Source organism: Niallia oryzisoli (assembly GCF_036670025.1).
Classification (GTDB): domain Bacteria; phylum Bacillota; class Bacilli; order Bacillales; family Cytobacillaceae; genus Bacillus_BD; species Bacillus_BD oryzisoli.
Map to the genome: position 1 here is coordinate 4,953,015 of NZ_CP137640.1, position 57,671 is coordinate 5,010,685.

At 40.2% G+C, this 57,671-nt stretch carries 54 protein-coding genes and 2 pseudogenes (2 of these 56 cut by a window edge); 6 read left to right on the forward strand and 50 right to left on the reverse strand.

Annotated elements, in window-relative coordinates; translation table 11 throughout:
* From R4Z09_RS24855 to R4Z09_RS24965, 23 genes and pseudogenes are all read right to left on the reverse strand, one after another.
* A protein-coding gene (locus tag R4Z09_RS24855) for an 8-oxo-dGTP diphosphatase (RefSeq protein ID WP_338453350.1) crosses the window boundary here: on the reverse strand, nt 1–376 show its 5' portion. Its footprint begins 83 nt before the window's first position; the window shows 376 of its 459 coding nt (coding positions 1–376); it begins with the start codon at nt 374–376; its stop codon lies off the left edge, out of view.
* Between the two features lie 477 nt (nt 377–853).
* Nucleotides 854–1,807: a thioredoxin-disulfide reductase gene (trxB, locus tag R4Z09_RS24860; RefSeq protein ID WP_338449375.1), complete on the reverse strand. Its 954-nt coding sequence runs from the start codon at nt 1,805–1,807 to the stop codon at nt 854–856.
* Nucleotides 1,808–1,935: 128 nt separating this feature from the next.
* The gene (locus R4Z09_RS24865; RefSeq protein WP_338449376.1) at nt 1,936–3,435 is read right to left on the reverse strand and encodes a tetratricopeptide repeat protein; all 1,500 of its coding nucleotides are present in this window, start codon (nt 3,433–3,435) and stop codon (nt 1,936–1,938) included.
* A gap of 231 nt (nt 3,436–3,666) precedes the next feature.
* Nucleotides 3,667–4,317 (reverse strand): annotated as a pseudogene (hisIE, locus tag R4Z09_RS24870) (bifunctional phosphoribosyl-AMP cyclohydrolase/phosphoribosyl-ATP diphosphatase HisIE).
* Nucleotides 4,314–5,072 (reverse strand): imidazole glycerol phosphate synthase subunit HisF, encoded by a 759-nt coding sequence (hisF, locus tag R4Z09_RS24875; protein ID WP_338449377.1) that lies wholly within the window; start codon nt 5,070–5,072, stop codon nt 4,314–4,316. Before hisF ends, hisIE begins: the two are co-directional and overlap by 4 nt.
* Nucleotides 5,072–5,803, reverse strand: coding sequence for a 1-(5-phosphoribosyl)-5-[(5-phosphoribosylamino)methylideneamino]imidazole-4-carboxamide isomerase (hisA, locus tag R4Z09_RS24880; RefSeq protein ID WP_338449378.1), 732 nt, complete (start codon nt 5,801–5,803; stop codon nt 5,072–5,074). The genes hisF and hisA overlap by 1 nt, the downstream gene beginning before the upstream one ends.
* A 31-nt stretch (nt 5,804–5,834) precedes the next feature.
* A complete protein-coding gene (gene hisH, locus R4Z09_RS24885; protein ID WP_338449379.1) occupies nt 5,835–6,458 on the reverse strand; it encodes an imidazole glycerol phosphate synthase subunit HisH in 624 nt (207 codons plus the stop codon).
* Nucleotides 6,459–7,049, reverse strand: coding sequence for an imidazoleglycerol-phosphate dehydratase HisB (gene hisB, locus R4Z09_RS24890; protein ID WP_338449380.1), 591 nt, complete (start codon nt 7,047–7,049; stop codon nt 6,459–6,461). It lies immediately after the preceding gene.
* A gap of 109 nt (nt 7,050–7,158) precedes the next feature.
* On the reverse strand, nt 7,159–8,424 hold the full coding sequence (gene hisD / locus R4Z09_RS24895) for a histidinol dehydrogenase (RefSeq protein WP_338449381.1): 1,266 nt from the start codon (nt 8,422–8,424) through the stop codon (nt 7,159–7,161).
* A gap of 24 nt (nt 8,425–8,448) precedes the next feature.
* The gene (gene hisG / locus R4Z09_RS24900) at nt 8,449–9,090 is read right to left on the reverse strand and encodes an ATP phosphoribosyltransferase (protein WP_338449382.1); all 642 of its coding nucleotides are present in this window, start codon (nt 9,088–9,090) and stop codon (nt 8,449–8,451) included.
* Nucleotides 9,087–10,274, reverse strand: coding sequence for an ATP phosphoribosyltransferase regulatory subunit (locus tag R4Z09_RS24905; protein ID WP_338449383.1), 1,188 nt, complete (start codon nt 10,272–10,274; stop codon nt 9,087–9,089). Before R4Z09_RS24905 ends, hisG begins: the two co-directional genes overlap by 4 nt.
* A gap of 473 nt (nt 10,275–10,747) precedes the next feature.
* Entirely contained in the window at nt 10,748–11,251 is a 504-nt protein-coding gene (locus tag R4Z09_RS24910) for an acyltransferase (protein ID WP_338449384.1), read from the reverse strand.
* On the reverse strand, nt 11,248–11,898 hold the full coding sequence (gene ppaX / locus R4Z09_RS24915) for a pyrophosphatase PpaX (RefSeq protein ID WP_338449385.1): 651 nt from the start codon (nt 11,896–11,898) through the stop codon (nt 11,248–11,250). The genes R4Z09_RS24910 and ppaX overlap by 4 nt, the downstream gene beginning before the upstream one ends.
* Nucleotides 11,888–12,844 carry a nucleoside recognition domain-containing protein gene (locus tag R4Z09_RS24920; RefSeq protein WP_338449386.1) on the reverse strand — a complete coding sequence of 319 codons (957 nt, stop codon included), beginning with the start codon at nt 12,842–12,844 and terminating at the stop codon, nt 11,888–11,890. The genes ppaX and R4Z09_RS24920 overlap by 11 nt, the downstream gene beginning before the upstream one ends.
* A gap of 48 nt (nt 12,845–12,892) precedes the next feature.
* A complete protein-coding gene (gene lgt, locus R4Z09_RS24925; protein ID WP_338453351.1) occupies nt 12,893–13,711 on the reverse strand; it encodes a prolipoprotein diacylglyceryl transferase in 819 nt (272 codons plus the stop codon).
* Between the two features lie 166 nt (nt 13,712–13,877).
* A pseudogene (locus tag R4Z09_RS24930) lies at nt 13,878–15,031 on the reverse strand (RNA-guided endonuclease InsQ/TnpB family protein).
* A gap of 326 nt (nt 15,032–15,357) precedes the next feature.
* Nucleotides 15,358–16,290, reverse strand: coding sequence for an HPr(Ser) kinase/phosphatase (gene hprK / locus R4Z09_RS24935; RefSeq protein WP_338449387.1), 933 nt, complete (start codon nt 16,288–16,290; stop codon nt 15,358–15,360).
* Between the two features lie 184 nt (nt 16,291–16,474).
* Nucleotides 16,475–16,837: a phage holin family protein gene (locus R4Z09_RS24940; protein WP_338449388.1), complete on the reverse strand. Its 363-nt coding sequence runs from the start codon at nt 16,835–16,837 to the stop codon at nt 16,475–16,477.
* A gap of 88 nt (nt 16,838–16,925) precedes the next feature.
* Nucleotides 16,926–18,035 carry a DUF4097 domain-containing protein gene (locus tag R4Z09_RS24945; protein WP_338449389.1) on the reverse strand — a complete coding sequence of 370 codons (1,110 nt, stop codon included), beginning with the start codon at nt 18,033–18,035 and terminating at the stop codon, nt 16,926–16,928.
* 103 nt (nt 18,036–18,138) lie between these two features.
* Entirely contained in the window at nt 18,139–21,000 is a 2,862-nt protein-coding gene (uvrA, locus tag R4Z09_RS24950; protein ID WP_338449390.1) for an excinuclease ABC subunit UvrA, read from the reverse strand.
* 7 nt (nt 21,001–21,007) lie between these two features.
* Entirely contained in the window at nt 21,008–22,987 is a 1,980-nt protein-coding gene (gene uvrB, locus R4Z09_RS24955) for an excinuclease ABC subunit UvrB (protein ID WP_338449391.1), read from the reverse strand.
* 244 nt (nt 22,988–23,231) lie between these two features.
* Nucleotides 23,232–23,465, reverse strand: a complete 234-nt coding sequence (locus R4Z09_RS24960) for a CsbA family protein (protein WP_338449392.1) — start codon at nt 23,463–23,465, stop codon at nt 23,232–23,234.
* Nucleotides 23,466–23,553: 88 nt separating this feature from the next.
* Nucleotides 23,554–24,882 carry a hemolysin family protein gene (locus tag R4Z09_RS24965; protein ID WP_338453352.1) on the reverse strand — a complete coding sequence of 443 codons (1,329 nt, stop codon included), beginning with the start codon at nt 24,880–24,882 and terminating at the stop codon, nt 23,554–23,556.
* A gap of 291 nt (nt 24,883–25,173) precedes the next feature.
* On the opposite strand from R4Z09_RS24965, the gene R4Z09_RS24970 reads away from it, so the two are divergent.
* Nucleotides 25,174–25,491: a metalloregulator ArsR/SmtB family transcription factor gene (locus R4Z09_RS24970; protein ID WP_338449393.1), complete on the forward strand. Its 318-nt coding sequence runs from the start codon at nt 25,174–25,176 to the stop codon at nt 25,489–25,491.
* On the opposite strand, the gene R4Z09_RS24975 is transcribed toward R4Z09_RS24970, so the two are convergent.
* Nucleotides 25,488–26,432, reverse strand: coding sequence for a cation diffusion facilitator family transporter (locus tag R4Z09_RS24975; protein ID WP_338449394.1), 945 nt, complete (start codon nt 26,430–26,432; stop codon nt 25,488–25,490). The two genes, R4Z09_RS24970 and R4Z09_RS24975, sit on opposite strands and share 4 nt — an antisense overlap.
* A 309-nt stretch (nt 26,433–26,741) precedes the next feature.
* Between R4Z09_RS24975 and R4Z09_RS24980 the strand changes: the two genes are divergently transcribed.
* Both R4Z09_RS24980 and R4Z09_RS24985 read left to right on the forward strand, forming a co-directional pair.
* The gene (locus tag R4Z09_RS24980) at nt 26,742–27,608 is read left to right on the forward strand and encodes a cation diffusion facilitator family transporter (protein WP_338449395.1); all 867 of its coding nucleotides are present in this window, start codon (nt 26,742–26,744) and stop codon (nt 27,606–27,608) included.
* 192 nt (nt 27,609–27,800) lie between these two features.
* Nucleotides 27,801–28,388 carry a YitT family protein gene (locus R4Z09_RS24985; RefSeq protein ID WP_338449396.1) on the forward strand — a complete coding sequence of 196 codons (588 nt, stop codon included), beginning with the start codon at nt 27,801–27,803 and terminating at the stop codon, nt 28,386–28,388.
* Between the two features lie 40 nt (nt 28,389–28,428).
* Here R4Z09_RS24985 and R4Z09_RS24990 read toward each other — a convergent pair whose 3' ends face one another.
* The 4 genes from R4Z09_RS24990 to R4Z09_RS25005 form a co-directional block, all read right to left on the reverse strand.
* Entirely contained in the window at nt 28,429–29,655 is a 1,227-nt protein-coding gene (locus tag R4Z09_RS24990; protein ID WP_338449397.1) for a PDZ domain-containing protein, read from the reverse strand.
* Between the two features lie 135 nt (nt 29,656–29,790).
* Entirely contained in the window at nt 29,791–30,372 is a 582-nt protein-coding gene (locus R4Z09_RS24995) for a hypothetical protein (protein WP_338449398.1), read from the reverse strand.
* Nucleotides 30,373–30,555: 183 nt separating this feature from the next.
* Complete coding sequence (locus R4Z09_RS25000; RefSeq protein WP_338449399.1) at nt 30,556–32,040, reverse strand: S41 family peptidase; 1,485 nt, start codon at nt 32,038–32,040, stop codon at nt 30,556–30,558.
* 440 nt (nt 32,041–32,480) lie between these two features.
* Nucleotides 32,481–33,449 (reverse strand): DMT family transporter, encoded by a 969-nt coding sequence (locus tag R4Z09_RS25005; protein ID WP_338449400.1) that lies wholly within the window; start codon nt 33,447–33,449, stop codon nt 32,481–32,483.
* Between the two features lie 143 nt (nt 33,450–33,592).
* Here R4Z09_RS25005 and R4Z09_RS25010 point away from each other — a divergent pair, with 143 nt between their 5' ends.
* Nucleotides 33,593–34,444: a LysR family transcriptional regulator gene (locus R4Z09_RS25010; RefSeq protein ID WP_338449401.1), complete on the forward strand. Its 852-nt coding sequence runs from the start codon at nt 33,593–33,595 to the stop codon at nt 34,442–34,444.
* Nucleotides 34,445–34,513: 69 nt separating this feature from the next.
* Here R4Z09_RS25010 and R4Z09_RS25015 read toward each other — a convergent pair whose 3' ends face one another.
* The 7 genes from R4Z09_RS25015 to R4Z09_RS25045 all read right to left on the reverse strand — a co-directional run bounded on the left by R4Z09_RS25015 (nt 34,514) and on the right by R4Z09_RS25045 (nt 41,070).
* Nucleotides 34,514–34,750, reverse strand: a complete 237-nt coding sequence (locus R4Z09_RS25015) for a hypothetical protein (RefSeq protein ID WP_338449402.1) — start codon at nt 34,748–34,750, stop codon at nt 34,514–34,516.
* 35 nt (nt 34,751–34,785) lie between these two features.
* Nucleotides 34,786–35,190 carry a hypothetical protein gene (locus R4Z09_RS25020; RefSeq protein ID WP_338449403.1) on the reverse strand — a complete coding sequence of 135 codons (405 nt, stop codon included), beginning with the start codon at nt 35,188–35,190 and terminating at the stop codon, nt 34,786–34,788.
* Nucleotides 35,191–35,220: 30 nt separating this feature from the next.
* On the reverse strand, nt 35,221–36,234 hold the full coding sequence (locus R4Z09_RS25025; RefSeq protein WP_338449404.1) for a DUF1835 domain-containing protein: 1,014 nt from the start codon (nt 36,232–36,234) through the stop codon (nt 35,221–35,223).
* A gap of 97 nt (nt 36,235–36,331) precedes the next feature.
* Complete coding sequence (locus R4Z09_RS25030) at nt 36,332–36,439, reverse strand: DUF3221 domain-containing protein (protein ID WP_338449405.1); 108 nt, start codon at nt 36,437–36,439, stop codon at nt 36,332–36,334.
* A gap of 1,276 nt (nt 36,440–37,715) precedes the next feature.
* The gene (locus R4Z09_RS25035; protein ID WP_338449406.1) at nt 37,716–38,372 is read right to left on the reverse strand and encodes a nitroreductase family protein; all 657 of its coding nucleotides are present in this window, start codon (nt 38,370–38,372) and stop codon (nt 37,716–37,718) included.
* A gap of 422 nt (nt 38,373–38,794) precedes the next feature.
* Nucleotides 38,795–39,604, reverse strand: a complete 810-nt coding sequence (locus R4Z09_RS25040) for an HAD-IIB family hydrolase (RefSeq protein ID WP_338449407.1) — start codon at nt 39,602–39,604, stop codon at nt 38,795–38,797.
* A 29-nt stretch (nt 39,605–39,633) separates the two neighbouring features.
* Nucleotides 39,634–41,070, reverse strand: coding sequence for a 6-phospho-beta-glucosidase (locus R4Z09_RS25045; protein WP_338449408.1), 1,437 nt, complete (start codon nt 41,068–41,070; stop codon nt 39,634–39,636).
* A gap of 304 nt (nt 41,071–41,374) precedes the next feature.
* On the opposite strand from R4Z09_RS25045, the gene R4Z09_RS25050 reads away from it, so the two are divergent.
* A complete protein-coding gene (locus tag R4Z09_RS25050; RefSeq protein WP_338449409.1) occupies nt 41,375–42,097 on the forward strand; it encodes a MurR/RpiR family transcriptional regulator in 723 nt (240 codons plus the stop codon).
* Between the two features lie 419 nt (nt 42,098–42,516).
* Here the strand turns inward: R4Z09_RS25050 and R4Z09_RS25055 are convergent, their stop codons facing one another.
* The 5 genes from R4Z09_RS25055 to R4Z09_RS25075 all read right to left on the reverse strand — a co-directional run bounded on the left by R4Z09_RS25055 (nt 42,517) and on the right by R4Z09_RS25075 (nt 46,303).
* Nucleotides 42,517–42,933, reverse strand: coding sequence for a VOC family protein (locus R4Z09_RS25055; RefSeq protein ID WP_338449410.1), 417 nt, complete (start codon nt 42,931–42,933; stop codon nt 42,517–42,519).
* A 336-nt stretch (nt 42,934–43,269) separates the two neighbouring features.
* Nucleotides 43,270–43,773, reverse strand: a complete 504-nt coding sequence (locus R4Z09_RS25060; RefSeq protein WP_338449411.1) for an N-acetyltransferase family protein — start codon at nt 43,771–43,773, stop codon at nt 43,270–43,272.
* 253 nt (nt 43,774–44,026) lie between these two features.
* The gene (locus tag R4Z09_RS25065; RefSeq protein WP_338449412.1) at nt 44,027–44,899 is read right to left on the reverse strand and encodes an SDR family oxidoreductase; all 873 of its coding nucleotides are present in this window, start codon (nt 44,897–44,899) and stop codon (nt 44,027–44,029) included.
* A 71-nt stretch (nt 44,900–44,970) separates the two neighbouring features.
* Complete coding sequence (locus R4Z09_RS25070) at nt 44,971–45,375, reverse strand: DUF1259 domain-containing protein (protein ID WP_338449413.1); 405 nt, start codon at nt 45,373–45,375, stop codon at nt 44,971–44,973.
* Nucleotides 45,376–45,487: 112 nt separating this feature from the next.
* Complete coding sequence (locus R4Z09_RS25075; protein ID WP_338453353.1) at nt 45,488–46,303, reverse strand: ZIP family metal transporter; 816 nt, start codon at nt 46,301–46,303, stop codon at nt 45,488–45,490.
* 263 nt (nt 46,304–46,566) lie between these two features.
* On the opposite strand from R4Z09_RS25075, the gene R4Z09_RS25080 reads away from it, so the two are divergent.
* Nucleotides 46,567–47,001: a hypothetical protein gene (locus R4Z09_RS25080; protein ID WP_338449414.1), complete on the forward strand. Its 435-nt coding sequence runs from the start codon at nt 46,567–46,569 to the stop codon at nt 46,999–47,001.
* A gap of 164 nt (nt 47,002–47,165) precedes the next feature.
* Here R4Z09_RS25080 and R4Z09_RS25085 read toward each other — a convergent pair whose 3' ends face one another.
* The 10 genes from R4Z09_RS25085 to fliS form a co-directional block, all read right to left on the reverse strand.
* Nucleotides 47,166–47,669, reverse strand: a complete 504-nt coding sequence (locus R4Z09_RS25085) for a GNAT family N-acetyltransferase (RefSeq protein WP_338449415.1) — start codon at nt 47,667–47,669, stop codon at nt 47,166–47,168.
* 185 nt (nt 47,670–47,854) lie between these two features.
* A complete protein-coding gene (locus R4Z09_RS25090; RefSeq protein ID WP_338449416.1) occupies nt 47,855–49,180 on the reverse strand; it encodes a murein hydrolase activator EnvC family protein in 1,326 nt (441 codons plus the stop codon).
* A 132-nt stretch (nt 49,181–49,312) separates the two neighbouring features.
* A complete protein-coding gene (gene ftsX, locus R4Z09_RS25095) occupies nt 49,313–50,206 on the reverse strand; it encodes a permease-like cell division protein FtsX (RefSeq protein WP_338449417.1) in 894 nt (297 codons plus the stop codon).
* Nucleotides 50,196–50,882 carry a cell division ATP-binding protein FtsE gene (gene ftsE, locus R4Z09_RS25100; protein ID WP_338453354.1) on the reverse strand — a complete coding sequence of 229 codons (687 nt, stop codon included), beginning with the start codon at nt 50,880–50,882 and terminating at the stop codon, nt 50,196–50,198. Before ftsE ends, ftsX begins: the two co-directional genes overlap by 11 nt.
* Nucleotides 50,883–51,516: 634 nt before the next feature.
* Entirely contained in the window at nt 51,517–51,852 is a 336-nt protein-coding gene (cccB, locus tag R4Z09_RS25105; RefSeq protein WP_338453355.1) for a cytochrome c551, read from the reverse strand.
* Nucleotides 51,853–52,165: 313 nt separating this feature from the next.
* Nucleotides 52,166–53,267, reverse strand: a protein-coding gene (gene prfB, locus R4Z09_RS25110; protein ID WP_338449418.1) for a peptide chain release factor 2 whose coding sequence is annotated in 2 segments (ribosomal slippage) — nt 52,166–53,194 and nt 53,196–53,267 — 1,101 coding nt in all. Because the reading frame shifts where the segments join, the coding sequence is not laid out codon by codon here.
* Nucleotides 53,268–53,370: 103 nt separating this feature from the next.
* The gene (gene secA, locus R4Z09_RS25115) at nt 53,371–55,881 is read right to left on the reverse strand and encodes a preprotein translocase subunit SecA (protein WP_338449419.1); all 2,511 of its coding nucleotides are present in this window, start codon (nt 55,879–55,881) and stop codon (nt 53,371–53,373) included.
* Between the two features lie 495 nt (nt 55,882–56,376).
* Nucleotides 56,377–56,928, reverse strand: coding sequence for a ribosome hibernation-promoting factor, HPF/YfiA family (hpf, locus tag R4Z09_RS25120; protein WP_338449420.1), 552 nt, complete (start codon nt 56,926–56,928; stop codon nt 56,377–56,379).
* 273 nt (nt 56,929–57,201) lie between these two features.
* A complete protein-coding gene (locus R4Z09_RS25125; RefSeq protein ID WP_338449421.1) occupies nt 57,202–57,552 on the reverse strand; it encodes a flagellar protein FliT in 351 nt (116 codons plus the stop codon).
* Nucleotides 57,552–57,671, reverse strand: partial view of a flagellar export chaperone FliS gene (gene fliS, locus R4Z09_RS25130; protein WP_338449422.1) — the 3' end only. It continues 282 nt past the right edge of the window; 120 of the gene's 402 nt are visible here — the last part of the coding sequence; its start codon lies beyond the right edge, outside the window; its stop codon occupies nt 57,552–57,554. The genes R4Z09_RS25125 and fliS overlap by 1 nt, the downstream gene beginning before the upstream one ends.

Below are 57,671 nucleotides of genomic sequence, written 5' to 3' on the forward strand. Positions count from 1 at the left end.
CCATGTATTCCAAAATATGGTAGTCACCTTCTGCCATTGGGAGGTTTCTTAATTCATTAATCGGCTGCCAGCGGATAATCCCTTCATCCGATTCATCTAGATTCAAACCATCTGCATCCTTGGAGAAAAATGTAAACATCATCCATTCGTTTACGATTTGATCTCCATCCTTCATGATAAAGGTAAAGATCCCTTTTATATTCGGGTTGCGCAAATAAATACCCGTCTCTTCCCTAAATTCGCGGATACATGAGTCTCTGACTGATTCGCCAGGTTCCATTTTCCCGCCAGGAGCTACCCACCAATTTCGTCGCGGCTTTTGTAGCAATAATACTTCATTCTCCTTCAGCAAGACACAATTCGTCACTCGCTGCATCATGGATCACCTCTCAATCAGAAAACAACGTTATAGGTTATCACAATTCTATTCTTTAAGCTATCTATCGATGAATGGTTTAAGTAAACATGCTGTTAATTATATATTTATGTATCATCATAACAGAAAGCATAGATACTATGTTTTAAACTAAACTATTTCCATTTATTATACTATTTTTATGAGGTCGTCACAATGGATATAGTCACCATCCAAACGGTATTCACAAGAAGAAGAGCTTAGAAAAAAATGTTTAGTGTACTGATATGTTCTTAGTAGTGAACACGTAAAAAAGCACAAAAAAATAACACAGGCTAGCGCCTGTGCCTTAAAGGAATAACTATCTTAAAGGGGGTCAATTTCTTTCTTTATTATACCGTAATTATATTTCGTTCTTGTTACAAAACGATTAAATCCAAGTGAAATTTGTTCAGAACATACCCCAACCAAGCGAGCTATTCCAATGTTCAAACTGCATTAATTTTCTTTTACCTTTAATTCTTCAATCAACTCTTCCACATAATGCTGTGCAGACTGGGCAGCGATACTTCCATCACCTGTTGCGGTAACGATTTGACGAAGTGTTTTTTCACGAACATCTCCGGCAGCAAAGATACCCGGTACCTTTGTTTCCATCTTTTCGTTTGTGACAATATAGCCGTTTTCATTAGTAATACCAAGATTTTCAAATGGCTTGGACAGCGGCACCATTCCAATATAAATGAAGACACCGTCTGCTGGGAGTGTTTTCTCAGCGCCGTCCTTTGTGGAAACCAATGTCACGCTTCCCACTTTACCGTCTTTGTCATTGATGGATTTTAATGTATGGCTCCATTCAAAGCCAATTTTTTCATTATCAAATGCACGCTGCTGCAGAATCGCTTGTGCGCGAAGCTCATCGCGGCGGTGAACAATCGTCACTTTGCTCGCAAATCTTGTTAAGTATACACCTTCTTCAACAGCCGAGTCGCCTCCGCCGATCACAAATAATTCTTTGTTTTTAAAGAAAGCTCCGTCACAGACTGCGCAATAGGATACACCGCGGCCGCCCAATTCTTTTTCACCTGGAACACCGATTTTCTTATATTCAGCACCTGTGGAAATAATGACAGCACGTGCTTTATATTCCTTCGCTCCTGCAATAACCGTTTTATATTCTTTTCCATCGATAATTTCTTTAATGTCGCCATAAGCATATTCTGCACCGAACTTTTTCGCATGTTCAAACATTTTGGTCGATAAATCAGGACCAAGAATCGTTTCAAAGCCCGGGTAGTTTTCTACCTCTTCTGTATTTGCCATCTGACCGCCTGGAATCCCGCGTTCAAGCATCAATGTGGATAAATTAGCCCTTGAGGTATAAACAGCAGCAGTCATTCCGCCAGGTCCAGCCCCAGCAATAATCACATCATAAATTTTTTCTTCCGTCACGTTTGAAATCCTCCTCTTTCGGTAACCCTTTTCAGCTAGTTTTGATCAGCCGAATCTTTCCTTATAATATGGTCAAATACCCCTATCCCTATCCTATAAGACAGCGGATAAGAAGTCCAACCATATGCTCACTGTAAGTAGCCATTTACTAATTTAATGTATTTTTGGAGAGTGGAAGGTGACAGTCCATATTGCTTCGCCACTAATTTCTGTGATGATTTTTCATTTCTTAGCTTCTTCCAAACATATTCCGTTGCGGCAGCCAAGGCATCTTTATTTTTCAAAGCAACATTTGCCTCGCTCATTTCAACAAAGACGGAAAACCACATCAAATACAGTCCTGCTTCAACCGTTCCAATCGGATGATGGTGTTCGTACAAAGCTTTTGCAGTTTCATGCGCCACAATAAGCTCACCACTATCTATTTTACCCACTTTCACCATGTTTACATATTGATTTTCCAGTGAGGAGAATTTCTTATTTTTCACGACTTCCTTTGAAGAAAGATACGTTTCTTTTTTATTAGAAAGAGAAATAAGGAAAAGGGCAAACAATCTTTCCTCGATATAATCACTTTCTAATTTCTTTAAAATAGATGGGTCATGCTCCTCGAAGCCTTCTGCAGCCGGCTGCTCTTCATTCCAAGGCTCAAGCCCTTCTTTACTTGGATTTAGCACAAGTACTTTATCCCATAGCGAACGGGCAAGCTGCTCTCTTCCTGTAAAATAAGCCGCATAGGAAAACCAATAATAATAGGATCCGTCACCCTTATATCCTTGTTTATGAAGCTTGCGGAACCAAAGGTAGGCTGGTTCGTATTCACCGATTAAAGCAAAAGTTGCTCCTAATTTAAATTGATGCTCAGATAAAATCGGCTTTACTTTTTTTAATACATCTGCAATCGCAGCCGTTTCTGCCTTGTTTTTTTGAAAGTAGGCAAATACCAGCTTATTGCACATAGCATGTAAATTTCCCGGATTGCGCTCCATGACTAAATCCAATGTTTTGGATGCTTTTTCAAGCTCTCCTAAATAAAAATATGCTAAGGCTAAATTATTGTAAGCAGACCAGTATTCAGGAAATTCTTCAATCACATCCTTTAATAGCTTAACAGCCTTCGGAAAGTGTCCTGATTCAAGCAATTCTCTTGCATGCTCCTGCTTCGTAATAAGATCGTCCTGCTCATATAGTTCCTCTTCAAGATCGTCGGCTTCAAGGGTTAGAATTTCAAGAAGATCCTCTGCATCCTCAACAAAATCCCCATTATCCTCTTCTTGTAAGTACAAATTAACATGAGCATAGGCATCCTTAAAATAACCTAAATGGGCATAATTGTTGGCTAAGAAATAGTGGCACTCCATCATATCTTCATCAAGCTCTTCGAGAATGAAATGAAGAAGTTCATTTGATTCCTTATATTCTCCTAGCTCTGTATGAATAATCGCCAATTGGCAGACAATCATCGGTTCGCCCGGTTCAAGCTGCATAGCCCGCTTTAAATATTTAATTGCTTTATGAAAATCACGACGGTGAAAAGCCTTCAAGCCCTTAGAAAAATAATATTCACCCGTAGGGATAAATGACAATAACTGTCCTTTTGATTTTTTAGCTTGAGAGTTTTTACTCATGTAATCCTCCAAATGTTACAAAATTAACTAACTTTAACCGCACAGCATCGTTCGCCGCGGATTCAGCTTCTGTTCAACTAAACAATTATAACACACCCTTCACAGAGCAGAAAGGGTATGTGAACGAAAATAAAAACAAGCAAAAAAAGCGGACCAAAAAAAAGTGTCAGGCACCACAAACCAATTGATTGATTGTGGAATCCTGACACCTTTTGGGACAGCCCCTGGAAATTATTTATTTTCTTTTTGCAAATGTCTTTCTTGGAGAACATTCAGCACTTCTTTAAATGGAAGTCCCTGTTCACGCAGCAATACAAACAAATGATATAAAAGATCCGATGCTTCCCATTTTAATTCTTCAGGATCACGGTTTTTTGCCGCGATAATGACTTCAGATGCCTCTTCACCGACCTTCTTCAGGATTTTGTCAACGCCTTTTTCAAAAAGATAGGTCGTATAAGCACCTTCAGGGCGTTCTTTTTCACGTTGGTCAATGATTTTCTCTAAATCGATAAGAATTTGAAAATCCTCAAGCTTTGCTTCCTTTGTCACAATTTATTCCTCCTCTAAAATCGGCTCTGAAAAACAGCTGACTGCACCTGTATGGCAGGCAGGACCTGCTGGATGAACAAGCACCACAATCGCATCGCGGTCACAATCAAGCTTCATTTCAACTATCTTTTGCGTGTTACCGCTCGTTGCACCTTTATGCCACAGCTCCTGGCGGGAGCGGCTGAAAAACCAGGTTTCTCTTGTTTCAATCGATTTCTTTAGTGATGTAAGGTTCATATAGGCAAGGGTTAAGACTTCCTTTGTATCGGCATCTTGTACAATCGCAGGGATTAAGCCTTGGGAATCAAATTTTATATTTTCTATGTTCATCTGACATTCACACCTTTTTCCCGTAAAAATGCTTTTACTTCGTGTACGGACGTTTCTTTATAGTGGAAAATAGAAGCAGCAAGTGCAGCATCTGCTTTTCCTTCTTTAAACGCCGCTTCAAAGTGCTCGGCATTGCCTGCACCGCCGGAAGCAATTACCGGAACTGTCACCGCTTCGCTGACTGCCTTTGTTAATGCCAAATCAAAGCCTTTTTTCTCCCCGTCAGAATCCATGCTGGTGAGTAGAATTTCACCGGCACCGCGTTCGACTACTTCTTTCGCCCATGCGATGACCTCTTTATCAACCGGTGTTCTGCCCCCGTGCGTGTAAACGCGCCACGAACCAAGTTCTTCGTCAAATTTCGCATCAATCGCCACAACAATACATTGAGTGCCGAAAAAGTCAGCCCCCTCTGTGATTAGCTCAGGCCGGTTAACGGCAGCTGTATTTAGGGAAACCTTGTCTGCCCCTGCCCTTAGGATGCGTTTCATGTCTTCAAGTGAATTAATGCCGCCGCCGACCGTAAATGGAATAGCCAGCTCTGATGCGACAGCTTTCACCACATCAACCATTGTTTTACGGCCTTCATGTGAGGCGGAAATATCAAGAAATACAAGTTCATCCGCTCCCTGCTCATCATAAAAACGGGCAAGCTCGACCGGATCACCAGCATCGCGCAGCTGGACAAATTGAATTCCTTTCACCACTCGTCCATCTTTTACATCAAGGCATGGGATAATTCTTTTCGTAATCATTATACACCAACCTCTTTCAATGCGTCAGAAACTGTGAACCGACCTTCATAGATGGCTTTTCCGACAATTGCACCGCTGACTCCTACCGCTTCAAATTCTTTTAACCGTGTTAAATCAGCTAAGGAGCTGACACCACCTGATGCAATCACCTGCTTGCCGGTTTCGGAAGCCATTAATTTTACCGCATCGACATTTGGACCTGACAGCATGCCGTCTGTTGCAATATCGGTAAATATAAATGTTTCCGCACCGGCATCAGCAAAGCGCTTGCCTACTTCGACTGCCTTTACCTCAGATGTATTTAACCAGCCGTGTGTAGCGACATAGCCATTTTTTGCATCAATCCCAATCGCAATCTGTTTGCCGTATTTTTTCACCATTTCAATCGCAAACTCCGGATTGGAAATCGCGATACTTCCGATGATCACTCTTGTGACACCGTTGTCTAGATAATGGGTGATGTCCTGCTCTGTACGGATTCCGCCGCCGATCTGCACGTTGACGTTTAATTCTTTTGCCGCCTGAATCACAAACGTATCATTCACACGTTTGCCGTCCTTGGCACCGTCAAGATCGACCATATGGATCCACTCTGCTCCCGCTTCTTTAAATGACTTTGCCATATCAAATGGAGAATCACCGTAAACTGTCTCTTGATTATAATCACCTTGAATCAACCGAACACATTTCCCGCCTCTCATATCGATGGCAGGATATATCGTAAAAGCCATGATCCGTTCTCCTTTCCTTGGAAGCAACCTTCTATTTTAATACTAGTTTTGTAAAATTCGTTAACAGCTCGACACCAAGCTTACTGCTTTTTTCCGGGTGGAACTGCATGCCGTATACATTGTTTCTTCCGACTACTGCTGGAACTTCTTCAAAGTAAGAAGCTGTTCCAATGAGAATCTCTTTGTTTACTGTTTTGACATAGTAGGAATGAACAAAGTAGGCGTAGTCCTCTTCCAAATTGGCTGTGACCTGTGAGCTGTTTTCCCATTTTAAACGATTCCAGCCCATATGCGGCACTTTGTAGGTTTCCCCATTCTCTGCTTGTCCTGGAAAGCGGACAACACGGCCTGGAAGAAGAGAAAGACCTTTTGTCAGGCCGCCTTCTTCACTCTCTTCAAAAAGAAGCTGCATACCAAGGCAGATGCCGAGCAGCGGCTTGCCGGTTTCAACGTACTGATGAAGGAAGTCTGTCAGTCCTGATTCATTTAGACGGGCCATGGCATCCTTGAAGGCCCCAACTCCCGGAAGGATTAAGCCGTCTGCTTTTGCCAGCTCAGCTGGATCCTCAGAGAGAAAAAATGGTACGTCCAGACGTTTCAGAGCCTGACTGACACTGAATAAATTCCCCATTCCATAATCAACAATTCCTATCATTTATAACATCCCCTTTGAAGATGGAACACCTTTTACCCTTGGGTCGATGGTTGTTGCTTCATCAAGCGCTCTTGCCATTGCTTTGAAAATGGCTTCAATCATGTGATGTGTATTTTGACCGTAATGAACAATGACATGAAGATTCATTCTGGCTTCTAAGCAAAATTTCCACAGGAATTCATGGACAAGCTCGGTATCAAACGTACCCACCTTTTGACTTGGAAATTCAGCGCCGCGGATTTCCAAATGCGGACGGTTGCTTAAATCAATTACTACTTGGGCAAGCGTTTCATCCATTGGCACGAAAGCATTTCCGTAACGCTTAATGCCTTTTTTGTCGCCAAGCGCTTCTTTTAATACTTGTCCAAGGCAAATTGCAATATCTTCCGTTGTATGGTGGTCGTCGATTTCTGTATCACCATTGGCATTAACGGTTAAGTCAAATTGACCATGTTTGGCAAATAGATCAAGCATATGGGTTAAGAAAGGTACCCCTGTATCTAATTGAGACTGGCCTGAGCCATCAATGTTTAACTCAAGCTCAATGTTCGTTTCATTTGTTTTTCGTTGTATTGATGCGCTTCTCGTCATGATTCCTATCTCCCTATCCTCGCTCGTTTTGGTGTAGTGAGCTGTTTTGTTTGGCTGGATTAAAAAAATATGAAACCGAAAGGAAGCAGAAGAACCGTCCCTCTGCTTCTTATTGATTTCGGGCTTCGATGGCTCTTGCGTGTGCTTCGAGGCCTTCGAGGCGGGCGAATGCAGCGATTTTTCCGCTGTTTTCGTTGAATGCTTTTTCACTGTACATGATGATGCTTGATTTCTTTTGGAAATCGTCAACGTTTAGCGGACTGGAGAAACGAGCTGTTCCGTTTGTCGGTAAAACATGGTTCGGTCCGGCAAAGTAGTCACCGACAGGCTCTGAACTGTATCTGCCGACAAAAATCGCTCCTGCATGGCGTATTTGGCCAACCTTTTCCATCGCGTTTTCCATCATGATTTCCAAATGCTCTGGTGCTAATTGATTAATCGTTTCTATTGCTTCTTCTTCTGTCTCTGTCACATAGATCACGCCATAATCGGCAATCGACTGGGCAGCAATGGTTTTGCGTGGCAATGTTTCAAGCTGCTTTTCCACTTCATATGCGACTGCTTCTGCCAGTGTTCGGGAGGGTGTCACTAAGACACTGCATGCCCGTGCATCATGCTCAGCCTGGGAAAGCAGGTCTGCAGCAATTTCATTTGCCCGTGCCGTTTCATCAGCAAGAACGGCAATTTCACTAGGACCTGCGATCATATCAATGTCCACATCCCCGAAGACTTCCCGCTTTGCTAACGCCACAAAGATATTGCCCGGTCCGGTAATTTTATCAACCGGTTGAATAGACTCCGTTCCATAGGCAAGGGCAGCGATGGCCTGAGCACCGCCTACTTTGTAGATTTCTTTTACACCGGCTTCCTTCGCTGCAACTAAGACGCCTGCCGGTAATGTACCAGATTCACCCGGAGGGGATACCATGACAATTCGTTCCACTCCAGCCACTTGCGCCGGTACGACATTCATTAATACGGATGAAGGATAGGCAGCCGTGCCGCCTGGTACGTATACACCGACAGAATCAAGCGGGGTTATTTTCTGCCCTAGAACCGTGCCATTTTTCTCCGTTGTAATCCAGGAATTGCGCAGCTGTTTTTCGTGAAAGGAACGAATATTTTGTGCTGCTTCTTTAATGATGGCAATGATTTCTTCGGAAACCTGGCCGTAGGCTGCTTCTATTTCAGTCTCTGTAACAGCCAGATCTGAAAGACGTACGCGGTCAAATTTTTCTGTGTATGCTTTTAACGCTTCATCACCATTATTTTTGACATTTTCAATGATGTCTTTGACAATTTTCCGCTGTTCTTCTGTACCGCTGTCAACCGATCTTTTGATTGAAATTCCTTCATTTACAGTTATGATTTTCACCGTTCTCATCCTAACTTAAAAAATTTAAACAGTAGCTTTTTGCTTCAATACTTCGGCAATTCGTTCCACGATTTCGCTGATGCGCTTATCCTTCATGCGATAGCTGACAGGATTGACGATAAGACGTGAGGTAATATCTACAATCTGTTTATATTCTACAAGTCCATTTTCCACTAATGTTCTGCCCGTTGAGACGATATCAACAATGCGGTCAGCCAAGCCAATCATTGGCGCTAACTCAATCGAACCGTTCAGCTTAATGATTTCAACCTGTTCGCCCTGCTCACGAAAATATTTTGAAGCAACATTCGGATACTTAGTGGCAATTTTCGGTGCGACATCATTCATTTTTGTATTTGGCAGTCCAGCAACAGCTAAGTAGCATTTGCTGATGTTTAAATCGAGTACTTCATATACATCCCGTTCTTCCTCAAGCATGACATCTTTACCAGCAATTCCAAGGTCTGCGACACCATGCTCCACATAGGTCGGTACGTCCATCGGCTTGGCAAGAATAAAACGGAAGTTCTCCTCTTCCACATCGATAATTAATTTCCGTGAATCATCAAATTCCGGCGGCAGCTTGAAGCCTGCTTCCCGAAGCAAAGCAGCCGCTTCTTCAAAAATGCGTCCTTTTGGCATGGCAATTGTTAACGGCTCATTCATTGTGCTGACTCCTTCCCTGCTTTTCCGACTAACATCGTAACTTCTTCATATAATTCCGTACTGGCATCGAGATTCTCCACACCATTTATATCCTGAAGGACAACCTTTAAACCGCTTTTACGCTTTTCATTCGCTAACGCATAGGCTTCCTTTCTCCGCTCTGCACTGAATAGGATACACTGCACTGGCTCGCGGGCTTGGATCGTTCCCAGGGCTTCAATTAAACGATCAAGTCGAATGGCAAATCCGGTTGCACCGGTATCTTTCCCAAATTTGCTTAATAAATGATCGTAGCGCCCGCCGCTGGCAATTGGAAATCCGACCTGATCGGCATAAGCCTCAAATAATATTCCAGTATAGTAGCTCATATGACTGACAAGCGTTAAATCAAATTTTACTCTTGCACCCACTTGACCGTAGTCTGAGAGTGTTTCCCATAGCTGCTTCAAGTTGTCTAAATCAGTTCGTCCCTTGCCGTTCTCAAGCAGGGCATTTGCCGCTTCAATTACCTCTTCACCGCCCCTTAGGTTTAAAAAATCTAACAGGCGTTGTTTATCAATCGATGATAATGGTAATTGTTTCACATGCTCTCTGTAGCCGACATAATTTTTTTCATATAAAAAGGTAGTCAGGGCGTTTACGCGGTCTTCCGTTCCTAGAATATCCGTGAAGAATTCCTTTACGAAGCCAATATGGCCGACTGACAATTGAAAATTCTTCAGACCTGATTCCTCTAAAGCAGATATTAACAAGGCAATGCCTTCGCCGTCCGCGCTAATCGTATGATCACCAATACATTCAACGCCGATTTGTTCAAACTCGGCCGGACGTCCGCCTTCGCGCTGCTGGGCACGATATACGTTCGCAGAGTAGGCAAGTCGTAATGGGGTGATTTCCTTTAACATCTTGGAAGCTGCAACCCTGGCAATCGGTGATGTCATATCGGGTCTTAGGACAAGTGTATGTCCCTGCTGATCTAATAGCTTAAACAGCTGCTGGTCAAGGATAGCTGAAGCTGCACCAACTGTTTCATAGTATTCTAAGGCAGGCGTTTCAATAAATTGATAGCCCCATTTTTTCATTTCATCTCCGATAGCATGACGGATTTTGTGTTTTGTCTCATATAATCCTGGTAATGTGTCTCTCATGCCTAGTGGTTTTTCAAACATAAATAAACGGCTCATTTGCTAAGAACACCTCTGTTCATCACACTTAGCGACAAACGCTTTAGTTCGCTAATGTGGTAGTAAGTTGAAGATATTGTATCTCTATAGGTCGATATTTGTCAAGGAAATTAATGTTATTCCCTATGTGATGGGTTTTTATTCTTTTGTTGTTGGTGGTTATTGGTTTTATGTACTACGGGCACCTGAAATTCTGACAGGTTTTTGCTTATTGTGCCTCTCCATTTCAGAATAAAGCTCTTTTTGTGACAGAGTTTTGAGATTTCCTCTGTTCCTTGTCAGAATGAAGCTTCTGATTCCTGGTACTGGCCGCCATCCACAAAAATATGAACGAATCTGTCTTTTTATGGTGCCTGACACCGCAAAAAGACAAAAAAGGTGACAGTCACCACTTGGGGCGTCTGTCACCTTTCATCCAATAGGATTGGCGTTTATACTCTTTCGAAACAAGATATAAGCGCCAAGGGGATGCTCTATTCTTGCAGTACCTCTTGAGCATCTTCTCTTATGATTCTCATTGGATTTCCTCCGACAAAGGCTCCAGCAGGTACATCTTTATGGACGAGGGTGCCTGCTGAAACGATGGCACCGTCCCCAATGGTTACACCGGGGAGAATCGTTGAATTGGCCCCAATCATCACTTCGCTGCCAATTTTCACATCTCCCAGACGATACTCCTTAATTAAATATTCATGAGCAAGGATCGTCGTGTTGTAGCCGATTACGGTATTCCTTCCTACACTGATTTTCTCAGGGAACATAATATCCAGCATCACCATCAAGGCAAACGAGGTTTGATCGCCTACCTTCATTCCTAAAAAATGCTTATACAGCCAATTTTTCAGACCGAGAAATGGACTGTAGCGGGCCGCTTGAATAACGACAAAATTTTTGATAACCTTCCAGAACGGAACGGTTTTGTAGACATGCCAGAGTGAATTGGGGCCCTCTACCGGATACCGATCCGTGTTTCTCATCTTTTTCCCTCAACAATATCCAATAAGTCGCTCATGGTTTCGAGGATATAATCAGGTTCATATGATTTCAAATAATCAACGCCTTTGATCGTCCAAGAAACACCTGCTGTTTTCATGCCGGCATATTTCCCAGCAAGGATATCATGAAAATTATCACCGACCATGATTGCTTCTTCTGGACGAGAATCAAGCATTTCAATTGCTTTAAAAAGAGCCTCAGGATCTGGCTTTGTTTTTTCCACATCTTCAAACGCAATGAAAACATCGAAATAGGGAGTCAGCTTTGTCAGTTCCAATCCCATTTTCGCTACTTCTGTTCTTTTCGTTGTGACAACTCCAAGCTTATAGCCGCTTTCTTTTAGCTGCTTAATTGTTTCCAACACGGTTGGAAATATCGTAACAAGCTCATCATGGTGTGCCTTATTGTGTGCTTGGTATACTTCGATCATCTCTTCGGCCTTTTCCCCATTAATACCGTAGAACGTACTTGTAAGAGATGGTCCGAAAAATGGTAAAATATCCTCCCGTGTGTATTGACCAGGATAATATAGGTCTAACGTATGCTGAAAGGAAGAAAAAATCAATTCATTTGTATCCACTAATGTTCCATCTAAATCAAATAATAATGTTGTAATTTTATTGCTCATAGGTTATTTCTTTACTCCTTGTCTTTGCGATAATAAATTTATTCCAAATAAGCGCTACAGAAGCCGTCAGCACGATTGCCACCACCAAACGAATCAACAAGAGCGGCAGCACTGGGATGCCCAAAGGAGCGAAAATAAGTGTATCCTCAATTACCGCGTGACAGGCAGAAAGAAAAATGAACGCAATCGTCAAATCCTTCTTGCTGACGCCATCCTCTTTGACAGCCTGAATCATAACCCCTGCCCCGTAGGCAAGACCAAGCAATAATCCAGCAGCCAGTGTTGTAGACGTATTTGGATTCATCCCTAGGGAACGTGTGACAGGTGCCATCCACTTGGAAAAAACATCAATCCATTTCAAATCCTTCAAAATTTGGATTCCGATCATCAGCGGGATGACAATGATCGCCAGCTGAACCACACCCAAGATGGCAGACTGCAGACCAGCCGCCCCGATTTCGATCCAGCCTGTTACTGCTTCATTGCTTTGCGAAGCGGAAACAAAGCCATATTGCGCCTGTTCCGAACCGCCCTGCCACAACAAATTAATAATAACTGCTGAAATAATGGCAAGGCTGACGCGGACAAGCAGAACGATCCACAGCTTTACTCCTGTCTTTAAGGCAACCCCCGACTCCAGGATCATGCTGTGAGAAAAAGACAGCATGACCGCGATTATAAACACTTCTTTTACAGTAAAATCAAGTGATAAAATCGACCCGATTGCTGCATAAATATTAAGTGCATTCCCGAGCACAAGCGGTATGGCCGCATCCCCGGATAGACCGAATAAGCTCATAAACGGCGCAATTTTATCTATAATCCAAGGCAGGACTGGGGTGTGCTGAAGAATCGTGATCATTAGTGTAATAGGAAAGATGATTTTCCCAAACGTCCATGTCACCCGAAGTCCAACCATAAAACCTCTTTTAAAAGTTCCTAGCATTTTCTCATCTTCCTTCTCCCAGTTGTCCTCAGAGAAAACTCTCCTAATTTACTTCTGGTTATCTAAATAGCGAACATCTGCATATCCCTTTACTCTTCTATATATAAGCAGTCCAACAGCAAGCAGAATTAGTGCAACTGAAATGGTTTGAGCCATTCGAAGGGTCTCTGTCAGCATTAAACTGTCTGTTCTCATGCCCTCGACAAAGAATCGGCCAATTGAATACCAAATAACATATGTTAAAAATAGCTCACCTTGGCGCAGATTTACTCTTCTTAATAGCATTAAGAGAATAAAACCTAACAAATTCCAAACAGATTCGTATAAAAAGGTTGGATGGTAATAGGCACCGTTAATATACATTTGATTAATAATAAATTCCGGTAAATGCAGGTTTTCAAGAAAGGTACGGCTCACTTCTCCGCCGTGTGCTTCCTGGTTCATAAAATTTCCCCATCTGCCAATTGCCTGCCCTAAAATAATACTTGGTGCAGCAATATCGGCTATCTTCCAAAAAGAAACATTTCTCTTTCTAGTGAAAACAATGGCAGTAATGACCGAGCCGATTAATGCACCGTGGATGGCCAGTCCCCCGTTCCAAATGGCAATAATTTCTCCTGGATAACGCGAATAGTATTCCCATTCAAATAAGACATAATAGGTCCGGGCCGATAGAATTGCAATCGGGATGGCCCAAAGCATAAGGTCAGTGAATATGTCCTTATCAAGCCCGCGTCTTTCGGATTCCTTAATGGCGATATATAACCCAAGTGCAATGGCTGCTCCGATAATGACACCATACCAATGAACCTGGATTGGTCCAAGCGAAATAGCTATCGGATCAAGCGGTTGAATACTTTCCTCCATTCTTACAACTGCTACTAAAAACATAGACAATAGTATACATCTGTCTACGCTAGACATATTCCTGCTTCTTCGTGTCCCGTCTCTCCGATTGCTCGCTACTACGGTTGGTGTAACACTCCACAGGCGTTAATTCCGATCTAGCCGACCGTACATATACACAGATTAGTTAAGTTAAAACTGTGTATTCCTTCGCATACTTCAGATTTAAAGAGGCATTAAAATCGCGATCCATTTCAGCATCACAAGCATCACATGTAAAAATTCGTTCAGATAAGCTAAACATCACTTTCTTGTGATTACAACAAGAACAAAGCTTTGAAGATGGATAGAATCGATCTACTTGTCTGAGCTCGATACCGTACTGCTTACATTTAGCAGTGAGCCATTCTTTAAAATAGTTGAAATTTTGTCCCGCGACCGTTTTGGATAGATGTCGATTTTTCATCATGCCTTTCACATTTAAATCTTCAATAGTGATATAAGCCGGCTTGGTTTTCACCAGCTGATTCACCACATATCTAACATATTCTTTTCGAATGTTGGCTAGTCTAGCGTACAGTTTTTGAACTTTTACCAGTTGTTTCTGCCTGTTTTTAGCGCAGAATTCACCTCGCTTTTGATTTTTATTTTGTTCATAACTTCTACTTAGCTTTCGTTGTTTGCGCTTAAGACTCTTTTCTAGTTTTTTTACCTTCTGTGTTTTATTGATATTTTTAAACGTCTCATGATGACTACATGTGGCAAAGTCAGTAATCCCTAAATCAATCCCGATTCCATCATAAAGGAGGACCTGAACCTCCTGTTTTTGTTCCACCTCGCATAAAACAGATACGTAGTATCGATTTGCTTTTTGTGAAACAGTACAACTGATAACTTTTGCGTTTGATGGAATATAGCCATATTCCTTTAATTGAACCCATCCAAGCGTTGGGACCTTGATTCGGTGACGCTCGACTGACAAATCGGTCGGATTATTTTTTTGAAAATAGGCTTTAACCTCTTGATGTTTCTTTTTCTTAAACTTCGGAAAATTAGCTAATCCCTTGAAAAAGTTTTTAAAGGCTTGATCTCCGTTCATAATGGACTTTTTCACTGCTTTACTGGATACGTCCTTAATCCAGAAATCCGTTTGTTTGGGTGAACATTATTCACCCACTTGGAAAAATCATAGCCTGACAAGTGCTTGCCTGTGTCTTTATAGTGTTTTTGCGCAGTAGTAAGGTATAGATTGTAAACAAAACGACAGACACCAATCGTTTGATGTACTTTTTGTTGCTGTTTTTCATTTAGAAGAATTTCCGTCTTATATGCTTTTTTCATGATCATCGCCCTTTTTATTTGGCTATTTTATAGTTCAATTTTACTATAAAATACAATGGAGATGATCGAATAATTAAAATATAAGACCTTATATAGAAATGTAACTGATTTGAAGCCTAAAACAATAAAGCAGGTTTATGCATTGGAGGAGGAATCAAACAAATTACTTTAAGTACATGTGATAGCCTTTGTGTCTATTTGTATAAATTTTTAACTACTGTTCTAATCTCCTTTTAAATTTCGTACAGCCTTTTAACGTTCACAGCTTTCATCATCCACTATGAGGGAAAAAATATCATTTGACAACTTTTAGTTAATTAATATGATTATATTTCTTTATTTCCCTCATCAATAACTTGACTGAGGCGATTGGTAAACTGCTCGGCCGCATTCATACCCATCCGTTTCAAACGGAAATTCATCGCGGCTACCTCAATAATAACCGCTAAGTTTCGTCCAGGGCGGACTGGGATCGTAATCTTTGTTACATCTGTATCAATGATTTTCACTTTCTCTTCATCAATGCCCAAGCGGTCATATTGCTTTTGCTGATCCCAATTTTCCAAGCTGATGACGAGAGAGATTTTTTTATGACTAAGAACAGAGCCCGCACCAAACAAGGTCATCACATCGATGATTCCTAATCCGCGAATCTCTAGCAAATGCTCAATTAATTCCGGTGAAGTACCCACTAGTGTGTTTTCGTCTTCCTGGCGGATCTCTACGCAATCATCGGCAACCAGACGGTGACCGCGTTTAACAAGTTCAAGTGCGGTTTCACTCTTACCTACACCGCTTTGCCCTGTAATCATCACGCCAACCCCATATATATCAACAAGAACGCCATGTACTGCTGTCGTCGGTGCCAGCTTGCTTTCAAGGAAATTTGTTAACAGCCCTGAAAATCTGGTTGTTTTTTGCTTTGAGCGCATAACCGGCACCGATTCCCGTTCAGACGCTTCAAGAAGTGCTTCAGGTGCTTCTAAATCCCTCGTAATAATAATTGCCGGAGTCACATCTGTACAAAGCCTTTCTAAGCGGTAGTCTCGTTCGCTTTCGTTAAGCTTATTGGCAAAAGTCAACTCTGTCATACCTATTAATTGAATGCGATTTGCGGGATAATAATCAAAATATCCTGCCAGTTCAATGCCGGGTCTAGAAATATCACTGGTTGTGATTGGACGGTTAATCCCCTCTTCACCACTAAGCAACTCAAGATCAAACTTTTCGATTACGTCTTTCGTACGTACTTTAACCAACTTTGTGCCTCCTTTATAAATGAACAAAATAAGGGCTGTATCCTATAGTAAGTTTCACATTATTTTATCATTTTTTTGCTAAGAACCAAATGACTATATCTTTTCAAGAATAATTTTCATTTTTTCAAAACAAAAAAAGCTGACAAGCAGTATAGCAATTACTACTTCTCAGCCTTTTTTAAGGTTAATGTTTTTTTTCGTCTTTTCGGTTTAGGTAATTTTGAATAATGATATTTACGATTGACATGATTACCGCGATGACAAATGCCATCCCAAAGCTTTCAATCTCAAAGGATTCGCCCATGATTTGATCTGTCAAGATCAAGGTGAGGGCATTGATTACAAACAAAAATAAACCTAATGTAAAAACCGTTATAGGCAGTGTTAATATGACGAGAATTGGTCTGACAATCATATTTAGCACCGATAACACAAAACTCGCCCCAATGGCTGCAAGAATCCCTTCAATATAAAAAGACTCTTTGAAAAAACCGGAAAGAGCGATAAATAATATGGCATTAATCAAAATCCCTGCTAGCCATCCCATATACTAACACCTCATGTTCAAAGCTGAAAAAAGTTCCTCCAAACGATTTCAGCCACAACTCAAGCATCCTGTTACATAAATTAAATGATTATGCTTTTCGAACCGAAATCGTGCCCGTTTTCGTATCTGCATTAAGCTGGAGGAGATCGATTGATTCTTTAACCGTTTTAAAATTCAGCGTTTTTTGGATAAACTCACTTTTCTCGTCTATAATTTGGATTCCTTCAAGTTCAACGTTGAAATTCCCAAGGTTAGACTTCAGCATGCCGTTAACTGCCGCCTGCTCCGGTATCGACAATTCAACATTCCCTGTTGTTGTCTTTACTTCAATCATTTCACATTCTGGGTTAATCGTTTTACACTGAATATTCCCATTAAACGTCTGCAGTTCAACTTTACGAAAATCGCCATTCAACATAATCGGGCCATTTAATGTTTCTGCATCAATCGACTTTACTTCACAGCCAATGAATTGAATCAGACCATTTGCCGTCTCCACATCCACTTCCTGACTGTTAATGGCATCCATAATGATTTTACCGTTAGCCGTTTTGATTTTCATTTTCTTCATGCTGATATTTTTGCTTTCAACATTTCCGCTGAAAACCCTGATATCCCCATATTCATATTCCGATTCTGGAACATAAATAACCGTTTCCACCTTAATCCACTTTTGTCTTGTTGAAAAATAGAGACGTTCATCCTTCACCGCAAACGTGACTTCTTTTAAAAAGTTTGCTTTTGCTTCATCGTGATTATCGCCGCGGTATACCTGGGCTTTACATTCAATACGGACATCCTTTTGATCCCAAGGAATGACACGAACATCTCCATTTGCTACATCGACAACCATTTCTTTAAACTCAGCATCTGTCTGCTGAAAAATATGGGAAATGTCCATCCGTTTGCCAAAATTCAAATCTAAATCAAGATCTTTTATCTTTTTCACAGCATAATCCACAAATTCAAAGATCTTTTCCTTTGTGGATTGATAGCTATGCTGGGATTGTGACTGCTTTTCCTGCTTCGTTTGTTCTTCTGAATGAACAACCGTTGACAGCTCTGTCACGAGCTGTTCTTGTTTTTCTTCCATTTCCTTTGTTGAGTTTTCCAGTTTTTCTAATAAGTAAAGAGCATCATCAACGGTCAGCTTTCCTTCTTCAACCATCTGTAAAATTCGTTTACGTTGTTCCTTCATTATGATTCCTCCCTAGAGAAACATCTTCATATAATACATACGAAATGAACAACAATATGTTTCAGTTTAAATAAGAATACGTCTTGAGGCCGAGTACGTCCACTTATTGAGTGACTTCAATTTGTTTCTGCATCCTCTTTCGGTCACGTTCCAAAATCGGTTTTAGATATTTACCTGTATAGGATTCCGCAACCTCAGCCACTTCCTCAGGTGTTCCGGTCGCTATGATCGTTCCGCCTTTATCGCCACCCTCTGGACCAAGGTCGATCAAATAATCAGCCCTCTTAATTACATCTAAATTATGTTCAATGACAAGGACGGTATCACCGTTTTCTACCAGGCGCTCCAAAACCACTAAAAGGCGTGAAATATCATCAACATGGAGCCCTGTTGTCGGCTCATCTAAAATATAGAAGGAGCGGCCTGTTGATCTTCTATGCAATTCAGAAGCAAGCTTCACCCGCTGCGCTTCACCGCCGGACAGTGTCGTTGCCGGCTGACCTAGTGTCACATAACCGAGGCCGACATCCATGAGAGTCTGCAGCTTCCGCCTAATTTTTGGATGATTTTCGAAAAATTCTACTGCATTTTCAACAGTCATTTCTAATATCTCGGAAATGTTTTTTCCTTTGTATTTCACTTCAAGGGTTTCACGGTTATAACGTTTCCCATGACAAACCTCGCATGGAACATAAACATCCGGTAAAAAGTGCATTTCAATTTTAATAATCCCGTCACCGCGGCATGCTTCACATCTGCCGCCTTTTACATTAAAGCTGAAGCGTCCTTTTTTATACCCGCGCACCTTGGCTTCATTCGTCGCAGCGTATACATCACGGATATCATCAAATACACCTGTGTACGTAGCCGGGTTTGATCGCGGAGTTCTGCCAATCGGGGTTTGATCAATATCAATCACTTTATCCAAATGCTCAAGACCAGTAATGGAGCGGAACTCTCCCGGTTTGCTTCTAGCTCGATTCAGCTTCTGCGCCAGTGTTTTATGTAAAATTTCATTCACCAACGTACTTTTTCCTGAGCCTGAAACACCAGTGACTGCCACAAACATGCCAAGCGGGAATTTCACATTAATATTTTTTAAATTGTTTTCCTTTGCTCCTTTTATTTCAATGAAGCGTCCGTCCGGCTTCCGCCGTTCAATTGGCAGCGGAATAAACTTCTTGCCTGACAAATATTGACCTGTTAAGGAATCAGGGTCTTCCATTACCTCTTTTGGTGTACCAGCTGAGACAATCTCCCCTCCGCGAATCCCTGCCCCCGGTCCAACATCAATTAAATAATCAGCAGCCATCATCGTATCCTCGTCATGTTCAACGACAAGTAACGAATTGCCGATATCCCGCATATTTCGCAGTGTTTCAATCAGGCGGTCATTATCCCGCTGATGAAGGCCGATGGACGGCTCATCGAGAATATAAAGGACACCTGTTAAGCGCGAACCGATTTGCGTAGCCAAACGGATCCGCTGGGCCTCTCCCCCTGACAGGGTTCCGGCCATACGGCTTAACGTTAAATAATCAAGACCTACATTGGCAAGAAAACCGAGACGTTCTTTAATTTCACGGAAAATCAAATGGGCAATTTGCATTTCCTTTTCAGACAATGACAAGCTGCTAAAAAACTGTAAGCTTTCGATAACGGAAAGGTCTGTCACCTCACCAATATGCCTGCCGTCAATCAGAACGGCTAATGTTTCTTTTTTCAGCCTGTAGCCTTTACAGGTCGGACAATGATGCTCAGCCATGTATTTGTCCATCTGCTCACGAATATAGTCTGAGCTTGTATCTCTAAAACGACGTTCTACATTTTTGAGAACCCCTTCAAATTCAATCTCATTATCCCTAACCTGTCCCCAGTCATTTTCATAATGAAATCGAATCTTTTCTCCGTCCGAGCCATAAAGGATTTTATCCATCTGATGCTGCGGTATATCCTTAACCGGCACGTCCATATCAATTCCATAATGGTCACAAATACATTTCAAGAGCTGCGGATAGTATTGCGAACTTCCTGGCTCCCACGGGGCAATCGCATGCTGGTTTAACGTTAAATCTTTATTTGGAATCACAAGATTAACATCAACCTTTTTCTTGACCCCAAGACCGTCACACTCAGGGCATGCACCAAACGGATTGTTAAAAGAAAACATTCTTGGCTCAAGGGCAGCAATTGAAAAACCGCAGACTGGGCAGGCATGATGCTCACTGAATAAAAGCTCTTCCTCGCCAATGACATCGATTTTCACCCTGCCTCCGCCAAGCTTTAAGGCTGATTCCAATGAATCGGCAAGTCTCGCTTCTACCCCTTCTTTCACAACAATCCGGTCAATGACCACATCAATGGAATGCTTTTTATTTTTTTCAAGTTCGATATCTTCACTTAAATCATACATTTCCTCATCAATCCGAACCCTTACATAGCCCTGCTTCTTAATATCCTCCAGGACCTTGACATGAGCTCCCTTTTTACCAGAAATGATCGGAGCTAGTATTTGAATCCTCGTTCGTTCAGGATATTCCATAATGCGGTCAACCATCTGCTCAATCGTTTGCGATGTTATTTCGATGCCGTGTGTTGGACAGGTTGGATGCCCCACTCTGGCAAAAAGCAGACGCATATAATCATAGATTTCTGTTACGGTGCCAACCGTTGAACGCGGATTATTGCTTGTCGTCTTTTGATCAATCGATATCGCTGGTGATAAGCCTTCGATAGAGTCGACATCAGGCTTATCCATCTGTCCGAGAAACTGACGGGCATAGGCTGATAGAGATTCAACGTATCTCCGTTGTCCCTCAGCATAAATGGTATCAAAGGCAAGCGAGGACTTTCCTGAACCGGAAAGTCCTGTTATCACAACAAGCTTATCTCTCGGAATCGTGACATCTACATTTTTTAAATTATGGGCTCTGGCACCCTTTACAATCAGTTTCTCCATCGCCATCTATACGTCATCCTTCCGCTTTCAATTCTAAAATTAAATCACGCAGCTCTGCCGCACGCTCGAAGTTCAATGCTTTGGCTGCTTCTTTCATTTCCTTTTCCATATCGGCAATAACCTTTTCTTTTTCCTTCTTTGAAAGGTTCACAAGTCCTGAAACCGGATTGTATTCTTCCTGCTCTTCGGCCACATGTGTTGCGCGGATTACATCGCGGATTTCCTTTTGAATCGTCATCGGTGTAATACCGTGCTTCTGGTTGTATTCTTCCTGAATGGCACGGCGCCGTTTTGTTTCATTGATCGCGATTTCCATCGAGTTGGTCATTTTATCCGCATACATAATTACCTGTCCGTTCGCATTACGGGCAGCACGGCCAATCGTCTGAATCAGCGAACGCTCGGAACGCAGGAAGCCTTCCTTATCTGCATCAAGAATCGCTACAAGTGATACTTCAGGGATATCAAGTCCCTCTCTAAGTAGGTTGATCCCGACAAGTACATCATATTTTCCTAACCGCAGCTCACGGATAATTTCAATCCGCTCTAGCGTTTTTATTTCAGAATGTAAATAATTCACTTTTATACCGATTTCCTTTAAATAATCGGTTAAATCCTCGGACATTTTTTTCGTCAGGGTCGTAACAAGGACACGCTCATTTTTTTCAACCCGATCATTAATTTCCGCAATCAAATCATCAATCTGCCCTTCAATCGGTCGAACAGAAATAACCGGATCCAATAAACCAGTTGGACGGATAATTTGCTCAATCATTTCCGGCGTATGCTCCTGCTCATACGGACCAGGCGTTGCCGATACAAAGACAATGTTTTTGATATGCTTTTCGAATTCGGAAAAAATAAGCGGGCGGTTGTCAAGCGCAGACGGTAGACGGAAGCCGTGGTCTACGAGCACCTGCTTTCTTGCCTGATCACCGTTATACATGCCGCGGATTTGCGGGAGCGTAACATGTGATTCATCAATGACAATAAGAAAGTCCTCAGGGAAATAATCCAAAAGAGTGTATGGTGTTGAACCCGGCGGCCTTAACGTAAGGTGACGGGAATAGTTTTCAATTCCTGAACAGAACCCCATTTCTCTCATCATTTCCAAATCATAACGCGTCCGCTGTTCAAGACGCTGAGCCTCTAATAATTTATCATTTTCACGGAGCTCTGCTAGTCTTTCCTCAAGCTCCTTCTCAATATTTTGTATGGCGACCAGCAATTTTTCTTCGCGGGTAACGAAGTGGGATGCTGGGAATATGGCTACATGTTCTCTCTCCCCCATAATTTCTCCTGTTAAGGCGTCCACTTCACGAATCCGGTCAATCTCATCGCCGAAAAATTCGATTCTTAGGCAATGTTCATCCCTTGAGGCCGGGAAGATTTCCACGACATCACCGCGCACGCGGAATGTACCGCGAATGAAATTGAGATCATTGCGGTCATATTGGATATCAACAAGCTTGTGGAGAAGCTGGTTTCGTTCAATTTCCATGCCGACACGCAAGGAAACGACCAGGTCTCGATATTCCTCCGGCGAACCCAAACCATAGATACAGGAAACACTCGCAATGATGATAACATCCTTCCGTTCAAATAATGCGGATGTTGCCGAGTGGCGCAGCTTATCGATTTCATCATTAATACTGGCATCCTTCTCAATAAACGTATCTGTCGACGGAACATAGGCTTCCGGTTGGAAATAATCGTAGTAACTGACAAAATACTCGACCGCATTGTTTGGAAAAAACTCTTTGAATTCACTGTACAGTTGTCCTGCGAGGGTTTTATTATGGGCGATGATCAATGTTGGTTTATTTACGGCTTCTATGACATTTGAAACCGTAAATGTTTTTCCTGTTCCTGTTGCACCGAGCAATGTTTGATGACGTTTCCCAGCTTGAATGCCCTCAACGAGTTTTCTGATGGCCCCCGGTTGATCCCCTTGGGGCCTATACTTTGATACTAATTGAAATTGATCCTTCACGTGCTTTCCTCCCATTCTTCCATGACTATCTATCTTCATCCGTATCCAAATTTTTCAGCTATTCCCATTCTACCACAATGACATAAAAACAAACCACATTTAAAGCGAACAGACATTCCTTTTTCAAAATTCTGTTAAACTAGGATGTTGATTTCCGTTCCAGGAACTTCGCGCACCTTAGGCGACCGCCGAGCCTCCAAATGACAAAAAACCTGCCTCCTCTTTTATGGTGACAGGTCTTTTCTTATGATGAATGCTTCATTCTTTGTTTGATTCGAGCTCCGTACCAAAAGCCGACGGTTAAGGAAAAGGCATCTACGACAATCAGCCACATCGTATGGGTATATCCTTTATATACAGAGGCTGCGATTAATGCCACCGTCAAAACAAGGGCCAGTACGCGGTTGTATGTTACCCTTGTAAACCATACTACCAGTAAACCCGGTAAAAAAAGGGCTGATAAAAATTTTAAAAACAATCAACATCACCTGCTCCTAGTGGCGTTTATTAAGTCCCGGGGGCAAGAGCCGCGTTTTTCGCAAACTGAGGACTCCTGTCTACCGGGACTATTTCACCTCTTCCAGTGTTTCAACCGGTAAATCCGTTTCCGCCAATTTTTCAACTTCAATAAATAAAATATGCTGTTGATCGATCTCTTGGATTGTAAATTGATACCCCTCTGCTTCGATGACATCGCCTAATTTCACATCATATTTTTGATTTAAAAACCAGCCGCCGATCGTATCAACAATCTCTTCATCAAAATGAGTTCCCAGCAGGTCATTAACTTCTGAAATGAGAAGCTTTGCATCAAAGATGTAATGTCCTTCACCCTTTTTCCTGATTTCAGGCACTTCGTCAGCATCAAACTCATCACGAATTTCCCCAACGATTTCTTCGATCATATCTTCCATCGTGATCAGCCCGGCCGTTCCGCCATATTCATCATGCAGGATCGCCATATAGCCGCGTTCCTTTTGCAGTAAGAGTAATAGATCATGGATCGGAATCGTTTCAATGACGGAGACAACTGGTTTGACAAAATCGCTGATTTTCGCATCAGGGTTGTCCACCCAGGCCGTTAATGGATCCTTTATATGAATGATTCCGACAATCCGGTCTTTATCACCGCCTTCTGCAACAGGGTAGCGTGTGTACTTTTCCTGTTCCATAATTTCAATGACTTCTTGTTTCGTTGCATCCGTTGAAATGGCGACCATTTCAGTCCTTGGCACCATAATCTCCTTGGCAATCCGCTCATCGAAATCAAAGATATTCGTTACATATTTATATTCCGATTGATTAATTTCTCCGCTTTCATAGCTTTCGGAAAGTATGATCCGCAGTTCATCCTCTGAGCGCGATAGTTCATTTTCCGATACATTTTTTATCCCAAATAGTTTGGTAATAAAACGTGCGGAATGATTCATAAACCACACAAGCGGATAGGTTAAGTGGTTAAACCAAACTAACGGCTTGGCGACCGCCAGCGTAATCCCTTCGCTTTTTTGAATCGCAAATGATTTTGGTGCTAATTCTCCGACAACTACATTTAGAAAAGTGATCAAAGAGAAGGCAATGACGAAAGAGATGGTCCCTGATACCGAAGCCGGAATCGGCATGCTTTCAAAGATCGGGTCAATCACATGGGCGACTGTCGGTTCCCCAAGCCATCCTATTCCCAATGCCGTAACGGTAATTCCCAATTGACAGGTTGATAGATATTCATCTAAATTACTCGTTATCTTATGCGCAGCAATCGCTTTTTTATTTCCTTCTTCAACCAATTGATTAATTCTTGTCCTTCTCACTCGTATGATTGAAAACTCTGCTGCAACAAAAAAAGCCGTTAAGGCAATTAATATAACAAGAATGAGTAAGTTTATACCGTCCAATTCATCCTTCACGTCGTGAAGGTTCACCTCCTTGAATATTCAGCCGTCACATAAAATTTGCAGTGCCGTGCTGTAAAGAAACAACTCATCTTATTCTTATTTTACTACTAAGAAATAAAGATGAAAAGAAACAGCATGATTTCCTATGAAAATTAGGTTTGTCTTACCTGCGGAAAGCGATGTAACTGGTACAAAAATCTTCACAACAAAATAAAAAAATCATTAGGCGAATTAAGCTACCCATGATTTTTATTTTTAAAATCGTTATAATAGTTTCAGGAGGTGGTTCCAATGGAAAACGAAAACCCAATCGAAGAAATCAAAGAGCTTGATGAAGAAACGCTCTTTATTGTTTCGCAAACCTTTAAAGCTTTATCGGACCCAACCCGAATTCGAATTTTACATTTATTATTTTCCGGTGAACATTCCGTCAATGAGATTGCTGAGAAATTATCCCTGCTTCAATCGACTGTATCCCACCAGCTGCGTTTTTTGAAAAATTTACGTTTAGTTACATTCCGCCGCGAAGGGACGACATTATACTATACGTATGATGATGAGCACGTCATGGATATTTTAAAGCAAACGATCGAGCATGCCCACCATTAATTACAGCCTTGATGAGGGTTTGGGCATCCCAATTCATTTCTTTCCACTTGAATGGTGCTATGTTCAATACCGAAATCGTCATGGAGAATCCCCTGGGCCTGCTCCAAAATTTGGTCATGAACGCCATTTTCTGATATGGCAATATGACAGCTCAGCATCGGCATCCCTGAAGTGATGGACCAAATATGGAGATCATGAACCTCTGTCACTCCAGCAATCTTTCCTAGTGCGGCCTTTACATCCTCCAGTTTGATTTGAGTAGGTGCTCCTTCCATTAAGATATGGAAAGAATCCTTCGTCACTCTCCAGCCGCTGATAATAATTAAAACAGCTACAATCAAACTTGCGATTGGGTCGGCCATTCCCCAGCCAAAGAAAATCATCAAGAGTGCCGCTACAATTGCACCTACAGATCCAAGCATGTCTCCTAATACGTGAAGAAAAGCACTTCTTACATTTAAGTTTTCATCCTTATCTCCGCGCATTAAAATCCAAGCCGCAATGATGTTAACAAGTAAGCCAATTGCTGAAATCGAGAGCATCCCTACGCTTTGTACTTCAGGTGGATTCGCAAAGCGCTGAAACGCTTCGTAAAAAATATATAATGAAATGATGATTAACGTCAGTCCGTTTAAGGCAGCGGCAATGATTTCAAACCGTTTATATCCGTACGTATTGGATTGCGATGCCGCTTTTTCCCCTAATTTAAGGGCAAAGAAGCTAAGCCCGAGTGCCGCTGCATCGCTGAGCATATGACCAGCGTCAGCAAGCAAGGCGAGACTGTTTGTCAGTAATCCGCCAATTACCTCCACTATCATAAAGATAGAAATGAGAAGAAATGACAGTAATAACGCTTTTTTATTTGCAGAATGCCCATGATGATGGTGTCCATGGTGATGACCGTGAGAATGTCCATGCGAATGACCGTGATGGTGGCCCATTGCAATCCCTGCTTTCTTAATAGAATTCTTTCTATTTTCATATATGAATATATGCTCATATATATTATGATTGAGATTAGATAAAAGTTCAACTAAAAATAGTCGTGGTTTGCCCATTTTTTTGAATTTTGTTACTTTTCCTATATCTATGTGTTCCTCGTATGTCTTGTAAATAACGAACAGCTTCCCTTCTCTCTATTATGAAATGATCACAGATTAGATACAAGCCTGCTGAGTATATAATCAACTGTTGGAATCAATACTATATGTGGTGGAAAATCTGCATGTTATTTCTAGGAGGGGTTTTTTATGGGGAACTCCAATCTTAAAAAGGCTGAAAAAGGTGCCATGATTAGTATTTTGGCCTACGTGGTTCTATCCGCTTTTAAACTAATCATGGGTTATATTGGCCATTCCGAAGCATTAAAAGCGGATGGCTTGAATAATTTAACCGATATTATGGCCTCGCTCGCTGTCCTAGTCGGTTTAAGAATTGCACAAAAACCGCCGGATGAAAACCACCGCTACGGGCATTCACGAGCAGAAACGATTGCCTCATTAGTGGCTGCTTTTATTATGATCTCAGTTGGGATTCAGGTCATCACTGGATCGGTAAAAGCTTTTTTTAATCCAGACGAAACGACCCCTGATATCATGACTGCTTTTGTTGCCTTAGCATCCGCCTTGTTTATGTTCGGAATTTATCGTTACAATTTGAGATTATCAAAAAAACTCAATAATAAGTCCCTCTATTCGGCTGCGCAGGATAACCGTTCGGATGCATTAGTCAGTGTCGGTGCCACCATTGGAATTGCTGGTTCCTATTTTGGCATTGGCTGGCTTGACTCGCTGACAGCGGTTATTGTCGGATTCATAATCTGCTATACGGCTTGGGAAATTTTCAAAGATGCAGCTCTCGATTTAACTGATGCCTTTGAAGTATCAAAGCTGAAAGAAATCGAAGAAACGATTCGAAATACGCCCGGTGTTAAGCTCGTTAAGGACATCAAAGCAAGATTGCACGGAAACCGCGCCATTGTAGATGCCACGATTTTCGTTGAACCTACCCTAACAGTGATTGAAGGACATCAAATTGCCGAAGATGTAGAAGACCGGCTTTTGGAAAACCATCAGATAAACGATTCAACTATTCATATTGAGCCGCAATTAAGCTGAACCAAAAAGGACAAAACAAAAGGAACTGATCAAATAGATTAGCTCCTTTTTGCTGTTCGTATTTTTACTTTTTACCTCATACATTTTTTACCTTTCATGAGCTTTCTATACCATTTTCTTACAACATCCTACATGTAAAACTCTTCTAAGATAAAAAGCTTGGACATATATTAGTGATACGAATTTAGAAAAATGAAGGTGGCTTTTATTATCCAGAAAATACCTGTAGTTTTTATTGGCAGCCTCTTATTGGGAATTGGGATTAATGGTTTTTTGGTACCTTATCATTTGATTGATGGCGGCATTATTGGGATTGCCCTCATTTTACATTACTTTTTTGACCTACAAGTTGGACTAACCATGGTGCTCCTGAGTATTCCTTTATTTCTATATACATGGCTTCGCGAGAGATCGTATTTTTATCATAGTCTGTACGGTCTCTTTATTGCCGCTTTTTTCATTGATTGGCTGGCACCGATTCAACATCAACTTCACCTGCCGATTCTGGCAAGTGCCGTGCTAGGCGGTACCTTTATTGGACTTGGCACTGGTTTAATGCTCCGCTATCAGACAAGCACCGGCGGAACTGATTTGCTGGCAAAATTAGTGTCAAACTCCTCTTCCTTAAATATTGGCATCGTCATTTTCTTGATCGACGGCTTGATTGTGACAGCCGGCTTTAGCGTATTAGGGATTAGAACCTTCCTTTTTTCCTGCATTGCGATTATTACGGTTGGCATTATGAGTTCCTTAATTATTGGTCCTACGAAATATAAATAAAAAACCCTCTAAGGATGTGAATTCCTTAGAGGGTTTGATCTTATGAAAAAGATTTATGATTTGGTTGGACGAACACCATAGATTCATCATCCCACATTTTTTCATCCTGGACAAAGAGAATACCAAGCTGGTAATGGTCTCCTTCATAAAGTGCTCTTTGTACGAAGCGGACCTGATTATTGATATCAAGCACTTCAAGCTTACAATGAGCACGATTCTTTTGCATCGCTTCATAAAAGGACTCTTCGTCTGTTATTGTGATACCATTAGCCTTTGAAACAATCTCACCAACGCCAAGGCCCATTTTTTCAGCAGGGGAATCAGGAATGACACCAAGAATCATAAGGCCTTGATTTCGCTGTGAAAAATAAAACGGAAGATTGTCCTCGGCCAAACGCTGGCGCAATGATAACAGCTCACGGCCAATGATCGCAAGTGCGGTAATGACAATCGATGCAAGCGGATACCAGTACCCGACTGCTGACAAGCATGTGAACACTGATCCGAAAACGATCACCTTTTTTCCAACCTGCTGGACTGCTTTTACCGGCAGCATGCCTTGGATTTGCTGATAGTATCCAATGGCAAAAGGAACAAGCAGGATTGAATACGTTTGACTGCCGACAGAAAACACCGGCCACCATTCAAATGATGCCTTCAATGCTTCACCAGGTATAATCAAAAACAACGGCAGCATCCAAAGACGCTTGACTTCATGTACGCCGACACGTAATCCCCTTTTTCCTTTGATCAGTTTTGGAGATGTGCCCTTCCTTCCATTTCGGAAAATCAAAATCCCCTCAGCAATCATTAATAAACCCAACAGAGCGGCAATTGAAGGAAGAATGGATGAATTCCATTCAGCTGTATGACTTTCAATAAGGGGAAGAGACCATTTTTTGCTCAGAAAAAAAAGCGTGGCGAAAAAGGCAAAACCAACTGTGTAAACCGGAGATAAAAAGCGAAAATTTGTGGTCAAGCTCCATAAAAAAGTGAACAGAGCGGCAAAAATAATCGTTTCAATAGGAATGACCAAGCCGACTCCAATCGTAACGACAGACAGGATCAAACCAAGGACAAAACCCAGCGGAAGAAGCTGGCGTAATTCAAAGAAGGCATCTTTTGCCCGCACATGGAATTGCTTCCGTTCCCGTTTCACTCTTGAGATTCCCAAAATAATTGCAACGATAAACAAATAATAAAACAGCGGATTTAGAAATAAACTCTCTAATCCTTTTAATAACTCAAAACCCCAATCTAGTGCCAAAACTGCCACCAACCTCTATTGATCATTCATTTAGAAATCTAGTAAGAACATAATCTCTATTTAACTATTCTATCAAATTAAAGCGGGACAGTAAATTAGGCGTTATGACACATTTTCAGTTTGAAAAGGTTATGACTAACTCCGTCGTTTTCGCAAAAAGAAGATGACCGTCACGGCACCTCCAACGAGTCCATTGATCATATCGAACATGGTGTCATCATGGTCCCTGCCTTGGGAGGTAAAGTGAAACCATTTATCACCTGTAAATTCAAGCAGCTCCCACAGACCAGCGGCACCAAGGGAAAAGCAGAGCATATATAGTGCGACAAAGGCCTTTGGAAGACGTAAGGACAAATCCTTTCCAATCATTAGTTTGAGAATGATTAAGCTCCCATAGCCAATCCAAATCCCTGACAAAAGATGAAGAACATCGTCAAAATGCAGGACTCGATAAAAACCGCTTAACGTACCGAGTCCAACCGCTATAAAGATAAAAGTGTAACTGATGATCGTAAAAGAAGCAGGAAATGGGCGGGGCGAGCGGCTCTGATATATAAGAATACTTGCGTAAACCATGACCGTCATTATTCCCATAAAGCCCTTAGTTGAATTTCCATTGATAAACATCAAAACAGTCCCAATTGCAATGATTGCCGTAAATCCCCAGCCTGTGGTCTTTTCGTAAAGTCGATGTTCATGCTTTTTGGTTGAAGCCATCATTACATCCCCTTCAAAAGATGTTTTCAACATGTATTCACTATTATTGTACTCTCTATGGCTTCAACACGTTTTTAGTAATCTGAAAAATTATTGAACGTTTATGAAAAAAAAGCTGAACACTAAAAACAGTTCATAGAATGTTAGACTTCTAGTCCTGTTTGGGTGTTCAGCCTATCTGTTTTATCTCTTTGCTGCCTGCGCGATAAATTTTAGTGCGGCCTGCAATTGCAGATCATTTTTTTCCTTTTTCAATTCCTTGACCACATTTTGCTTAAGGGCTGCAGCAGTTTTTTCGTCTATAATCCCTGTTACCTTCAATTTATTTTCCTGCTGAAATGCCTTTACCGCCGTTTCTGTAGCTTCGTTAAAATAGCCGTCCTTTCTGCCTGTTTCATACCCAAGACTCATTAATATTTGCTGCGCATTTTTCACCTGCTCATTGTTCATGTCCTTTTTTAATGGATCTGTAAGCTGTATTGGATGTGACTGATAAACCGCCGGCTGCAACACCTCTAAATCCGGCTTAATTCCTTTTTTGTGAATCCAGTTTCCTTCCGGTGTCAGCCATTTGAACAAGGTCAGCTTGATATTGCTGCCATCACCCATTGGTACTGCCTGCTGAACGGTTCCTTTACCAAAGGTCTTCTCACCAATCAGTGTAAATCCTTCCGTCTCCTGAAGGGCCCCGGCAAGAATTTCCGAAGCGGATGCACTACCTTTATCAATCAAGACGGCAACAGGATAAGGTTTTTCCTTTGATAACGTCGTATAATATTTTTCTCTTTCACCGCTGCGCTTTTCGATCTGCATATATGGTTTGTCCTTTGTGACAAATTCCTTTAAGATCTCCTGAACACTTTCTAAGAACCCTCCCGGATTGCCGCGAACATCAATCACCAGACCAGCGATATCCTTTTTCTCAAGCTGGTTTAGCTGCTTTTTAAATTCCGCCGCCGTATCTTCTGAGAAGGAAGTAATTTCGATATAGCCAACTGATTTGTCGTCCTGCTCTTTTATTTTCGAATAGACTGTTATTTGCGGAATTTCATCACGCTTCACCGATACCGTAATCGGCTCCTGTAATCCCTGTCTCAAAATCTCAAGTTTTACCGTTGTTCCTTTCTTACCGCGGATTTTTAAGGTGGCTTCATATAAATCAAGCCCCTCCATGCTTTCGTCGTCTACTTTCAGGATTTGATCATATGGCTTTAAACCTGCCTTTTCTGCGGGAGAATCTTTAAATGGAGCGACAATCACAATTTTTCCGTCCACCATGCTAACCTCTGCCCCAATCCCCTCAAAGGTTGAATCCAATGACTGGCTGAACTGCTTGGCTGTCTCCTTGTCCATATAAACGGAATAAGGGTCGTCCAATGTTTTGAGCATCCCCTGGATCGCCCCTTCAACGAGCTGCTCCTCCTTCACTTCCTCAACATAATTTCCTTTGATCAGCTGATAGGCCGAAACAATTTTATCCATATTTCCTTCCTCAATCGTGTGGTCAGACATAGGCTTTTCCGGTGATTGAGATTTTTCGGATTCTGATTTTGTTTGTTCCTGCTGTGACGGTGTGACTTGTAATTTCAACATCATGGCTCCATATGTACCACCAGCTCCAGTCAGCAAGGAGCCTGCCATCAGGAGTGCTATCCATTTCCGGTTCATTCCCATCTCCCTCTCTACCTTTCATGAACCACTTTTTCTATAAAATGAATCTAGGCGGGTTTCGGTTTGAACTAGTTGTCCAAACAATCTTAATTCAATATATGTGGAAATGGACAAGTTATGAAAAAAACTCTAAAGCAGGAGGGAAATTACGTTTTTTTAGAGGTTTTTGGGAAGAAGTCTAGGTTTGGAGACTAAAGCTGCTTTTTTTAGTGTAAATAGGCAATTTAAGCAAGGAATATCTGCATATATTTGGTCAGGGAAATAGATATCCGCGGTTTTCGCTTATTTATCCGCGGTTTCCGACCACTTATCCGCGGTTTTCAGCCGCATATCCACGTGTATACATTTTTTACCACCTGAGTATAACAAAAAACGGAGGAGTATCATTCTAGAACTCTTCCGTTTATATATTAAATTCTTATGAACTTTATGAACCTTCATGATACGCGTTCACGCAAATGTGTCTGCGACGGCTGCTTTGATTTTTTCTTTTGTACCGTTCTAACAAAAATGTTATTAAATAAAAGTGAAGCAATGATCAAGACCGTACCAATAAGGTCGAATACGGTTATATAAGTCCCTTGAAAAACCGAGACTACCAGTGTTGTAACAGGAACAAAGTTAATGAATAACAAGGCATTTAATGGGGATAAGATACTCACACCAATGTTCCAGCCGAGTAAAGCAATGGCGCCAGGGAAAATAATCATAAACACTAAATGCGGGCTTACTGCTTTGATATTTTCTCCTGATGGGACAGGTAAAAATCCAAATACCGATGCACCTACTGTAATAACGAAGGCCGTGACCGTTCCAAGTAAACAGCTTAACGTGGAATATCGCAATGCAGACCAGCCATGAAACTTACTAGCCCCCATTGTGTAAATAACCCATCCAATAACAGCAATGAATATAAGCATCGAAGGGATCAATTGACCCGTTGCCCCAAGAAATGCTTGAATATCTCCTTTCGTAATGACTAACACTGCCCCGATAAACGACACGAGCACGCATCCTAACGTAAACAGATGTGGACGTCGTCTAAAAATCAGCCATGCAATGACAATCGAAATCATCGGCATAAGTGACTCCATAATCGATGCCACCATTACACCTGGTTCACCTAATAAATCTTCTCCCCAGAAGATGAAAAGATTATAGACGGTAAACGCCATTGTACCGAAAAACCATAAGGGAAGACCTTTTCCTTCAAAGCGGAACGCCTGCTTTCCTTCTTTCCATAATAGGATCAAGGCCAAAATGATGGTAACAGACCCATATCGAATGATTGTAAAATAAAAGGGATCAATATATTTAAAAGCTGCATGTGCTACAGGAAACATCGCCCCCCATGAAGCTGCGGCAATAAAACATAACAAAGCTCCCAACAAAACATTATTTTTCAAACTTTTTCTACCTCCTTCACAAAATTGACATATTTATCTTCTAACTTTTTTGACATCTTGTAAAATGAACAAAAATGATGATGGTTATCATTTTTATTGATATCATAGTGATAAATATGAAAATATGAAAAGGTGGATAAATCGTGGAATTTAAGGACTTAGAAATCTTTCAAATTGTGGCGGAAAAAGGAACGATTACAGAAGCGGCAAAAGAGTTAAGTTACGTGCAATCAAATATTACCTCAAGAATTCGGAAGCTCGAAGCTGAACTTAATACCCCTTTGTTTAACCGTCATCATCGTGGAATGAGCTTAACACCAGAGGGTAAAAAATTACTTACTTATAGTAAGAAAATTTTATTGTTAACAGATGAAATGAAAAAAGCGGTTCAGAGCAATGAAGAACCGTCTGGAAAATTAGATATCGGAACCGTTGAAACTGTCATCCATTTACCCAAAATATTATCTGCCTATATTAAGAAATATAGAAATGTCGATTTGTCTTTATTTACCGGGGTCACGGAAACATTAGAAGAAGAAGTATTAAATTATAAATTGGACGGAGCGTTCGTAACAGAATCAGACTTTCACCCCGATCTTGTCTCCCATAAGGTGTTTGAAGAGGAGCTTGTATTAATTTCAGATATGCGTGACGCTACATTGGAAGAACTGCAAGAGGAACCCTTCTTATGCTTTAGCAAAGGCTGTGGATACCGAGCTCGTCTTGAGACTTGGTATAAAAATCAAAATGTCACACCGCAAAAGGTTTTGGAATTTGGCACGTTAGAAACCATTCTGCAAAGCGTTGCCGTTGGCTTAGGCGTTTCATTCGTTCCAAGATCTGCTGTTGCTCATATGGTACAAAACGAACTCATCCAATGTCATACACTACCAGAGCAATACAGTAAAGTCACTACCGTTTTTATAAGAAGAACCGATACGTACTTAACTTCAACAATGGAAAAATTTATTGAAACGATTGAAAAGAATAGATGAGTATCGATTGAACAAATAGCAAATCCTATAAAATAATTAAGAATTTCATGCTCTTCATGCCGCTGCTTTTTAGTTCAATATAGCTAACAAGATTAATAGAAAAATGGTAATGCTAAAGAAAACGATAATGAAATACCCAAAGTATTTCAATGGTTTTGGCAGCTGTCCTAAACCAGCATTTGACGGTTTTCCAGCATTTCCTTCTATCTTGTTATAATGATCTATGACGTCGTTAAAGGGTTCATCGTTTGGTTCATTGTACGGATCATCCATTGATTCATGAAAGTGTTTCTTTTCCTCTTCCATTCGAACCGCCCCCTTTTCTAAATATCTTAAACGATTTAAGGAGCAAATCCATAAAAAATTAATGTAAATAGAAAGAATGAAACATAACTGATTCCAATTAATACAGCCAACCAAAACAGGTACATAGCCATTTTTACCAAAGTAGTATCAAACAAACGTTGCGCTAATCTATATAGCCTGTAGGCAACAATTAAAGATGTTGGAATGATAAATAAATAGGAGAATCCTCCAACCCATTCCATTAGACTTTGAAAACCCCCATCCAAAACAGGGCCATTGTATAAATGATACTCAAAAGAAATATGAATAATTCCCGACATAAATACGATGGAAAGCAAAGTAAAATAGCCCAGAATGGCTAATCTTACACCCCTTTTTTCTCCTTTTAGGACGGCATTCATAAGAATTAAAAAGAGAATCAAAACGATTATTTTAGACATAAATTCACCACCTATTCAAAAGCAAAGCTATTAATTTAATTTCACACTATAATGCCTCATATCCTTTGGAATTCCCTTTATTTTAAAAACACCGTTATATATCAATTCTCTAACTCTGTATTCTAAAAACGCGTGGAAAACATTTCCCTCCAACAGACCAAGAACTTCACCAATAATTTTGGCAACCAAGATAAAGCCCCTATATTCTTGTTCCGCATGTAGTTTTTGAGTGACAGCAATAATCAATGAGTCAAAGTGATTTTCATTAACGAATTTAATTTCTCGGTTTTGCCAAATCCGTAAAATCCCTTTTGATTCTGACAGTGCTAGCCACTCATTTTGAAAGTGGCTACTTTCTTCAGCGGTTAAGAGTTTGGCTGCATTTTTCTCATCCATCTCTTTTAGTTTTTCAGGATGAATCATACTTGTATGAAAAAGTTGCTCATCATCGTTTGATGTAAATAATTCCTGATGGGCAAGCGTTGTATTTATTAGGTGAACATCATTTGGTTTTTCTTTTAACAAATACATAAGATATCGCATTCCCGTTTGTTCATCCGCATTTTCAGCAGTCCAGATGACAATTGGTACATTCCCTGGAATAGCATCAATTTCTTCAAGAATTTCAGCAATTCTCTTTTCATACTCTTCTTCCATATAATCCATTTCCATGTTGATATGATCCTTTAACCATATATAACGATGTTTGCGGCCAACATCATTATGTAGCTTCCAAATTGGCCCGATAGAAAAGAAATCTGGAAATCCTATCACCTTATTCCCACGTTCTAAACCGTACCTTAAAGAACCTGCAGTCGATTCTCCGCATGCAATATGTACTGTATTATATTCTCTTTCAAAACGTCTTTTGTTTTGTGAGACTCCAAGAATTTCATCATATAAAGAATATAATTCTTCCAACATTTCCTCTTGTAAATCCTTCGAATCGTGCATGTTTTTTATTTTATACATCAAATTTAATAATAGGTTTCTTACCTCATTGCCAGATAGTTTTTCAATCGATTGATGCAGTTTTTCGATCATTTGCGATTCACCTCGCCGTTTTTTCGTTTCCTATAAATGAACATAAAAACAATTTCTAATGCAAGAAAACACCGCACCTCTATGCTGACTACAATTTCTAATCTATTACTTCAATCTTGCTTGCACCTGCTTGTGCGGGATAGGATTCTTGAATTCCACCTTTAATCCAAATCTCCACTTTATAGCTGCTCGTTAGCACAATCATCGACTGATCTTCATGAACAATCGCATCGGTTAGTTGAATACCTAAAACTAATCAATATATATTAAAATTAACCGATATAATGCTATACATAATCCTAAAATACTCGCTTTCATTTTTGACGGATGGTATCTATCACTACGAAACAAGTAAAAGAAAACTACTATAAATCCCAAGGGAATCCATATCTGAAAGACCCCTTCTTTTGTAATGTGAGAATAAATTGGAGCAATGTAGGTGCTAATCAGAAAATACAAGAAAACTGTAAAACGTCGTTTTTCTAATTGCTTACTCCACCTTACTAAAAAGAAGATAATTATTATGGCGATAATTGTAATATGTAAAGGGGGTAGAACAATTGCACCGTCCCCCATTTTGAATTCCATTTTGAATTGCCCTCCTTTCTTATAGTGTATCACTATTTGTGGTAAGATTTAGGATACCTTTTATTCAATATCAGTGAAAAAACATCTCCACTTATTGCAGAAACGCATCCATTAGTTATCTAACTAATTCATATCAGATTCGGAGGTAGAGCGATCAACCTTTTTTAAGTGAATAATCATACTAATATTGATCAAAAGTAAAAGGAAAAAGGTCATGATGAACATAAACATAAATTCTATTTGAAAAACATTGTCTATTGAATCATGATGCCAGTACGATTGCAAAAATAGCAGACAGCTTAATATCAAGTTCCAAATATAACCAACTTTTCATTACTTTTACCATTCACTTCCCATTTTTTGTTTTTCATAGATTGCTACTTTTTCAAAAATGATAATAAATGATTTCGTAGAGTCACCGTTTATAAAGCCAAAAATGCCTTGAATGAGGTCTAAAACCCCTAGAACTAAGAAGAAATGCGCAAAAGTAAAAAGTGAAAATATTGGTAACAATGATAAGAAGTATAATAGCCTTTAAAATAAGCTCATTTTTAACCTCAACTTGCATTAATCTCATACTACTTATTATATTTGGCAATAAAAAATCCTGTTTATGGCAGTATGTTTATTGAATAGAAAAAAGCTGGAAACTTGCAAGAAATGAATAAAAACTTGCATATTTCCAGCTTTTTATTATTTTGGATATTGAACAAAAGCACCTTTACTTGAATATCAAAGACTGTTAAAATCGGTTCGCACTTATTGATACAAATCAAGTATGGGTTTGAAATGATTGTTCCCTTAAGGTGACATCTATCGTTAGAATTCCTATGAAAGACCTTCAAAACGTCGGTATAATGCGGGTATATATGTCTTTTCTTTTGAATGATGCCTTATAGCATTTCGTTAAAGAACACTACATCCTCAATAGGAAGACGTGTAGTCGGATGTCCCGGTTTTGTTGCTTTTCCGATAGCAATGAGCATAACCGGCACATACTGTTCGGAAATTCCGAAAGCTTCAACGAACTTCGCTTGATCGTACCCTCCCATCGGAACGGTGTCGTAACCTTTAGATCGGGCGACCAGCATAAGTTGCATCGAGATAAGACCGCCATCCGTATATACGATTTGGCGAGCCACTTCAGGAGGCAAGCTTGAGTACATTTCGACCGTACGCTCGATGAAGGATTTAGCCGTATCCTCCGGCATAAATCCTGCTTCAACTGCCTGCCCATAAATTTTTTCGGCTTTCTTGTAGCTTTCCACGTCGCCAAGCACAGCAATAACGGCAGAAGCCTCGACTACCTGTTTTTGATTATACGCAATTGGCAGAAGCTTTTGTTTCAACTCAGGCTTATCGATGACTAGAAAACGCCATGGTTGCAAGTTTGAAGACGAAGGAGCCAAAGTTGCTAGCTCCAGTATTTCGGTCATTTCTTCGCGTGAGATCTGCACAGTTGGATCATATGTACGAACAGAACGACGTTCCTGAATAACATCCAAGAACATTTCCGATTTAAGCATATGAGTAGTTTGTGAGTTTGCCATAATAATTCCTCCTAGTAATGATTGTTTCCTTCATCCCTACTACGAATATTTCAAGGAAAATTCTTATATTGCAAGGTTTCGTAAGCTTAACATGAAAAATGTGATAAAAGATCGTTCTACCACTCTTGTTTGAATCTTACCAAGTTACCTTACTCAAATTGAAACGAATTGTCAAAAACAATACATGGGTGATTAACAATTAATCCAGCTAATATCCTTGTATTTTTATTATATCTTATATGAATGAACCTACTTACATTACTTTAAGTAGAAACCTTCATAATCCCTTCTGAACTTTAACTTATAGATTTTCCTTTAAAGGTGTTTTTCAAGAAAATGGCCCTTTCATGCAAAAAAGCGCAGATCCATACTCTGGAAATGCGCCCTATTAAAGAAGAAGAAAAGCAAATTTTTATGCCTTTTTAGCGATTGTTTCCCTGTAAGGATAACATTCTAATGATTGTTTTCATTACAGCATCTTCATCATTTGAACGGGTAATGAAATTTGCTGTATTTTTTAATTCTTGAACTGCATTTCGGACAGCAAAGCTATATACTGCACGGGTCATGAGTTCTACATCATTGTAACCATCGCCAAATGCCATCGTTTCTTCCGGAGTCACATTCAATAAACGTTGTAAGTGTTCAACGGTAGTACCTTTATGAACATTCTCATTGGCTATATCGATCCATGCTGCTTCCGAAGCAACAATATAAGCTGACTCAAAAAACAGAGATAGTTTTTCCCTCGTTTCCATACATCTAAACAATGGATCGTGAAGCGTAATCTTAACAAGATCATCTGTTATTTCATTAAAATTCGAGACTTGTCTTACTTGCGCATAGGAGCCTCTGACAATAGCCGCTTCTTCTTGAGGAATATTATCCTTTATAACCGCACCAGTTCTAGTACAGGCAATAATGGTATGTTCCAGACTAATTTCCTCAAGTAAACGAATAATTTCCAACCCTAATGGATTGCTGAGCAATGATTCATAAACAAATTCCCCATTATGCTTAATTCGGGTTGCCCTATCCCCTAGAATCCATAAATCATCGGCATCCTCACCGAATAACACTTCAATACGTTCACATTGCTTGCCGGTAACAGGAGCGAAAACAACGTCTTTTTCTTTCATCAGCGTTTTTACATCCTTGTACAGTTCCCTGTTGAAGTCACCTTTACTGTTCAAAAACGTTCCGTCCATATCTGTTAACACTAATTTTATCATAGGATTTCTCCCTGCACTTCAAACACAATTTATAGCTTTCCCCCATTTGTTGCAATGACGTCTTTGTACCAGAAGAAGGACTTTTTCTTTTTGCGTTCTAATGTCCCGCTGCCGTCATCCTGTTTATCAACAAAGATGAAACCATATCTTTTAGACATTTCCCCTGTTGACATACTAACTAAGTCAATACATCCCCAAGGAGTGTAACCCATTAATTCAACACCATCTTCAATGGCTTCCCCCATCGCTTTGATGTGATTGCGTAAATAATCAATACGATAATCATCATTGATCGTGCCGTCTGGTGCGACTTCATCCTTTGCCCCTAATCCATTTTCCACAATGAATAGCGGAATTCGGTATCTGTCGTATAGCTCATTTAAAGTGATACGTAATCCCAGTGGATCGATGGCCCAGCCCCAATCACTTGCTTTCAAGAAAGGATTGATCACTCCACCTAAAATATTTCCTTGACCCATATCCATAGGCTTTTTATCGATCTTTTCTGTACGAGACATGTAGTAACTAAAGCCAATGTAGTCTACCGTGTTCTCTTTTATTAGCTCTAAATCGCCTTCTTGGATTTCCAACTGAATGTTATGCTCCTTAAAATAACGTTTAATAAAGGCTGGATACTCACCCCGCACTTGAACATCACCACAGAAATAATTAAAGAGGCGAGATTCTTCCAACGCATACATGACATTTTCAGGGCTGCAATCATAAGGGTAAACCGGTGCGTATAAGATCATACAGCCAATTTTGGCGTCTGGCATCATTTCACGACATAACTTCACTGCTATGCCGCTAGCAACAAATTGATGGTGGTATGCCTGAAAGGTTGATTGATACTTATCTGATTCCTCTTTAATGGCAAACCCAAGACCCATGATCGGGAATTCCAAACCACTGTTGATCTCATTAAACGTCATCCAATACTTCACTTTTCCCTTATAGCGATTGAAAATGGTCGTTACATATCTTTCAAAGAAGGTAACAACTTCACGGCTTCTCCAACCACCATATTTTTTTACAAGATTTACTGGCATTTCATAATGGGATATAGTCACAACCGGTTCGATCCCATTTTTATACAGCTCATCAAACACTCGGTCATAGAAGGCCAAGCCTTCTTCATTTGCCTCTAACTCATTTCCATTTGGAAAAATTCTTGTCCAAGCAATAGACATACGGAAAACTTTGAAACCCATTTCCGCAAATAAGGCAATATCTTCTTTATAACGATGGTAGAAGTCTATCGCTTCATGATTCGGATAAGTATATTTTTCTTTATTGACTTCAAAGTTAAAGCCCGGTTCAAGCAATACCTTCAATCGGCCTTTTCCTCCGGGAAGAACATCGGCAATGTTTAAACCTTTATTCCCTTCACGGAAGCCACCTTCTATTTGGTTAGCAGCCGTTGCGCCACCCCATAAAAATCCTTCAGGAAATTGATATGTTTTCATGTGATTGCCTCCATATTTTTATTCATGTTGTCGTATACAAATTCAGTGGGGATAACTAAACCCCATTTATAGAAGTTTTCTTTATTATTTGCTGCTTTTTTTAAAAAAAGACTATAGAAGAATCATAACTAGAGTGAGCAAGATAGTAAAGAAGTGAAGGATATCTAGTTTTTTATAACGAAGAAAGGCATTTGTTACACAAAAGTAACACCATGTGTCTTTATCAGTTTATTGTGTTAAACTGAGGTGGATTGAGATTTTTTACAGAGGTACAATCCCTTATAAAAAGGAGAATTTTACATACATGTTTACAAACGAAATAATCGCTTCTTTTAATGAATTAGAAATGTCTTTATACAACTATATTGTTCAAAACAGCGAGAAAGTCGCTTATATGCGAATCCGCGAACTAGCGGATGAAACCCATGTATCAACAGCGACGATTTTACGTTTTTGCAGAAAGCTCAATTGTGAGGGCTTTTCCGAATTTAAAGTAAAGCTTAAAATTAGTTTAAAAGAGAATAAAAAGACGACGATCAAAAGTTCCCATCATTCCATTGTAGAGTTTTTTGAGCGGACATTAAAAGGTGATTTAGAAGAAAAAATCAAGATGGCTGCCAGTTTAGTCACCAAAGCAGATAATGTGATTTTCATTGGGATTGGAAGCTCTGGTATTCTTGCTGAATATGGTGCGAGATATTTCTCAAGTTTAGGTAAATTTTCGATGTATATTAAAGACCCTCACTTTCCGATACACTCCAAACTGATGTTAAATAGCGTCACCATTGTATTATCTGTCTCGGGAGAAAATAATTTTACAGTCACCCATCTTCATCAACTTAAACAAAAAGGAAGTAAAATTATTAGTATCACAAACACGAAACTCTCAACCATTGCTAAAACCTCTGATATAAACATACCCTATTATGTAACGGAGGAATTTATTGAAGAGGCTAATATTACTACACAAGTACCTGTTATATATATTCTAGAATCGATGGCTCGTGAAATATATAAACCTAATTGAGGATTGCAGATAGATTGAGCCAACTGTTCGGAGTTTTGAGCCACTATTTGCGGACGAATGAGCAAGTTAATGCGGAAAGGTGAGCAATTATTGATTACAGCCATAAGAATGTACCACTTCTTCTATCCTATACCATCAATGCCACGATATTTACCACTTGTCGCCAACTCGTTTACTAATGTGTAGCGTCAAGAGATTGAGGATTTAAAACGTTAAGGATTTTGAAGGATAAAAAAGCTTAACCCCTTCGTCTTTTAGCGAAGAATTAGCCTTATAATCATATTTAAGTCCGGCACCTATTACTTTAAGTCCATTACTTTACATATTTCTAATCTGATAGAAGATAAATAAAAAGATGATACCTTTTAAAGCATCACCCCTTAGAATATTAAACTTGATTTGACTTTAAACCTTAAAGTTTATTCTTGATTAACTGCACTTTCATCCATATAAGCAACTTCCCATAAATGACCGTCTAAATCCTGAAACCCCCATATATACATAAACCCATGATCTTGAGGTTCACTAAAAGATTTACCACCAGATGACAATGCCTTATTTACTATCTCATCCACTTGATCCCGACTTTCAGCTGAAAAGCTGAGAATTGCTTCGGCAGAAGTAGTAGTATCCACAATTTCCTTCTTAGTAAATCCTTTGAAACGTTCCTCAATCATTATCATAGCAAAGATATTGTCACTTATGATCATACAAGATGTGGTCTCATCGGAGAACTGTGGGTTAAACTCAAAACCTAGCTCCTTGAAAAAATTGGTGGACTTGTTCACGTCTTTTACTGATAAATTGATAAAGATATTTTTGGATGTGAATGCCATTTTTTATTTCCTCCTGTGAAAATTGCTGGCAAGAAAACCATGTCAATTAAGTTTTTCATAAAATGTCGCTAAATATTCCACTTTTCTATAAATACTGTATTCATTAAATAGCTTTTAAAGAAAGAGCGCATTTCTTATTCCGGAATTGCGCCCGATTGTTTAATAAAAACAGATGAAAGAACTTTCTCTTTTAACCATGATAAGCCACGACAAATCTAGCGTTTGGGTCTGAAGTTTCACATAATTTAGTTGATATTTTTTACATAGTGTAATCGGAATCAACCCTACACATTTATTGAGTTGGAACATTTCAATTAAAAGATCAAAGTCTACTTGCTATGAAATCTTTCTCCCAAGAATAATCAAGTCTCTCTTCACTCCATCTAATGTAGCAACCTCTGGAAAATGTGCCCACTTCTCAAAACCAAAGCTTGAAAAGAGTGTAAGACTAGGTTTATTATGTCCAAAGATAAATCCAAGTAAGGTATCCACTTCAAACTTAGGACATTCCTCTATTACTTTGGTTAAAATCTTTTTTCCAAGCCCTTTCCCGCGAAATTCTTCATGAAGATAAATACTTATTTCGGCTGTTGCTTGATATGCAGGTCTTCCGTAGAAAGATTGAAGACTTACCCAGCCACAGATTTCACCCTCATACTGTACAACCCATAAAGGTCTTTTATCAGGGTTATGTTCATGAAACCAATCTAATCGATCGTTTATAGAAACAGGTTCAGTATCAGCAGTTACCATTCTGCCCGGAACAGTCGAATTATAAATATCCACTATTATTGGTAAATCTTCAATGCTAGCATCTTTAAATGTAATATCTTCTGACATAAAACTGCTCCTTTATAGTTAGATTATTAATTAGATGTTACATTACTTAACATTATATTACAATAAATTTTTCCTCTTCCAAAGTAAAATAGTTTAGTTCGTTTCATGCTATATAAATAGACCTCCACAATCTGGACCTAAAATGGAAATAAGCGCTATTCCTTGTTATAGGAAAGCGCCTGGTTGCTGAAATATTATTTTGTTAGATGATTCAGGGGAGCATTTCCCCTCTACAAAAACGCTGATATATCCTTTACCCGCCTACAACGGTACCGCCATTGACATGAATCGTCTGCCCGCTTACATAGGCTGAATCATCCGAGGCCAGATAAACATAGGCAGGTGCCAGCTCATACGGCTGCCCTGCTCTTCCCATTGGTGTATCCGAGCCGAAAGTGGCGACCTGATCGGCTGTAAAAGTAGAGGGAATCAGCGGTGTCCAAACGGGTCCCGGTGCTACCGCATTTACACGGATTCCTTGAGTGACAAGTGATAATGCCAGGGAACGGGTAAAGGAAACGACGGCTCCCTTTGTCGCCGAATAGTCAATCAGCTGCTCATTGCCCTGGTAGGCTGTAATCGAAGCTGTATTGATGATGGAGGCTCCTTTTTTTAAATAAGGTAATGCCATTTTGGACATGTAGAAATAGGAAAAAATATTGGTCCGGAATGTTTTCTCAAGCTGTGCAGATGTTATATTTAACAAGCTCTTTTGCGGATGCTGCTCGGCTGCATTATTAACGAGAATATCCAGGGTTTGTAACTCCGAATGTATTTTGTTGATTGTATCTTTACAAAAATCCTCACTTCCGATATCGCCGGCATACAGCAAGCATTTGCGGCCTTCCGCTTCGATAAGCTGTTTTGTTTCACCGGCATCATCATGTTCGTCTAAGTAGACAATGGCAACATCTGCCCCTTCTTTCGCAAATAAAAGGGCAACTGCTTTTCCAATTCCGCTGTCACCACCCGTTATAATGGCCGTTTTGCCAGCCAGTTTTCCACTGGCCTTGTATTCGGGACTTTGGGAAATTGGACGGGGATTCATTTCTGTTTCGAATCCAGGCTTTCTGTTTTGATGCTGTGGGGGAAAGGTTGGCTTCTTTTGATTTTGATTGCTGCTCATCCATTAATACCTCCAAGTGATTATTTCACCTGTTAGTATTAGAAGTATAGATTAAAATTATTTGGTATAACTTAGGAGACAGGATAACTACGTAAAAATAAAAATGAATGTGCCATCTTTTTTGCAAAATGTAATGGATGCTCAATAGATTGAACGTGCATATATAAAATGACAGGGTCAGTAAATAACCAATGATTATGTAGAGCACTCACAATCAGGCCTTGTTGGACAAGGGAATGCATGAAACTAGGAATCTCTTCTTCTAAAACAGCGATTTCAGCCAAGTTTAATGCGTGACCATTTTGATCGATTGATTCAAATGAGACTCCCACTGGCACAACCGAACTGCTTTTGCGTCCTTTAACCAACACCTTAAAATCGCGGTGTAACGATACAGAACAACTGCCCTGATTTACTCTGCTTTTCCCTTTAAGGATTTGCGCAAATTGTTTACAAATGGAATCAAAATCCTTCATTTAACTGCTCCCCCTTTACTAATAAAATTATGTTGTCCGACACTGTTTTATGTTCAAGGGAGCCCTTTCCCGTTATCCTGCCATTTAAAGTCCTACGAAAGTAAAAATGTAGTTAACCCAATGCGACATCGAGAATCATCATCAGTACAAAACCAATCATTAAACTCATAGAGGCTAGGTCCTTATGGCCTTTTTCTTGTGAGCTTGGAATCACTTCTTCAGCTACAACAAATATCATTGCTCCAGCGGCAAAGCTCAAGGCATAAGGTAATAATGGTTCAATGAATGCGACGGCAAATGCACCAATGACTGCGGCAATTGGTTCGACCATACCTGAAAATTGTCCGTATAAAAAGCTTTTTTTACGGGACATTCCCTCACCTCTTAAAGGCATTGATACTGCCACACCTTCAGGAAAGTTTTGAATACCGATTCCTAGAGCAAGGGTCAAGGCACCTGCTAAAGAAGCTTCCGTTCCGCCATTTGCAAGTGCACCGAAGGCAATCCCGACAGCTAGCCCCTCGGGGATATTATGAAGGGTGATCGCAAGGACCAACAGTGTACTTCTTTTTCTTTTTTTAGGATAATAGCCTTCCGCCTGGCTAATAGGGGCATTTGGATGAAGATGAGGCAGAATCTTATCAACTCCCCATAAAAAAACCCCGCCTAATAAAAACCCAATTGCCGCTGGAAACCAAGCGCCTATGGCATGGTCCGCTGACAATTCAATTGCTGGTCCCAGTAAGGACCAATAACTGGCTGCAATCATGACACCTCCAGCAAACCCTAACATACTATCTAATAAACGCTGGTTGATTGTTTTGGTTGCAAAAACCAATGCGGCCCCAAGCGCAGTCATTCCCCACGTAAATAAGCAAGCGATAAAGGCTTGTTCTATAGGATTAAAATTCTGGAAAAAACTAGTAATAATAAGGACTCCTTTCTAAATAACCCTAAATTAGATTAGTTTCAAAATGTTTCTCTCAGGAAAAATTTTAGGCTTAAGTAAAGAAATAGTCAATTATTTAGATCTCTAATTTTCGCTATAATATGAGAACTAAATACTAAACTCCTTGTTTTATACCATATTTTAACCAATAATTTTTCAATTAATCTGCACATTAAGTCTGTGTCTTCATTGGCTATTTTTCTTGAAATGAGGAAAATTAACTTCAGAGGTGAGTTTCGTATATGAAAATGAAATATATAGTGATGCTGACCATTGGGATGTTGTTTTTTGGCTCAATTCAAGGTTACGCACAACCTAAAGAATGTCCTGTATTAAGTGAATTAATGGAAACATCAATAAAGGATAGGAGAGAGGTAATTGAAGCGCTAAATACAATAATACCAAAAACATATGGAACTGGATTAGATGATTTTCCTGATATTTATACGAAATGGAATGTTGTCACTGCCAAACCTTTTCTCAAAACCGTTGGTCATAAAGAAGAAGAAGTTTATTTTGGAATGGCAAAGACCTTTTGCGGCAAAGAAATTGCTGAAAAATCATGGCTAGTACGTTTAGATTTTCCAAAAGCACCAGGAGCTAACTTAGCCCAAGGTCAAATATTTTTAGCTAAAAGTAAGGAAAAAGGATGGTTTGTTTGGTTTCAATACCATTAAACTTTAACTTCTTGATCCCTTTTTCCATTCATTCTGGCAGTTTTCAGGAATTAGATTAGCTTTCTGATTTCTTTTTTCTTCTTACCTGACGGTGTTTTTGGACAAATCAACAATTTACATACCCTCATTCATTAAATAGCTCTAAAATGAGTACAGACGCATTCCTATAAAAACAAAATCATAAAGTCTACATCATAATAAAGATTGTTTTCTAACCTTAAACCATTCTTTTCTGTACCAAAAACAGTAAATCCCAGTGAAGAATAAAGTTTTTTTGCTGGTTCGTTAGTTGAAACAACTGCTAAGTATATCTGTTCCAAGCCTTCAATATCTTTTGCTTTCTTTATTGCTTCATCCATTAAAACTTTCCCAATTCCTAAACTTCTTTTAGAGGGAGAAACATACATTGCCCCAATATGCGCCCTATGACTTAGTTTATATAATTTTTCTTTATGTAAAGTAATGATTCCAACTAATTCTCCATTCCCAAAAGCCCCGTAGGAAAAAGAATCATTCGATTGAAATTGATTCTTAACTTTCTCAATAGAGCAGTCTTTTTCTTCTTCATAACTGGAAGCAAATGATTCTGGATTATTTTGTAGAGATTCAAGTCTAATGCTGCGATATTTTTCTGCATCTTCTAATGAAGATAAAATTCTAATTTCCACGGTTATTCCCCTTTAATCAATTAATCTATATGTTTAATTTTATAATAAAGTTAATAGTTATTGTTAAAGTAATTTGCTTAAGGTGCATTCCTTTTACATATCACAAAAACACAGCAAAAAAAACAGAAGAGCCGTATTCCAGCGCTCTTCCGTTTTTTTTAGAACTATAGTAATCTATCTTTCTCTTACAATGGTACAATCCCAACCGGATTAATGGCATTCGATTTCGCTGCATTCCATGCTCCACGATGCAGTTCGAAATGTAAATGCTGGCCGTAGGAATCACCGGTATTACCCATATAACCGATCACTTGTCCCTTTGTGACAGTGGCTAAGTTGCCGACTGAACGGCTGCTCATATGAGCATAGACCGTTGTGTAGGTTTGTCCATTAATAATATGCGTGATCATAACCGTTTCACCGTAGGAAGACGATGTGTAGGATCTTGATACCACTCCGTCAGCTGCTGCAACAATCGGCACAGTGCCTGCTTTTGCAATGTCTACGCCGTAGTGGAACCCGCCGCCGTTAAAGCTGCGAAAGCCAAATCCAGATGTAATCGTTCCTGCTGCCGGTCTAGTAAAAGTTCCATCTGAAACAGGAATGGTTGAAACGGCACTTGAGCCGCCACCAGCTGAACTACTAGATTGTGCAGCAGCTGCAGCTGCAGATGCTGCTGCAGATGCTGCCGCTGCAGCTGCTTCCTGCTGTCTTTTCAGTTCAGCTTGTCTTTGCTGTTCAAGTTCAATTGCTTTTTGAACCGCTGCGTCCTGGGCAGTAAGGTTTTCATTTTGTTCTTCTAAACTCATTTTTAATTCATTTACCTGCGCTTCTTCTTGAAGCAGGGAAGTCATTAATTTATTTTTTTCTTCTTTTTGTGCGTTTAAATCAGCCTGCAGACTAGCAAGCTCAGCACGCATAGCCTCAAGATCGCTTAAATCCTTTTCAAGCTGGGCCTGCTTTTGCTCGAGTGCGTCTTTATCTGCTTTATGCTGGGCAAGAATATCCTGGTCAGCTTCTAATATAACCGCAACGGCTCCGACACGGTCAATAAAGTCACCAAAGCTCTCTGCCCCTACTAATACATCAATATAGCTGACCAATCCTCCGCTTTCCTGGTAGGAACGGGCACGGTCCTTTAATACTTCATTACGAGCCTCTATGCGATCCTTCAACACGTCAATTTCCTTATTAAGCTGGGTAATCTCGGCATTTTTTTCATCTATCTGCTGATTCTTTTCAGTAATTTTTGCCGTTGTATCACCAATTGCTAAATCAATTCGATTGATATCGGCATTGACCTGTGCTTTTTCCTCGCTGATTTCATTCAGCTGTGATTCCTTTTGACTGATTTCACTTTGAATGTCTGCCTGTTTATTTTGAATCTCTTCACTTTTCTTTTCTAATTCGCTTATTGATTCCGCCTTGGCAGTTCCAGATGGGATCCCGATAAAAGCTGTCCCTAGTCCTACTGAAGCGGCAATTGATAGTGTAATAATTTGTTTCCTCACTTGCGATTTCTCCTCTCTCGCGGGTAAATCGTATCTGTCTATATTTTAGCAAGTTAGTAAAATCCATCAGTAAATAGATAGATTTCATATGTATGAGGGAACAAGTACATCTTGTTCCCCTCATTCTCATTCTTATACCTTTAAGAACTTACGCACTGACATTAAGCTTCCCCAAACCCCAATAAGTGCACCTAATAGGATTAGAAGTCCGGAAATTTGATAGATAAGCGGACTGAAACCAAGTAACTGAATGAAATTACCTGCCAGTTTTTCTGATAAATACCCATGGGCATAGTAATAGGCCGTACCCACCACAATGATTGGAATAATCGAGCCCAATAATCCAAGCCATAGTCCTTCAAGAAAGAACGGCCAGCGGATAAATCCATTCGTGGCGCCTACAAGCTTCATAATCTCAATTTCTTTTCTTCTAGCAAAAATCGTAATCTTAATCGTGTTCGAGATTAAAAACATCGCCGTAAACAACAGTCCAATGACTAAAATAATACCGATGTTTCTTCCGACACTCGTTACTTCAAAAATCTTTTCCACACTGCCCTGACCATACTTTACTTTAGAGGCAAACTTCAATTTTTCAATCTGCTTAGCCGCTTTCATGGTATCTGTTGGGTTTTTCGTTTTTACGACAAATACGTCGTTAAGCGGGTTATCCTGTTCGAATAATGTAAAGGCTTCTCCCTCTTCACCTAAGCTGGTAATTAAGTTGTCAAGCTCTTTTTCCTTTGGTGAAAATTTGACACTTTCCACCTCAGGCAGCTTTTCAATTTCACTGCGCAATACCTGCTGTTCCTCATCTGTTGCAGCAACATCAATGTGGACGCGGATTTCAACGTCCTCTTCGATACTTTTTGCCACATTATTGAGATTCATCATAATAACGAAAAAGACCCCAACCAGCAGAAGGGTAATGGTTACTGCACTGACAGATGCAAACATCATCCAGCCATTTCTTCCCAAACTCTTAATACTTTCTCTTACATGACGGCGAAGTGTTCTAGCTTTCATACCCGTAATCACCTCTCTGTTCGTCACGAGTAATCATACCGCTTTCGATGGCTATGACACGGTGTTTAATCGAATTCACGATATCCCGGTTATGTGTTGCCATGACAACGGTTGTCCCACTCCTATTGATTTCTTCAAAAATCTTCATAATCTCCCAGGATGTATCGGGATCCAGGTTTCCTGTCGGCTCATCCGCAATCACAACTTTTGGATTGTTTACAATCGAACGGGCAATGGACACACGCTGTTGTTCCCCGCCTGAAAGCTCTGACGGCAGCATACGTGCCTTATGCTTTAAGCCTACTAGATTTAATACTTCCATAACACGTTTCTTAATGTCATCCGGATGCTCTTCAATAACCTCCATCGCAAATGCTACATTTTCATAAACAGTCAAGGTTTGAAGTAATTTGAAATCCTGAAACACGACACCAATTTGTCGGCGCAGATGTGGAACTTTGCTTGGTTTCAATTTTGCCAGATTGAGACCGTTTATCATAATCGTTCCTTTTGTCGGAACTTCCTCGCGATACATCATTTTTATAAACGTAGACTTACCTGCACCACTAGGTCCTACGACGTAGACAAATTCTCCTTGCTTAATGGAAACACTAATTCCATTGGCTGCAACAACCCCGTTAGGATACTTCTTAAACACTTCTTCCATTTCTATCATGTTATCACCCAATGTTTTTTGTGTTGAAAAAAACAATCAAATTCGCCCCCGAATTTGCGCCCGGATTTTTATCACGCTTCAAAGCGCCACATCCTGTAGCTTTCGCCTACTAGGACGTCCTGTCCGTCGTCGAGCTTGCTCGATAAAATACCTTTAAAAAATCCGAGGCATCCACCAAAGTCTTAACTTCATTCAGTGAATCATGCTAAATTTGAAAACTTTTGCATTTAACCACACTTATTGAAATGAAGAACTTCTGCTGAATGAAGTTAAATACCGTCGACAAACTTCTACAAAAATATTCATGTTTTTCTCACACACACCATTATAACATCATAATCTAGCAAAAATAGTATTAAAAATATTACAGTTTCTTTTCATATGAAAAAAACGTCGTATTTAGGGAACCAAATGTTTGTAAAATATTGAAGAAATAAGGGTTTTATTACGGTGGTTACCATTTTGTAATACAAATGGGTCATTTGTGAAAATTATAGGAAAATAGGAGTATGAATCTTTTAAAAATTTGTACGTGGAATAAAAAGCAGATGAAAAGCGAAACGAAGTCAAAAAGGGACTGACTAAACGAAACCTAATCAATCTGGTTCAGTCCCTTTATATTTCAAACAATGTATTATTTTTTAGCAGCAAGCCATTCTGCAACTGCTGTTGCATCTGCACCTTCAATTAAACCTGGAGGCATGGCGCCTTTTCCATCCTTAATTAATGTTTCAATATCTGCCTGGGACAGTCTTGAACCAACTGTTGTTAACTCAGGACCAACTCCGCCTTCTAAGTTTTGTCCATGGCAGCTGGAGCATTTTTGAGTGAAAATTTTCTCTCCATTTGCAACAGCTGTATCGGTTGTAGCACCCTCACCTGATTTGCTTGTTGATGATTCTTCCCCTCCACCACAGGCTGCAAGCATTATAGCGGTACCTACCAGCAGAGCTGCTAGTTTCCCCTTCATTTTCATTCTATATCCCCCTTTAAATGTCTACATAATTCAGATATATTATAGCATAATCATTTTCTTTTAAAACTATTTCCAATATTGTTTCAAGTTAACTTTTTGTAAATAATGCTGTCATACGAAGGTTTTGAGCATTTGTTTCAATTTTGTGTATTATATTTCGTTCATAATAGACAGATATGAATTGTTTAAAAGATAGCGTTTAAATACTAGAAGTAGGAGTTTATGACAAAAGAAAAGGTCTTCGTCCATTCTTCTGGACAAAGACCTTTTTTATCCTCATAACCTAAAATTTCAAACAGGCTCCGGATTAGGAGATTTTTGAACGCAGGTATGCATTAATAAACGCATCGAGGTCGCCGTCCATGACCGCATTCACATTACCAGACTCTGTGTTGGTACGGTGATCCTTAACCATGGAATACGGATGGAAAACATAAGAACGAATCTGACTGCCCCAGCCAATATCCTTTTGCTCCCCGCGGATCTCAGCAAGCTGCTCTTCTTTCTTCTCGATTTCCAATTGATAAAGCTTCGATTTCAGCATTTTCATGGCTGATTCACGGTTTTTAATCTGTGAACGCTCTGATTGGCATGTGACCACAATTCCAGTTGGAAGGTGGGTAATCCGGATTGCGGATTCTGTTTTATTGATATGCTGACCGCCGGCTCCGCTAGCACGATACGTATCCACCTTTAAATCCTCAGAACGAACCTCAATTTCAATATCATCATTGAATTCAGGCATGACTTCACAAGAAACGAACGATGTATGACGACGGCCTGAAGAATCAAAAGGCGAAATCCGAACTAGACGATGAACGCCTTTTTCCGCTTTTAAATAGCCGTAGGCATTATGACCTTTAATTGCAAGTGTGACACTTTTAATCCCGGCTTCATCGCCTGGAAGGTAATCTAGTGTTTCCACCTTGAAGCCTTTTTTCTCTGCCCAACGTGTATACATACGAAGCAGCATCGAACCCCAATCCTGTGATTCTGTTCCGCCTGCCCCAGGGTGCAGCTCTAAGATCGCATTATTTTTATCATACGGCTCGCTTAAGAGAAGCTGAAGTTCAAATTGATTTAAGCGCTCTGTTAGACCGGTAATCTCCTCTTCGAGCTCACTTTTCAGATCTTCATCCGGTTCTTCCTTTATAAGCTCATAGGTCAGCTCGAGGTTTTCATAGGTTTCATAGAGGTCGTTGAACTCATTCACCTGATCCTTTAAGGCATTGGATTCATTAATGACCCCTTGAGCCTTTTGCTGATCGTCCCAAAATCCCGGCTGGAGCATGACTTCGTCCAGCTCGGCAATACGTGCCTCTTTGTTTTCTAAGTCAAAGAGACCCCCTAAAGTCCGCTAATTTTTTAGCTGTATTTTCTAATTCATGTCGAATTTCCGCTAATTCCATTTCCTTCACCTCGAACATAATTAATGGTTGTCATCAAAAACAGGCATAACAAAGTCTATCCTGGATAGACCTTGTTATGCAGAGTTGTTTTGGATTGGTTGGACTACTCCAATAACCCGTGACAATTTTTATATTTTTTACCGCTGCCGCATGGACACGGTTCGTTACGTTTGATCACATTATTTTTCACAACCGGCTTTTTCTTTACTTCTCCGTCTTCCTTCGGATTAACAGCCTGCCCTTTTGCGACTTCCTCACGTTGAAGGTTGTTGCGGATTTCTGCTTTCATCACATATTTCGCAACTTCCTCTTCAATTGCTTCGACCATCGCTTCGAACATCGCAAAGCCTTCCGTCTGATACTCACGGAGCGGATTTACTTGTCCGTAGGCACGTAAATGGATGCCTTGGCGAAGCTGATCCATCGTGTCAATATGATCCATCCATTTCGAATCAACTGCACGCAGAACGATTACCTTTTCAAACTCACGCATTTGCGCTTCGCCTAGCTGCTCTTCTTTTACATCATATTTTTCTTTTACCTTGGCTAATACCATATCGATGATCTCGTCACTGAACTTGCCTTGAAGATCATCAAGCGTGATATCGCCCTCATGCAGAAGATTTCCATTGATGTAATCTAATAGGCTTTGATAATCCTTTTGTTCTGAATCCTCACCGTTTTCAAGATGAATCGCCACATTTCGTGATAAGGATGTTTGAATCATATTCTCAACAATGCTGCGTAGATTATCTGATTCTAACACTTCGTTACGCTGGGCGTAAATAATCTCACGCTGCTGACGAAGGACATCATCATATTGTAAAAGCTGCTTACGGGCATCAAAGTTGTTCCCTTCCACACGTCTTTGTGCAGATTCAACGGCTTTTGAAACCATTTTACTTTGAATCGGCTGGGTATCATCCATACCAAGCTTTTCCATCATGGCCTTCATATTGTCAGAACCAAAGCGGCGCATTAATTCATCTTCCATGGATAGATAGAATTGAGTCACACCTGGATCCCCTTGACGTCCGGAACGTCCGCGAAGCTGGTTATCGATCCGACGGCTTTCATGACGCTCTGTACCAATAACGGCAAGTCCGCCAACTTCCTTCACACCTTCACCAAGCTTAATATCGGTACCACGACCGGCCATGTTGGTGGCGATCGTGACAGCAGCGGGCTGTCCGGCATTCAAGATGATTTCAGCCTCGCGCTCATGGTTTTTCGCATTAAGGACATTATGCTTAATTCCTTTTTTCGTTAAATAGCGGGAAATAAGCTCAGACGTTTCAATTGCAACTGTACCAACCAAAACAGGCTGTCCATTTTTGTGGCGTTCCGCGATATCTTCGACAACAGCTCTAAATTTCCCGTCCATACTGGAAAAGATTAAATCTGCTCTGTCATCACGAGCAATCGGCAGGTTGGTTGGAATGACAACAACATTCATATTGTAAATGTTACGGAATTCCTCTTCCTCTGTTTTTGCTGTACCAGTCATACCGGATAATTTTTCATACATTCGGAAATAGTTCTGGAATGTAATCGTCGCAAGGGTCATACTTTCATTTTGAATTTCCAGACCTTCCTTTGCTTCAATGGCTTGGTGAAGGCCGTCACTGTAACGGCGTCCCTTCATTAAACGTCCGGTAAATTGGTCAACAATGATGATTTCTCCGTCCTGCACGACATAGTCGACATCACGATGCATGCTAGAGTGAGCCTTTAACGCCTGTGTAATATGGTGGTTCAGCGCAACATGTCTGATATCAAACAGGTTTTCAATTCCAAACGCGCGCTCTGCTTTCGTCATCCCGCTCTCTGTTAATTGAACCCCTTTTGTTTTTTCATCATACGTATAGTCTTCTTCTTTTGTCATTGTACGAACAAATGCGTTCGCCTGAATATAAAGCTGAGTTGATTTTTGCGCAGATCCGGAAATAATCAATGGTGTACGGGCTTCGTCAATTAAAATCGAGTCAACCTCGTCAATAACAGCAAAATGCAGCGGTCGCTGTACTTTTTGCTCTTTATAGAGAACCATGTTATCACGTAAATAGTCAAAACCAAGTTCATTATTCGTACTATAGGTTACATCGCAGGCATAGGCTGCCTGCTTGTCTTCTTTTGAAAGACTGTTAAGGTTTAATCCTACGGTTAGTCCAAGGAAAGTAAAGAGCTGGCCCATTTCACTGGCATCACGGCTTGCCAAATATTCGTTAACAGTGACAACGTGAACGCCTTTTCCTGTTATTGCATTTAAATAAACGGGCATCGTCGATGTTAACGTTTTTCCTTCCCCTGTTTTCATTTCTGAGATGTTTCCCTCATGCAGGGAAATACCTCCCATGATTTGAACAGGGTATGGATACATGCCGAGAACACGTCTAGCACCTTCGCGTACAACGGCGAACGCTTCATACAATAGATCATCAACAGATTCTCCGCCTTGATAACGAGCCTTAAACTCCTCTGTCTTACCTCGGAGCTCATCATCTGAAAGCTTTTCCATATCAGAGGCCAGCGCTTCAACCTTCTCAGTCATCTTCGTGAGGCGTTTCAACTCCCGCTTATTCGGATCAAACACTTTACTTAAAATCCCAGCCATAAAAACGCTCCTTTATTTGTTCATGAGGAAGCACAGCGCCGTATTTTCCCCCTGAGGAAACATAGGGACGGTTCTCTTACTTCCTTCGAATATGCCTATAAGATGAAGCAAGGGGACGGTTCTCCTGCTTCCAAGGCACATGCATGTTACTTGTTACTTCATATTTTTTGTGTGAATGAAAAAAGATTCGCTTTTTAGATACCGAATCCTCCAAATAAAAACCCCTAATTTCCTTCATTATCTTACCACTTCCATTGAATAGTGACAACTTATGTCGCATGGATAATCAGGATGAAGGATATACTTATCGGTTATGTAGAATGGTTATTTCCAAGTGGGAAATCGTGAATTCAAGGATATTTTCATTTATCCAGATCCTGTATTTACCTTTTTATACGTATATGAACAGGAAAAAGGAAAACGCAGCCCTTATTCAGAAAGAGCTGCGTTGTGATGTTCATATGAATCGGGTTTTTAGTTTTTATACGCTTGCGATTAATTAGCTTCGATTAATCCGTAACGGCCGTCTTTACGCTTATAAACAACGTTTGTGCGGTTTGTTTCAGCATTTGTAAAGACATAGAAGCTGTGGCCCAGCATGTTCATTTGCAGGATCGCTTCTTCATTGTCCATTGGTTTTAAATCAAAGCTTTTTTGACGAACAACCTCTAAATCATTTTCTTCTTCAACAGCTGGTTCGGCTGGTTCATTTGTTACTGTAAATAAAGTATTAATTCCGCCTTTTTCACGGAATTTGCGGTTTACTTTTGTTTTATGTTTACGGATTTGACGCTCAAGCTTGTCTGTAATAAGGTCAATTCCGGCATACATGTCTTCATTTACTTCCTCTGCACGTAACACAAGTTGCGGCATTGGAATCGTAACTTCAACCTTCGCTTTTTTATCGTTGTAAACTTTTAAGTTAACATTCACGTTTGCTATAGGTGTTTCTGTAAAGTATCTTTCAAGACGGCTAATTTTCTTTTCAACATACTCTCTAATTGCTGGAGTTACCTCAATGTTTTCACCACGAATGTTGTAGTTCATAAGTGAACTCCTCCTTTTCTTATTCACTCAGCATTCTCTAAAGTTTAAGATAAAAGTGTAAGCGTTTTTTCTTACCTTTATCAGTATTATAACCTTATAAAATGCCGTTGTGTGTAACTTTTATTTCTATAGGATTATATTTCTATTTTACCCTTTGATTTTCCTGCTAAATCCACTAATTTTTTGAAGATATGTCGAATTTGTGTCTTTCTTGTAGAACAGCCGGAAACCTATGGCTGAGTGGCGGATACAAAAAGCCGGCCATAACCAAAATTACTTTCTTTTGTCGTAAAAAACGCCGTCTGTTATTGGAAGTGCTTCGTAAGGGTTATGATACTTTGTTTGCGATTGCTTCTTCTTATTTAGGGTAAGCAAATCCTTTTTAATCGCTGCTTTTTCAGCAGCTAAAAGCTTGGCTAGGTTTTTTTCGAGTTCAACAAGCCGTTTTCCTGTCTCTTGGTCTTCTTGTGAAAAAGGGGGCTTCATCTTTTGCATGAAGCCCTCCCGCTTTTCCAATACCCCTTCAACTTTTGCGATTTTACCATCACGGTCATTAGACTGCTCGTTTTCAAGCAGTTTTATTAATTCAATTGTCACAAGGTAGTAATCCTTTACAGCACTCACTAGACTTGACCGCCTTGAGAAAACTGCTTTTGACGGTTTAATTGTATGACTTCTTTCCACGTATCACGGAACTCCGTCACAAAGCCTTCCACTTCATCTAAAATGGTCGGATCGTTTTT

What these genes read in the sequence shown, in the direction of transcription:
- R4Z09_RS24865 (WP_338449376.1), bottom strand. Translation starts at nt 3,435, where the DNA reads ATGAGTAAAAACTCTCAAGCTAAAAAATCAAAAGGACAGTTATTGTCA.
- hisF (WP_338449377.1), bottom strand. Translation starts at nt 5,072, where the DNA reads ATGATTACGAAAAGAATTATCCCATGCCTTGATGTAAAAGATGGACGA.
- hisA (WP_338449378.1), bottom strand. Translation starts at nt 5,803, where the DNA reads ATGGCTTTTACGATATATCCTGCCATCGATATGAGAGGCGGGAAATGT.
- hisH (WP_338449379.1), bottom strand. Translation starts at nt 6,458, where the DNA reads ATGATAGGAATTGTTGATTATGGAATGGGGAATTTATTCAGTGTCAGT.
- hisB (WP_338449380.1), bottom strand. Translation starts at nt 7,049, where the DNA reads ATGACGAGAAGCGCATCAATACAACGAAAAACAAATGAAACGAACATT.
- hisG (WP_338449382.1), bottom strand. Translation starts at nt 9,090, where the DNA reads ATGAATGAGCCGTTAACAATTGCCATGCCAAAAGGACGCATTTTTGAA.
- R4Z09_RS24905 (WP_338449383.1), bottom strand. Translation starts at nt 10,274, where the DNA reads ATGAGCCGTTTATTTATGTTTGAAAAACCACTAGGCATGAGAGACACA.
- R4Z09_RS24910 (WP_338449384.1), bottom strand. Translation starts at nt 11,251, where the DNA reads ATGAGAAACACGGATCGGTATCCGGTAGAGGGCCCCAATTCACTCTGG.
- ppaX (WP_338449385.1), bottom strand. Translation starts at nt 11,898, where the DNA reads ATGAGCAATAAAATTACAACATTATTATTTGATTTAGATGGAACATTA.
- R4Z09_RS24920 (WP_338449386.1), bottom strand. Translation starts at nt 12,844, where the DNA reads ATGCTAGGAACTTTTAAAAGAGGTTTTATGGTTGGACTTCGGGTGACA.
- lgt (WP_338453351.1), bottom strand. Translation starts at nt 13,711, where the DNA reads ATGGAGGAAAGTATTCAACCGCTTGATCCGATAGCTATTTCGCTTGGA.
- R4Z09_RS24940 (WP_338449388.1), bottom strand. Translation starts at nt 16,837, where the DNA reads ATGGGATGGCTAGCAGGGATTTTGATTAATGCCATATTATTTATCGCT.
- R4Z09_RS24945 (WP_338449389.1), bottom strand. Translation starts at nt 18,035, where the DNA reads ATGAAGGAACAACGTAAACGAATTTTACAGATGGTTGAAGAAGGAAAG.
- uvrA (WP_338449390.1), bottom strand. Translation starts at nt 21,000, where the DNA reads ATGGCGATGGAGAAACTGATTGTAAAGGGTGCCAGAGCCCATAATTTA.
- R4Z09_RS24970 (WP_338449393.1), top strand. Translation starts at nt 25,174, where the DNA reads ATGGAAAACGAAAACCCAATCGAAGAAATCAAAGAGCTTGATGAAGAA.
- R4Z09_RS24975 (WP_338449394.1), bottom strand. Translation starts at nt 26,432, where the DNA reads ATGGGCCACCATCACGGTCATTCGCATGGACATTCTCACGGTCATCAC.
- R4Z09_RS24980 (WP_338449395.1), top strand. Translation starts at nt 26,742, where the DNA reads ATGGGGAACTCCAATCTTAAAAAGGCTGAAAAAGGTGCCATGATTAGT.
- R4Z09_RS24985 (WP_338449396.1), top strand. Translation starts at nt 27,801, where the DNA reads ATGAAGGTGGCTTTTATTATCCAGAAAATACCTGTAGTTTTTATTGGC.
- R4Z09_RS24995 (WP_338449398.1), bottom strand. Translation starts at nt 30,372, where the DNA reads ATGGCTTCAACCAAAAAGCATGAACATCGACTTTACGAAAAGACCACA.
- R4Z09_RS25000 (WP_338449399.1), bottom strand. Translation starts at nt 32,040, where the DNA reads ATGAACCGGAAATGGATAGCACTCCTGATGGCAGGCTCCTTGCTGACT.
- R4Z09_RS25015 (WP_338449402.1), bottom strand. Translation starts at nt 34,750, where the DNA reads ATGGAAGAGGAAAAGAAACACTTTCATGAATCAATGGATGATCCGTAC.
- R4Z09_RS25020 (WP_338449403.1), bottom strand. Translation starts at nt 35,190, where the DNA reads ATGTCTAAAATAATCGTTTTGATTCTCTTTTTAATTCTTATGAATGCC.
- R4Z09_RS25025 (WP_338449404.1), bottom strand. Translation starts at nt 36,234, where the DNA reads ATGATCGAAAAACTGCATCAATCGATTGAAAAACTATCTGGCAATGAG.
- R4Z09_RS25030 (WP_338449405.1), bottom strand. Translation starts at nt 36,439, where the DNA reads ATGATTGTGCTAACGAGCAGCTATAAAGTGGAGATTTGGATTAAAGGT.
- R4Z09_RS25035 (WP_338449406.1), bottom strand. Translation starts at nt 38,372, where the DNA reads ATGGCAAACTCACAAACTACTCATATGCTTAAATCGGAAATGTTCTTG.
- R4Z09_RS25040 (WP_338449407.1), bottom strand. Translation starts at nt 39,604, where the DNA reads ATGATAAAATTAGTGTTAACAGATATGGACGGAACGTTTTTGAACAGT.
- R4Z09_RS25045 (WP_338449408.1), bottom strand. Translation starts at nt 41,070, where the DNA reads ATGAAAACATATCAATTTCCTGAAGGATTTTTATGGGGTGGCGCAACG.
- R4Z09_RS25050 (WP_338449409.1), top strand. Translation starts at nt 41,375, where the DNA reads ATGTTTACAAACGAAATAATCGCTTCTTTTAATGAATTAGAAATGTCT.
- R4Z09_RS25055 (WP_338449410.1), bottom strand. Translation starts at nt 42,933, where the DNA reads ATGGCATTCACATCCAAAAATATCTTTATCAATTTATCAGTAAAAGAC.
- R4Z09_RS25060 (WP_338449411.1), bottom strand. Translation starts at nt 43,773, where the DNA reads ATGTCAGAAGATATTACATTTAAAGATGCTAGCATTGAAGATTTACCA.
- R4Z09_RS25065 (WP_338449412.1), bottom strand. Translation starts at nt 44,899, where the DNA reads ATGAGCAGCAATCAAAATCAAAAGAAGCCAACCTTTCCCCCACAGCAT.
- R4Z09_RS25070 (WP_338449413.1), bottom strand. Translation starts at nt 45,375, where the DNA reads ATGAAGGATTTTGATTCCATTTGTAAACAATTTGCGCAAATCCTTAAA.
- R4Z09_RS25080 (WP_338449414.1), top strand. Translation starts at nt 46,567, where the DNA reads ATGAAAATGAAATATATAGTGATGCTGACCATTGGGATGTTGTTTTTT.
- ftsX (WP_338449417.1), bottom strand. Translation starts at nt 50,206, where the DNA reads ATGAAAGCTAGAACACTTCGCCGTCATGTAAGAGAAAGTATTAAGAGT.
- ftsE (WP_338453354.1), bottom strand. Translation starts at nt 50,882, where the DNA reads ATGATAGAAATGGAAGAAGTGTTTAAGAAGTATCCTAACGGGGTTGTT.
- cccB (WP_338453355.1), bottom strand. Translation starts at nt 51,852, where the DNA reads ATGAAGGGGAAACTAGCAGCTCTGCTGGTAGGTACCGCTATAATGCTT.
- secA (WP_338449419.1), bottom strand. Translation starts at nt 55,881, where the DNA reads ATGGCTGGGATTTTAAGTAAAGTGTTTGATCCGAATAAGCGGGAGTTG.
- hpf (WP_338449420.1), bottom strand. Translation starts at nt 56,928, where the DNA reads ATGAACTACAACATTCGTGGTGAAAACATTGAGGTAACTCCAGCAATT.